A 42,639-nucleotide genomic window follows, 5' to 3' on the forward strand; every position below is an offset into this window, starting at 1 on the left:
CCTGACGCCCACCTCCCACGCCAACGGCCCCCCAGTCCCCCCAGGGGCGCGGGGAACGGCGCGACCAGCCCCCACGCACCCGCAGCCGACGAACGGCCCGTCTCCTGACGCCCACCTCCCACGCCAACGGCCCCCCAGTCCCCCCAGGGGCGCGGGGAACTGCGCGACCAGCCCCCACGCACCCGCAGCCGACGGACGGCCCCGGCCACCCCGGAACCCCCGCTACAGAACCCCTGCTACAAAACCCCCGCGGCGGCCCGCTCCGCGGAAGTCAGCGGCGGCCCCCCGAGCGGCGGCTTCAACGGCCCCGCCAGCGCAGCGACCAGCACGCTCGGCGCCAGCAGCACCTCCGCCCCCCGCTCCAGCGCCGTCACGTCGGTGACCCGGCGGGCGATACGGCCGTTGCCCGTCGCGGTGTACAGCAGACGCCCGACGTACGCGGCCGTCAGCCGGTCCCGCAGGGTGGGGCCGGAACCCGTCGCCCCGGGGTAGAAGACGTCCGACCCGATCGCGAGGTCCCAGGCCGCCTGGACCGTCCGGCCCACCGCCTTCTGCGCCCGCCGGGACACCCCGGGCGCCCCGACGCCATGCCGCCGCACCACCTCCCGGAGGGCCAGCGCCGAGCGCGCGGCGACCGCCATCCCGTGCCCGTACACCGGGTTCAGCGCGCACACCGCGTCGCCGAGGACCACGAAGTTCTCCGGCCACACCGGCATCCGCTCGAAGAAGTGGCGCCGGTTCGCCGTCGTCCGGGTACCGGTGACCTCGCCCAGCGGCTGCGCACCCCCGCCCAGCAGCTCCCCGATCACCGGATGCCGCAGCTCCTCGCGGGCGTACCGTTCGAACCCGGCGGCGGTGACCGGCGGTTCGTCCCCGCGCCCGCCGAACAGCGTGACGATCCACCTGCCGTCCTCGATCGGCATCAGCACGCCCCCGCGGCCGGTCCCCGTGCCCCGCGGATCCGGCACGATGCTGACGATCGGGAAGCCCTCCCGCGCCGCCTCGGGCGCCCGGTACAGCCGGCTGGCGTACACCAGCCCGGAGTCGACCTCCCGCCGCTCGACGCCGGGCAGCCCGAGCGCCGCCAGCCAGCGGGTGGCCCGGGAGCCGCGGCCGGTGGCGTCCACGACCAGGTCGGCCGTCAGCGTGCGCTCGGTGTCGTCGTGGGCCCGCAGGCGTACGCCCGTCACCGCGCCGCCCGTTCCCGTGAGCCCCGCCGCCTCGGCCCGCTGCACCAGCTCGATCCGCCCGTCGGCCAGCACGAGCCGCCGTACCACCGAGTCCAGCAGGTCCCGGCTGGCGGACAGCATGAACGCGGACTCGGCCCAGCGCCGGTACCAGCCGTAGGGGGACAGCGCCACCATGTCGGTGGTCATCGGCAGCCGGCCCGCCCCGGCCGCGCGCAGCCGCCCGATCGCCCCGGGCAGCAGTTCCTCCAGCGCCCGCGCCCCACCCGACCACAGCTGGTGCACATGCCGGGCCTGGGGCAGCCCCTTGCGGGGCGCGGGGCCGTCGGGGAGGGCGTCCCGCTCGACCACCGTCACCCGGGCGCCGTCGGCGGACAGGGCGCGGGCCGCGAGCAGGCCGGCGAGGGAGCCGCCGAGCACGACGGCGGTGGGTCTGTGATCACTCATGAAGGGCAACGCTCCCTGCTGGGACGGCCGCACGCGCGCGTACCGCCTCGATGTCGTCGCAACGGCGAAGGGCCCGGGAGACGGCCCCGATCTGCCGGAGCAGGCTGGTGGTGTCAGACCCCGCGGCGGACCCCGCGGCACACCCGGCGGGGGACGCGGCCGGCTCGGACGGCTGGGACGCCTCGGAGGGCTCGGACGGCTGGGGCGCCTGGGATGCCTCGGACGTACGGGTCCTGGTCTCCACGGCGTCGAGGACGCACACCGCGGCGGCCATCGCCCGGGCCCGCTCGGGCGGGTGGCCGAGGGCGACGGCCGCGTCGTACGAGCGGGCGCCGAGGCCGGTGTCGACGTGCCGGGCCAGCGGCAGCAGCACGTCCCGGATGAACGTCTCGCGCCGGGTGAGGCGCAGTTCGGGCGTGGCGCGCAGCACGAACGGCACGCCCGCGCCGTTCACCTCGCGCATCAGCCGGTACAGGGGCCGCAGTTCGCGGTGGGCGAGCCGGACCCGCCAGCGGTCGTGCAGGTACTGGCCGGCGTGCGGCAGGATGAAGCCGACGGCGATGAGGATGGCGGAGAGGGCGGCGACGGGCGGCGCGAGGTCGGTGCTCAGCCAGTCCAGGTCCGACCCGGTCCAGCGCGCGGCGACGGCGGTCAGCTTGGCCGCGTCGAACAGCAGGTTCGCCACGTAGCCGGCGCCCAGCAGCTTCAGCCCCCAGCGCAGCCAGGCGTCCAGGCCCTCGGTGCGCACCCAGTTCCAGATCAGCCGGGCGGTGATCAGACAGGCCACGGCGTGCGCGACGAGGTACAGCAGGATCTCCTCGCGCAGGAACGGGGTGGTGGCGTAGTAGGTGTCGAGGTCCCGCAGCCGCTCCTTGTGGGGACCGGCGAGCAGGAACAGCACCCACAGGGCGACGATCACCCCCGAGTACGCACGGACCACCCAGCGCATCGCGCGGCGGGTGGCGGCCGAGCGGTCGGACGGGCCGGTGCGCCAGGTGATGATGAGCAGCAGGCAGGAGCCGCAGAACGCGGTGATGAGCGAATAGCACCAGGGGGCCGCGAGGTTGGGCACCCCGGTCACCCGGTTGACGCGGGCGATGGTCGACGGGGTGCAGAAGACGAACACCGCGCAGGCGAGCAGCAGCAGTCCGCCGACCGCGCGCATCAGCGGGTCCCGCCACAGCCGGATGATCGAGGGCAGCTTCATCACCAGGGCGGCGGTGAGCACGGCCGTGGGTATCCAGAAGGAGATGTAGAACTCGCTGAGGAAACCCGACGGGTCCGGGGCCGGCACCGTCACCGCCGCACTCCCCGGGACCGGGGCTCCAGATCCGCCCGCTCGCGTCCGCGATAGCCGAGGGAACGCTGGACGGGGCCCGGCGGTGCGGGGCGGCTCCCGGCGAGGTGCCCCCGGAACAGCGTGGCCAGGCGGTGCCCGAAGTCGTCGGCCTCGGCCTCGTCGGTCACCCGGGAACCGTTGCGGGCGGCCACCGTCAGGGCCGCCTCCCGCCAGCAGGGCGCGTCGGCGAGGGCGCGGGCCGCCGCGGCGCCGGTGAGCGGGTGGTGCCGGTGCCCGGCGTGCAGGTGCCACAGTTCGTGCCCGAGGATGACCAGTTGCTGCACGGCCTCGGCCCGCTCCTCGACGATGACCAGGTCGAAGTCGGCGAACTCCACCCACAGTCCGGTCACCTCGATCTCGTCCGGGAACCGCTCGAACCGCAGCTCGACCGGCCGCCCGTCGCGCAGCGCGCTCATCTCCTCGCACAGCGCCCGGCACAGCTCCCGTACGCCCTCGGGCGGCTCGGGCCGGGCGCGGACGGCGGCGGCGAGATCGCCGGCCAGGGAGCGCATCGCCGAGCCGGGGCCCGGGCGGCGCAGCCGCGAGGCGAGCCGTGCGGCTCGCTGTCGCGCCCCCGCGATGCCCATCGGTCCCCCTGCTCCGCGCTCTTCCGCCTTCTTCAGCCTTCTCCGGCCTCCTTCAGCCGTCGTCAGCCGTTCCCAGCCGTTCCCAGCCGTTCCCAGCCGTTCTCGGCCCGGTCACGGCTGGTCCGAGAGTACGCGCCTGGATGTGTCCGCGTCATGCCTTCCCGGGCCCGTCGTTCAAGGGGAAACGACCGGGCTGACCGGCACCCCGCCGGCCGCCCTGCCGAGCAGCGTCAGGCGTGCCGACCCGGGGCCCGACAGCGTGGTGAACTCCGAGAGAACCGCCAGCGCGAGGGTGTTGCCGCCTCTGGTGCGCAGGATGCCGTTCGGCAGGACGAAGGTGTGCTGCGGGCCGACGTTGTTGATGTACTGGCCCAGGTTCCAGCCGTTGAGGAAGATCTGCGCGCGGTAGGCCCGGTACGGGTCGTCGTCCAGGGTCAGGCCGATCGACGCGTCGACGTCGGCCGGCACCGACAGCCGGAACGTGGTCCGGTACCAGGTCACGCCCTGGTAGCGCGCGGCACGCGGGAAGGTCACCCGCTCCCAGTCCCGGTCCCGGAAGCCGGGCAGGTGCCAGCCCTCCCGCTCGCCGTACAGGCCGCCGTTGTTGAGCGGCCCGCGCACGGGGTCGGCGGGGCCCTCGCCCTGGATGCGCCAGCTCACCTCCGGATCCGCGCCCTTGAAGGTGACCGCCGTCAGACCGCGGGCGGCCTTGTGCGTGTCGAGCGCCTTGCCGTCCTGGTCGTGCTGCATGCGCCGGACGAGCACGGACAGCACGTGCCGGCCGGGGGAGCGCAGCCGCTCGGCCACCGGGAAGGCCGCCGTGGCCGTCCAGCTGCCCTGGCGGACCGTGGCGCCCTTGTCCGGCACGGGCATCCGGTGCGTGCCCAGCGGCTCGCCGTCCAGCCAGGCCATCAGCAGGCCCTGGGTGCCGGTGCTGTAGGCGAGCGAGACCTCTTCGACGCCGTCCGTGCCGGTGAGGGTGCCCCGGTACCAGACGTCGCCGTAGTGGAAGCCGTAGTCGTCGGCGAACAGCACCGGCCGGCCGTCGGGGACCGCCGTGGTGCTGAACGACGAGGTCCTGTCGGCCCTCTTCCACGACGAGTCGTCGAAGTTCGGGCCCGCCTCCGGGTTCTCCGTCCGCATCCGCCAGCCGCCCAGTTCGGGCAGCCGTACCTCGGGCACGTCCGGCACCATGTCGGTGGTCATCAGGCTGCCGGAGCGGGTGATCCGGGTGGACAGCCGCTGCCCGTTCCACACCAGGGTGTCGATCCCGCGCGGAGCCCACACCTCCAGGGTCGCCCGCTCGGTGATGTCACCGGTCAGGTGGACCTCCGAGCCGCGCAGCTCCGCGTGCCGCAGCAGCGCCGGGCCGTAGGCCAGGAGGGTCCCGGACGGGGTGTCGTAGGGGAACAGGCGGACGGCGGTGGCGTCGTCGGCGAACAGCAGCAGCAGCGGGGTGTCGCTGTCGCCCTTCTGCACCAGCACCCGGGTCAGGCCGCCCTGTCCGAGGGGAGCGTTCACATGCAGTTCGCCCCGGTCGTAGGCCCAGCCGGCCTCCGGGTCCAGCCGCTCCACGAACGGCTCGGACGGGGAGTCCAGCACCAGTTCGGCCATGTCGCCGCGCCGGCCCGTGAACACGGCGATGTCCTGCCGGCCCGCCGTCAGGCACAGCATGGGCTGGGCGGTGGAGTACTTCAGGGCGCGCCTGCCCAGCGACAGGCCGGTGGCCAGCAGCCTGGCGTCCTTGCCCGGCACGGTGATCGGCAGGACGCCGGCGTCGGTCGGCAGGTCGGTGGTGACCGCCTCCGTGCCGTCGTTGCGGACGACGTACACGTGCGCGCCGGTGTCCTGGTTGGTGAGGTGGTAGACCTTCAGGCCCGCCGCCGTGACGTCCGCCGCCCGGTCCAGCCTGGCGAAGTCGGGCACACGCTGGAGCAGGTGCCCGAGCTGGTGCATCGGGGCGATCTTGTCGGTGACGTTGCGCCCCTCGTCGATCGCGGCGCCGTAGTCGTACGACGTGTAGACGACCGGCGCGGGCAGCCAGCCCCACGAGGTCCCGCCGAACGTCATGTACACGTTGTGCAGGGTGAGGCCGTTCGCCAGGTTGGTCAGGTAGAAGCGGCGTTCGTAGGCCGCGTCCCGGGTGCGCCGCGACTCCGCGTACCCCTTGCCGTCGAACTCGGCCCCGCCCCAGGGGTCGAACCAGCCGCCCCCGAACTCGGGCACGAACCCGGGCGTGGCGGGCGAGGCGGTGGCCCCGCCCCTCAGGCCGCCGGGGCCGTAGTGCCCCCAGTCCGGCGGAGTCTGGGACGGCGAGGGGTACCCGTCGAACCCGTACAGCCAGCCGCCCTTCTCACCGCCGGTGTCGAAGGTGCCGGGGATCCAGTAGCCGTTGCGCCCCTTGTCGTTGTGGAACAGCGGGACGTCGATCCCGTCGGCCCGCACCTTCCGGTACAGGTGGGACATGTAGTTCCGGCCGGTGGCCTCGCGCGCGTGGGCGTCGTACTCGTTCTCGATCTGGTACAGCAGGACCGTGCCGGTGCCCTGCGTGTACAGGTGCCGGCGGACGATCCGGTTCACCTGGGTCAGCCACTCGTCGGCGTGCGCCAGATACGTCGGGTCGTCGGTCCGGGCCGTGCCCCGGGTCGCGGTCAGCCAGCCGGGGAAACCGCCGCCGTCGACCTCGGCGTTGATGTACGGGCCGGGCCGCAGGATGACGTACAGCCCGGTCTCGGCGGCCATGCGCAGGAACTGGCCGAGGTCCCGCACGCCGGAGAAGTCGTACACGCCGGGAGCGGGCGAGTGGTAGTTCCAGGCCACATAGATGCTGACGGCGTTGTAGCCGTGCGCCCGCATCTTCTGCAGCACGTCCCGCCACAGCGACGGGCTGGGCAGCCGGAAGGGGTGCATCTCGCCGGACCACACCACCAGCCGCCGCCCGTCGACGAGCAGCGAGTGACGGTCGTACCCGATCGAGTGCCGCTCGCCGTCGGCGCTCGGCGGACCCGGCGCCGGACCGGTCCGCGCGCCGCCGCCGGCGTAGGCCGAGAACGCCCCGGGGCCGCCGCTGCCGCCCAGGGCGAGGCCGAGCGCGGCGGAGCCGGCCAGGGCACTGAAGGTGCGTCTGCTGAGCGCCAAGGTGGATCCTCCGGGCGAGCTTACGGGGCGCGGGTCCGGCCATTCTCCATGGCGGCACGCCCCACAATGGATTCATGAGGATCTCGGCGCGGGCGGATTACGCGGTACGGGCGGTACTGGAGCTGGCCGTACGGCAGGGTAATGGGCCGGTGAAGGCTGAGGAAATCGCCGCCGTGCAGGACATTCCTCACAAGTTCCTGGAGGGCATCCTCGGCGACCTGCGACGGGCCGGGGTGGTGGACAGCCGGCGCGGCGGGGGTGGCGGCTACCGGCTGGCGCGGGACGCGGCCTCGATCACTGTGGCGGATGTCATCCGGGCGGTCGACGGCCCGATCGTGTCGGTGCGCGGCGAACGCCCGACGGGCCTCGCCTACACGGGTACGGCCCGGCCCCTGCTGCCGCTGTGGATCGCGCTGCGTGCGAACGTCCGCCGCGTCCTGGAGGGCGTCACCGTCGCCGACCTCGCGGCGGACGCGCTGCCCGAGCCGGTCCGGGCGCTCGCGGCGGAACCGGCGGCCTGGGAGAACCCCTAGAGCCCGTGAAAACCCGGAAGTGAATGGCCGGAGTTCACCCTCCCGGGCCCGGGCGGGGCTTCCTACGATGCCCACGCCTCCATCGCCGGTTCACAGGTGGCTCACGGTTCCTTCACGTGTGAACGCCTGCGGCGGGAGGCTCACCCCCCACCCGACAACCGGGAGAAACCATGGCCGGCGGACTCCTCCTGAGCGGTGCAGTGGCCGCTCTGCTCACCACCGCGCTACCCGCCCAGAGTCCCTCCTCCGTGTTCGACGACCCGCCCCCGGACAAGATCGTCATCGACGTCGCCACGGTGAACGGCTCCGGCTGCCCGGCAGGCACGGCGGCGGTCGCCGTCTCACCGGACAACACCGCGTTCACCGTCACCTACAGCAACTACCTGGCCCAGGCCGGCGGCAACTCCGACCCCACGGCCTTCCGCAAGAACTGCCAGCTCAATCTGGTGGTCCACGTCCCGCAGGGCTTCACCTACGCCATCGCCAGCGCCGACTACCGGGGCTTCCTCTCCCTGCAGTCCGGCGCCACGGCCACACAGAAGGCGTCGTACTACTTCCAGGGCTCCTCGGCGACGGTGCCCGTCACCCACCCGTACCGGGGCCCCTACAACGACGACTGGCAGGCCACGGACACCACGGACTGGGCCCAGATGGTGTGGGCCCCCTGCGGGGTGCTGCGCAACTTCAACATCAACACCGAACTGCGCGTGAACGCGGGTTCGTCGCCGTCCAAGGTCAGCTTCATGACCATGGACTCCACGGACGGTGACATCAGCACGACGTATCACTTCGCGTGGGAGCACTGTCCCAAGTAGCGGTGCGGAAAGGTGAGATGGGCGGGTCCGGACCCGCCCATCTCCGTCACTCACACACGGGCGTACGCGACGAAGGCCGACCAGGTGGCGGGGGAGAGGGCCAGCTGGGGCCCCTGCTTGGCCTTGGAGTCGCGGACGTGGATGGTGGCGGGGGTCTGGGCGACCTCGATGCAGTCGCCGTCGCCGCTGCTGCTGTAGCTGCTCTTGAACCAGCTCAGTTCCGGGGCACTCATAGGTCTCCTCGCATCCGCTGCAACAGGCTCAGAGAGTCCGCGATTGTGAGAGCCTGCGAACGCATCCTGGCATACCGCTGGTGAAGGATGCTGATCTCTTTTGGGTCGGATACGAGCAGTCCTCCTCGTTGACCCTCGCAGTACGCGAACCACCTGTGCGTCGGCGTTTCGAGTAACTGCATTGGCCCGGCGAGACCCGCGTGCGACTCCCGTACCGTCGGCATGATCTGGATCTCGACGTTCCGAAGCTGACCGACCTCGACTACGTGGTCGATGAGTTCCCTCGCGGTGTCGGCTCCGCCGGTGCGCCGCTGGAACAGATGCTCCTCCATGATGAAGCTGAACGCGGTGTTGGGCCGATTCCGCAACAGTTCTTGGCGCTGGACCCTCGCGGCCCAGTTCCTCTGGATCTGCTTGTCGTCCAGAGGCGGAAGTTGGTAGCACTCGGGCGTACCGCTCCGTCTGCAGGAGACCCGGCACCATCCTGGACTCGTACGTGCAGAGCGTGATCGACTCCTTCTCCAGCCCCGCCCACCGCTGGAACCAGGAAGCCAACCCCGGCTGCCGCTCCAGGAACCCCGCCGCCCTCCGCAGCGCCCCCGTGTTGCCCAGTACCCCCTCCGCCGCCTCCACGAAGTCCGCGTCCGGCATGCGGCGGCCCAGTTCCACCGACGCCACCGTGTGTTTCGAGTAGCCGACGAGCCGCCCGAACTCCTCTCTGCTCAGCCGGTGATACTCGCGGAGCGCCTGTACGACCGCTCCGAACGTCCGCATACTGTCCGACGACTCCGGCTCACCGCCGCTTCCCGTAGCCATGCACAGGATGGTCACGGACAGTCACGCGTACTGTCCAGTCCGTGACCGCGTACGCTCGCGCAGCGTACGCGGTGCCACCCTGGTGAACGCCGCCGCACGCGCCCCACATTGAGGGGCATGCACGCACCTCCCCACACCCCGCCCCCGTTCACCCAGCGCCTCAGCTCGACCCCGCGCGGGGCCCGCCTCGCCCGGCGGCTCGCGCTCGCCCAGCTGGACGTCTGGGGCGTACCGCTCGACAGTGCCGTGGCCGAGGCCGTCGGGGGGATCGTCGCGGAACTGGCGGCCAACGCCGTGACGCACGGCCGCGTACCCGGGCGGGACTTCGAGCTGACCCTCGCCCTGCTGGTCGGCAGCGTCCGTATCGAGGTGAGCGACACCCTGGCCGAACGGCAGCCGCCCGGCCCCGGACAACTCTCCGGGCCCGATCCGCTCGCCGAGGCGGGACGCGGGTTGCTGCTGGTCGACGCGCTGGCGGACCGCTGGGAGGTGGTGCGCCGGGATCCGCCGGGCAAGACGGTGCGGGCGGAGGTGGACGTACCGTCCTGGAAGTCACTGAGCCGTGCCGCCCGGCAGCCGTCCGCCGGGCGACGGCCCGTCCTGAGGTCCGGCTAGCCCGCCTGCGCCGTGCCGGCCGCGTTCGGCCAGCTCTGGGCGTTGGGCCAGCCGGTGGCCGGGGCCGGGGTCAGGCCGGCGGGGGGAGCCGGGGCCGTCATGCCGCGCACCTGGGCCGCGGTGAGGCCGCCGCGCGCCGGGACACCGGGCGGGGTGGGGGCGACGGCGGCCGGGGCGAGGGACGCGGGCGGGGCCGCCGGAACGGGCGGCAGCACGGACGCGGCCGGTGCGGCGGCGGCCGGCGCGGGCATGGGCGCGGGCGTCGGCGCGGGCACCGCCGTCGGGAACGGAGCCGGCACCGGAGCCGGTATCGGCGCGGGCGCCGGCTGCGGGGCGGGGGTGAACGCCGGCTGGGGGGCGGGCGCGGGCGCGGGCATCGGCTGGGCTGCCGCCGGCATCGGCATCCCGCCGCCGGCCGGCGCGACGGCGGCGGGGAGCGGCATGCCGGTGCCGGCGGCCGGAACGGGGCCGGCCGCGGTGAGCCGCATACCGGCACCGTTGGTCTCGCTGACCAGCCGGTCGACGGCCGCCGTACCCGAGCTGTAGCTGGTCCCGGCGCCCGGCTCGGGTACGGCGGCTCCCCTCCTGGACCCGTAGAGCACCTGTTCCAGGCCGGACACCAGGCGACGCACGTCGACCTGGGGGCGCACCACGAGCCGCAGGAAGCGGCTGGAGGATCCGATCTTGTTGCCGCACTCGCGGACCAGGATCCGGTGCTCGGTGAGCATCCGGTCCCGGACCACCGTGCCCTCGGCGCCCAGCGGCAGGCGCACGAAGAGGAAGTTGCCCTGGGAGGGGTAGACGGTGAGGCCGGGCAGCGCGGAGAGGTGGCTGGCCATCTCCAGGCGGTCGCGGCGGACCTGCGTCAGGCTCTGCGCGTACTCGGCGCCGTGCTCCTTCAGCATGAACACCACGTGCTCGGCGAAGGAGTTCAGGTTCCACTTGGGCAGTGCCGAGCGGACCTTGCCCGCGAGCGCCGGGTTGGCGACCAGGTAGCCGAAGCGTATGCCGTGCAGACCGAAGTTCTTGCCGAGGCTGCGCAGCACGATCACGTTGGGGCGGAGCATGGCCTCCTGGACGACGCTCGGCTCGGTCTCCGCGTCGGCGAACTCCAGGAACGACTCGTCGACCACCACCAGGTCCAGGTCCGCCATGGTGTCCATGAACTGCACGATCTGCTGCTTGCGCAGATAGCCGCCGTCGGGGTTGTTGGGGTTGCAGAGCACCGCCACCCGGGTGCCCCTGGCCCGGATGAACTCGGCGTACCGGCCGAGGTCCAGGGCGAAGTCGCTCGCCTCCTGGAGCGGGAACATGTCGACCCGCTTGCCCGTCTCCATCGGCTGGTCGGTCCAGCGGCCGAACGTCGGCACGGGGACGGCCAGCGACTCGCGCACCAGCAGATGGTCGATCCAGGTGATCAGCTCGGTCGAGCCGTTGCCCATGGCCACGCAGCTCGGCGGCAGCTGGAGCAGCTCGCACAGCTCACCCGTGATGGTGTCGGCGCCGCTCGGGTAGTACGTGACGATCTCGCGCAGCCGGGCCGCCATCTCCTCGAACATGGCGGGCGTGGGGAAGTACGGATTGCAGGGGATGCAGAAGTCCACCGGGCCGGTCCCGTCGCCGCCCTCCCGCGTCAGCGCCGCCATCGACGGGCTGTGAGCGGCGGTGCCGCGGAACAACGAGGTGACGTTGCCGGACAAAGGGACCTCCGTTCGGGTGGCCCGTGCGGGGGAGCACGGGCCGCCCTTGGATACGGAGGGGACAGCAGTGGCGTTCAACTCCACCGCTGTGTGAGCCGGTTCACGCTCCGAACGTGTGGATCGTCGTCGTCCGGTACGTCCGGCCGGGCCGCAGGACGGTCGACGGGAAGTTCGCGTGGTTCGGCGAGTCCGGGAAGTGCTGGGTCTCCAGGCACAGGGCGTCGCCCTGGCGGTAGGTGCGGCCGCCGGTGCCGGTGAGGGTGCCGTCGAGGAAGTTGCCGGAGTAGAACTGCAGGCCCGGCTGGTCGGTGGCGATCCTCAGGGTGCGGCCGGAGCGGGGGTCGCGGAGCGTGGCGATGTGCTCGGGCTTCGCCGTGACGCCCTTGTCCAGCGCCCAGTTGTGGTCGTAGCCCTTGGCCTGCACCTGCTGCTCGTGGCCGGCCCGGATGTCCCGGCCGATCGGCTTGGCGTGCCGGAAGTCGAACGGGGTGCCCGCGACCCGGGCCAGTTCGCCGGTGGGGATCAGACCCGGGTCCGTGGGCGTGTAGCGGGCGGCGGCGATGCTCAGCTCGTGGTCCTCGATCGTGCCGCTGCCCTCGCCGGCCAGGTTCCAGTAGACGTGGCTGGTGAGGTTGACGACGGTCGCCTTGTCGGTGGTGGCCTCGTAGTCGACGCGCCACTCGCCGTGCCGGCCGAGGGTGTACGTCACCTTCGTCCTGAGCGTGCCCGGGTAGCCCATCTCGCCGTCGACGCTCGTGTAGTGCAGATGGAGGCCGACGTCGGAGCCCCGGGTGAACGGCTCGACGTCCCACACGTGCTTGTCGAAGCCCTTGGCCCCGCCGTGCAGGCTGTTGACGCCGTCGTTGACCGAGAGCTGGTACGCCTTTCCGTCCAGCGTGAAGCGGCCCTTGCCGATGCGGTTGCCGTACCGGCCGATCAGGGCGCCGAAGTACGGGCTCTTCGCCACGTAGTCGGCGATGTCGTCGAAGCCCGCGACGACGTTCGCGTACCGGCCGTGCCGGTCCGGTATCTCCAGCGACTGGACGACACCGCCGTAGGAGAGCACCTTCAGCCTGGTGCCGCCGTTCTCCAGCGACCAGCGGTACACGCGGGTCCCGTCGGCGAGCGTGCCGAAGTGTTCCCTCACCGGCCTCCCGCCCGGCGAACCGGTGGCGGCCGAGGCGCTGCCCGCGCCGTAGGCGGTGGCGGCGAGACCCGCCGAGGCTGCTCCCGCGATGACCGTGCGTCTGTTCAGTTCCATGGGTGCGGCTCCCTTGTCTGGGCGCTTACGAACCGGACTTGCGCTTGTTCCACACGTCGAACCCGACCGCCACCAGCAGGGCGAAGCCCTTGATGACCTGCTGCCAGTCGGTGCCCACGCTGAGGAGGTTCATGCCGTTGTTGAGCACGCCGAGGACGAGACCCCCGATGATCGCGCCGAGGACGGTGCCGACACCGCCGCTCATGGACGCGCCACCGATGAACGACGAGGCGATCGCCTCCAGTTCGTAGTTCAGGCCGGCCTTCGGCGAGGCCGCGTTGAGGCGGGCGGCGATCGCCAGACCCGCCAGGGCCGCGAGCGCGCCCATGTTCAGGAAGACGTAGAAGGTGACCTTCTTGTCCTTGACGCCGGACAGCTTGGCCGCCGGCAGGTTGCCGCCGATCGCGTAGATGTGGCGGCCGAAGACGGCGTTGCGCATCACGTAGCCGTAGCCGGCCACCAGGACGCCGAGGATGATCAGCACGAGCGGGGCGCCCTTGTAGCTGGCGAGCAGCAGCGTGAGGGTGAGGACCGCGGCGACCAGGGCGACCAGCTTGAGCAGGAAGAGCCGGGTGGGCAGGACGTCCAGGGCGAACTCCTGCTGCCGGCGCCGGTCCCGCACCTCCTGCCACACCACGGCGGCGATCAGGACGAGGCCGAGGAGCAGCGTGAGGTTGTGGTAGTTGGTGTCCGGGCCGGCCTCGGGCAGGAAGCCGGTGAACATCTTCTGCAGGCCGTCGGGGAAGGGGCCGAGGGTCTGGCCCTTGAGCAGGATCTCCGTGAATCCGCGGAAGATCAGCATCCCGGCGAGGGTGACGATGAACGACGGTATGCCGAGATACGCGATGAAGAACCCTTGTGCCGCACCCGCCGCCGCGCCCACCACCAGGCACAGCACCACGGCCAGCGGCCAGGGCACGCTGTGCTGCACCGTCAGCACGGCCGCGAACGCGCCCACGAACGCGGTCAGCGAGCCGACCGACAGGTCGATGTGCCCGGCGATGATCACCAGCATCATGCCGATCGCGAGGATCAGGACGTAGGCGTTCTGCAGCACCAGGTTGGAGACGTTGTGCGGCAGCAGCAGGTCCCCGTCGGTCCAGACGGCGAAGAGGGCCACGATCAGGCCGAGCGCGATCAGCATGCCGTACTGGCGCATGTTGCGGCGCAGGCCGTCCAGCATCAGCCGGAGCAGACCGGAGCCGGCGGCCGGTCCGCTTCTGCCCGGCGGCGCGGGGGCCGGGCTCTTGGCGGTCACATCCGTGCTCATCGCGTTACCTCTTCGTCCGTCTTGTTCGCCTTGTCCTTCGTCATGTGACGCATCAGCACTTCCTGCGTGGCCTCGGCCCGCGGCACCTCTCCGGTGAGCCGTCCCGCGGCCATGGTGTAGATGCGGTCGCACATGCCGAGCAGTTCGGGCAGCTCGGAGGAGATGAAGACGACCGCCTTGCCCTGGGCGGCCAGCTGGTCGATGACCGTGTAGATCTCGTACTTGGCACCCACGTCGATGCCCCGTGTGGGCTCGTCCAGGATCAGCACGTCCGGATCCGCGAAGATCCACTTGCTGAGGACGACCTTCTGCTGGTTGCCGCCCGACAGCTTGCCCACCGGCTCGAACACGGTCGGCGCCTTGATGTTCATGGACTTCCGGAAGCCCTCGGCGACCTGCCGCTCCCCCTGCTCGTCCACGATGCCCCGCCTGGCCACCTTGCCCAGCGCGGTCAGCGAGATGTTGCGGTTGACGGTGTCGATGAGGTTGAGGCCGTAGTGCTTGCGGTCCTCGGTGACGTAGGCGATGCCGTGCCCGACCGCCTCGGCGACGGTCTTCGTCCGGATCTCCCTGCCGTCCTTGAGGACCGTGCCGCCCGCGTACCGGCCGTAGGCGCGGCCGAAGACGCTCATCGCGAGTTCGGTGCGGCCGGCGCCCATCAGGCCCGCGATGCCGACGATCTCCCCGCGGCGCACCTGGAGCGACACGTCGTCCACGACCTTGCGCTGCCGGTCGATCGGGTGGTGCACGGTCCAGCCGCGGATCTCCAGCGCCGGGGCCGCGCCCTCCTTCGGCCGGTGCGGGGTGCGCTGCGGGAATCGGTGGTCGAGGTCGCGGCCGACCATGCCCGCGATGATCCGCTCCTCGGTCGTCTCCGGCGCCCTGACGTCGAGGGTCTCGATGGACCGGCCGTCCCGGATGATCGTCACCGAGTCGGCGACCTTGCGGATCTCGTTCAGCTTGTGCGAGATGATGATCGAGGTGATGCCCTGGTTCTTCAAGTCCAGGATCAGGGCGAGCAGTTTGCCGCTGTCCTCGTCGTTCAGGGCGGCGGTCGGCTCGTCCAGGATGAGCAGCTTCACCTGCTTCGACAGCGCCTTGGCGATCTCCACGAGCTGTTGTTTTCCCACGCCGATGTCGGCGACCCGGGTCTCCGGGTGCTCGTCCAGACCGACCCGGCGCAGCAGTTCGGTGGCGTGCCTGAGGGTGTCGTTCCAGTCGATGAGCCCGCGCCGGGCGTGCTCGTTGCCGAGGAAGACGTTCTCCGCGAGGGAGAGATACGGCACCAGCGCCAACTCCTGGTGGATGATGACGATGCCGTGCCGCTCGCTCGCCCGGATGTCCTTGAACTGGCACACCTCTCCCTCGAAGAGGATGTCCCCCTCGTAACCGCCGTACGGGTGGACGCCGGAGAGCACCTTCATCAAGGTGGACTTGCCGGCGCCGTTCTCCCCGCAGACGGCGTGGACCTCGCCCTGCCGGACGGTCAGGGTGACGTCCGACAGCGCCTTGACACCGGGAAAGGTCTTGACGATCGAGCGCATCTCCAGGACGGGTCCCGCCATGGTCGTGCCTTCCAATCAGTGGGCCGGACAGGGGGTTCGGTCGGCGGGGCTACTTGAGCTGGGCGTCGGTGTAGTAACCGGTCTTGACCAGCGCGTCCTCGTAGTTGGTCTTGTCGACGCTCACCGGCTGGAGCAGGTACGCGGGCACGACCTTGGTCCCGTTGTCGTACGACTTGGTGTCGTTGACCTCGGGCTTCTTGCCGTTGAGTACGTCGTCGACCATCGTCGCGGCGACCTGGGCGAGCTTGCGGATGTCCTTGTAGACCGTCTGCGTCTGCTGCCCGGCGATGATCGACTTCACCGAGGCCAGCTCGGCGTCCTGACCGGTGATGACCGGCAGCGGCTTGCTGCCCGAGCCGTAGCCGTCCGACTTGAGCGCGGACAGGATGCCGATGGAGATGCCGTCGTACGGGGAGAGGACCGCGTCGACCTTCTGCGACTTGTAGGACGCGGTGAGGATGTCGTCCATGCGCCGCTGAGCGGTCGCGCCGTCCCAGCGCAGGGTGGTGACCTGGTTCAGGGAGGTCTGGCCGGAGCGGACCACCAGCTGCTTCCTGTCCATGTACGGCTTCAGGACACTCATCGCCCCGTTGAAGAAGTACCGGGTGTTGTTGTCGTCGTTCGAGCCCGCGAACAGCTCGATGTCGAAGGGGCCCTTCTTGCCGCTGTCCAGGCCCAGCCTGTGCACGATGTACGTGCCCTGGAGCCGGCCGACCTTCTCGTTGTCGAACGACGCGTAGTAGTCGACGTTCTTGGTGCCGAGGATCAGGCGGTCGTAGGAGATGACCGGGATGTGGGCGTCCGCAGCCTCCTGGAGCACGCTGTTCAGGGACTTGTTGTCGATGGCCGCGATGATCAGGCCCTTGACGCCCTGCGTGATCAGGTTCTCGATCTGCGAGACCTGGGTCTCCGGGTCGTCCTCGCCGTAGACGAGCTTGGTCTTGTAGCCCTTGGCCTCCAGCTCCTTGACGACGTTCTTGCCGTCGGCGATCCAGCGCTCCGAGGACTTGGTCGGCATCGCGATGCCGATGGTGCCGCCCTTGGCGTCGCCCGCCTTCTCCTTGCTGCCGCCGGTGCCGCTCTGGCCGCAGGCGGTCAGGGTGAGGGCGAGCGAGGCGGCTGCGGCCGTCGCGGCGAGTGCGGCTCTGCGGTTGCGCATGAGGATCAGTCCTTGTTCTCGTCGGGGAGGGACACGGGTGCTTCGACGGGGAAGCGGTGGAGCGGGCCCGGCAGCCGGGAGCCGGGCGGCGCCATGTCGCCGTCCGCGCCGTGCCGGGCGAGCAGGTCCAGGGCGAGCCGGCCGCGCCGGACCCGCTCCCGGGCGGTGTCCAGGGTCAGGTCCCGCAGATGGGCGCCCCACGGGTAGATGCCGGGAGCCCTGGACAGGCCGAACTTCAGGTAGAGCGGGGCGCCGCGCCGGATCAGCTCGGCGACCTCGTACATCCGGACGTAGCCGCCGAGGTCGTCCGGTGCCTCGATGTACATGTCCATGGGGGCGGCGGACACCCGGCGGATCTCGGTGAGGTGATCCAGCGTCAGATCGCTGGGCACGTTGACGGAGTCGGCGCCGAGCCGCTCGTAGACGGCGTACGAGGCCGGGTTGACGGGGCCGATCAGCGCCGACACCTTGAGGGTGGTGTCCGCCGGGATGATCCCCCTCGCGCGGGCCCGGTGCAGCGTCCACAGCACGCCCTCGTCGGCCACCAGCAGGCATCTGACGCCCAGTTCGGTGGCCCGGACGGCGTCCTCCACGCAGCCGGCGACCGCGTCGTGGCCCCGGGCGCGAAGACCGGCCCCCCGTGAGTCGGACCGCACCGAGCCGCCGATGTCCCAGGTGCCGCGCGGGCCGGTGAACAGGCAGAGCTCGATGCCGCGTTCTGCGGTGGCCTCGGCCATCTCGGTGATCTCGGCGTCGGTGAGCATCCACACGCCGCTGCCCTGGCTGATCCGGTGGATCGGCACATCGAGGCGCGAGGCCTCCTTCAGGACGACCGCCAGCGCCTCCGGACCCTCGCAGGAGGGGATCTCGGTGCGCCAGCGACCGCCGCCCGGGAAGCTGTGGACGGAGGCGTCGGCGGGGTCGGGGGCGGGCGCGCCCAGGCCGAGTGCGGCAAGCACCTGCTCGCCGGGCCTGCGGGCTGCCGGGGCGGAAGCGTCGGTCACAAGCTGTCCTTAGTGTTCGGTATTTCGGACACGGTTCGCGGCTCTGGTCATGGAGAAGCGGCTCCGGGCATGCGGAAGCCCCGGGTGCACGCCGGCCGGGGCGCCGTCAGGTCACGCCCCGGCCGGCGTACGACTGGGGAAGACGGGCCCTAGGGGCGGAGCAGCACCTTGCCCACCTTCGGATCGCCCGCCCCCACCAGCTCGATGGCCTCGGCGAACCCGGTCAGCGGCAGTTCGTGCGTGACCAGCGGCAGCGGGTCCAGCAGCCCGGCGCCGAACACCCGCACGGCATGCGCCCAGGCGGCCGGCGGCGCCCCGAAGACGGTGTGCACCTCCAGCTGCCGTACGACGAGACCGGTCGGGTCGAGGCCGTCCGCGCCCGGCGCCGGGATCCCGGTGAGGACCAGCCGTCCGCCGCGCCGGAGCAGGGCGGCGGCGGTACCCGCGGCGTCCGCCGACCCGGCCGTCTCGATCACGACGTCGAAGTCGCCGGGCAGGTCCTGGTCCCTGAGCCGGAAGCCGGTCGCCCCGAACCTCCTCGCGAGGGCCTCCCGGTCGTCCCGGGTCCCCACGACGAGCAGCTCCGCCGGCGAGACCGCCGCCAGGAACTGCACCGCGAACATGCCCAGCGTGCCGGTGCCGACCACCGCGACCCGCTCGCCCGGCCGGGCGTTCGCCTTCAGCGCGGCGGCGGCGACACAGGCGGCCGGCTCCAGCAGGGCGGCGGCGGTGAGGTCGGCACCGTCGGGCAGTACGTGCAGCAGCCGGGCCGGAAGCGTGAGCGTGGCGGCCATCGCACCGGGCCGGGTGAAGCCGGTCTCCTCGTACCCCGCCGCGCACAGCGTGGTCTCGCCCGCGTGACATCGGTCGCACACCTGGCAGTTGCGGAACCCCTCACCGACGACCTTGCGGCCGACGAGGCCCTCCGGCACCCCCGCCCCCATCGCCCACACGGTCCCGGACCACTCGTGGCCGGGCGTGAGCGGGTAACGGACGTACCCCTCGGGCCGGTTGCCCTGGTACACCTCGCGGTCGCTGCCGCAGATGCCGACGGCGTGCACGGCGACCAGCGCCTCGCCCGGACCGGGCTCCCGGGGCGTGTGGTCCTCCACCCGGTGGGCGCCCGGCGCCTCGACCACGACCTGGGAACTCACCGGGCGCCCTTCGGCCTGCGCTGCTCCCAGCCCTCGGCCCACAGGTCGAACCGCGCCTGCTGCTGCGGGAACTCGGCCGCCGCGTCGACGTCCAACTCCACGCCGAGACCGGGCGCGTCGGAGAGCTGGAAGTAGCCGTCCACAACCTCCGGCGCCCCCTTGACCACCTTCTTGATCTCCGCGTCCGCGAAGTCGTTGAAGTGTTCGAGGATCTTGAAGTTCGGGGTGGTGAAGCCGACCTGGAGGGAGGCGGCGGTGAGGACCGGGCCGCCCACGTTGTGCGGGGCGACGAGCATGTAGTGCGTCTCGGCGGTGGCGGCCAGCTTCCGCGTCTCCCAGATGCCGCCGAGGTGGCCGACGTCGGGCTGGATGATGTCCACGGCCTGGCTCTCGAACAGCTCGCGGAACTCGATCCGGTCGTGGACGCGCTCACCGGTGGCGACCGGCATGTCCACCTTGGCCGCGACCTTCTCCAGCGCCTTCAGGTTCTCCGGCGGCACCGGCTCCTCCAGCCACGCGGGCGCGAAGGGCGCCATCTCCCTGGCCAGCCGGACCGCCGTGGCGGGGGAGAAGCGGCCGTGCATCTCCAGCATCAGCTCGGCCTCCGGGCCGATGGCGTCGCGCACCGCCTCGATGAGCGAGACGGCGTACAGGGTCTGCCGGTGGTCCAGTTCGAAGTGCCCGGTGCCGAACGGGTCGATCTTCAGCGCCCGGTATCCGCGCTCCACGACCCCCTGCGCGGCCTTGTGGTACGCCTCCGGGGTGCGCTCGGTCGTGTACCAGCCGTTGGCGTACGCCTTGACCCTGTCGGTCACCTTCCCGCCGAGCAGCTGCCACACCGGTACGCCCAGCGCCTTGCCCTTGATGTCCCAGCACGCCATCTCGACCACCGCGATGCCCGACATGACGATCTCGCCCGCGCGGCCGTAGTCGCCGTACTTCATACGGCGCACGAGGTCCTCGACGGCGAACGGGTCCGCTCCGAGGATGTGGTTGGCCTCGGCCTCCCGCAGATAACCGATCAGCGCGTCGGTGTGGCCGAGCATCCGGGTCTCGCCGACGCCCGTGATCCCTTCGTCGGTGTGCACCTGGACGTACGTCAGATTGCGCCATGGCGTGCCGACCACGTGTGTGCTGATTCCGGTGATGCGCACGGCAGTTGCCCCTCAGCTGTTCGAAATTTCGTCACACGTTCGAAATGCTGGCGTGACAGTAAGGACGGTGCGGCAGGGGTGTCAATGGGTCGAACAGGTAACGGTTCCGGCAAGGCTCTCGAGAACTCTTTCGACCTCGCACGAAACCTTCACAGCAGCGCCTGGAACCGGACCCTTGTGGACTCTAGTCTTCCCGCGTCATGGACTACTGCCCCCCGTGCCGACGGCACCTCAACGGCGCCCTGGCCTGTCCCGGGTGCGGCACTCCGGCCGACCGGCTCGCCGTCCCGGCGGCGGCTGCGCCGGCCGCGCACGGGCACTCGCACGGGTACGAGCAGGGTCTCGCGCAACCGTCGGTGTCGTACGGAGGTCACCCGTACGAGCGGTCGTACGACGAGCGGCATGACGAGCCGTACGGGGACCCGTACGGCGATCCGTACGCCGGTCACGACGGACTCGGCGCGGCAACGGGCACGCCGGGTGTCCCGGATGAAGCGGGCGAAGTGGACGGAGCGGACGCGGCGGGCGGGACCGCCGGGCCGGGCGAGCCGCACCGACCCGGGGGGAGCGGCGAGGGCGACCACGAGCCCGGCGGGGAGGACGCGCCCGTCGGCCGGCGCGCCGCCGCCCGTGCCGAGGCCCGCGCCGCCGGCAGCCGGCGGGACCGCAAGGCCGCCGTGCACCGCCGCCGGCGCCGCCGCACCCTGCTGATCGCGGCCGGCTTCGTGCTCGCGGCCGGGGGGCTCAGCCTCGCCGAACTGGGCAAGGACGCACCCTTCTCGCCCTTCTCCAGCGACACCCCGGCCCCGGCCGGGAACACGGCGGCGGACAGCGGCGGCGCCACCACCACCGCGCCGGACCGCACGGCCGAGCCGATCGGCGCCACCTCCGGCACCACCCCGAGCCGGGGCGGGTCCGCCTCCCCGGACGCCTCGGCCTCCGGGTCCGCCTCCGCCTCCCCGACGGGCGAGGACTCCGGGTCCCCCTCCGCCTCCGCCTCCGCCCGGTCCACCGGCGCGGCGCAGCAGTCGGCCCCGACGGGGTCCGGTGCGACCGCGACCACCCCCGACGCTCCGACCGCCACGCAGCCGGCCACCCCGACCGCGGCCCCGACGTCCGCCGAGCCCACCCCCGAGCCGTCGCCCAGCAAGCACTGCGACCGCTTCCTGTGGTGGTGCACCTGATCCACGCCCCCGCGCACCCTGCGGCACCACCGCCGTGAGCGGGAGCGGGCCGCGTGCAGACGGCGGCAGCCGCACCCCACGTCCAAGGGTGCGGCTGCCGATGTAGCAACGACGAAGGTCAGACCAGCGTCACGGTGATGTCGCCGCGCGTCGCCTTCGAGTAGGGGCACACCTGGTGAGCCTTCTCGACCAGCTCCCGGGCGGTGGCCTCGTCGACGTTCGGGATGTTCGCCGAGATCTCCACGATGATCCCGAAGCCGTCGTCGTTCTTGCCGATGCCGACCTTGGCCGTGACGGTCGAGCCGGAGATGTCGGCGCCCTCCTGCCGGGCCACGACTCCGAGCGCGCCCTGGAAGCAGGCGCTGTATCCGGCGGCGAACAGCTGCTCCGGATTCGTTCCGGCGCCGTTGCCGCCCATCTCCTTGGGCGGGTTCACGACGACGTCGAGCTTGCCGTCGTCGGTGGCGACCCGGCCGTCGCGGCCGTTCTCGGCGGTGGCGACGGCGGTGTACAGGACGTCTGACTGCGTGATGGGCATGCGGTTGTCTTCCTCCTCGGTCCGCCGTGACTCGCGCCCACGATCGACGGCAGATTTCGGAAAGAAGTTACCGCATGCCGAAAACGCCGTGAAGGCTAGAGCTTGACGACCATCTTGCCGATGTTGTCGCCGCGCAGTACACCGAGGAACGCCTCCAGGTTGTTCTCGATGCCCTCGACCACGGTCTCCCGGTACTTCAGCGCGCCCGAGGCGACCCAGGGGCCGACCTCCTGGACGAACTGCGGCTGCAGGTCGTAGTGGTCGCCGACCAGGAAGCCCTCGATCCGGCCGCGGGTCTGGATCAGCCGGGCGAGGTTCCTCGGGCCGGGGGCGGGCTCGGTGTTGTTGTAGACCGAGATCATGCCGCAGACCGCGATCCGGCCGCCCTGGTTCAGGGAGCCGATGGCGGCCTCCAGGTGGTCCCCGCCGACGTTGTCGAAGTAGACGTCGATGCCGTCGGGCGCCGCCTCGCGCAGCTGCTCGGCTACGGGGCCGTTCTTGTAGTTGAACGCGGCGTCGAAGCCGTACTCGTCCACCAGCAGCTTGACCTTCTCGTCGGACCCGGCCGAGCCGATGACCCGGGAGGCACCCTTGAGCTTGGCGATCTGGCCCACCTGGCTGCCGACGGCGCCGGCCGCGCCCGACACGAACACCACGTCGCCCTCCTTGAAGGAGGCGGTGCGCAGCAGGCCGGCGTAGGCGGTCAGGCCGGTCATGCCGAGGACGCCGAGGTACGCCGACAGGGGCACGGCCTCCGGGTCGACCGTCACGGCCGGGATGGCCGTCGGGCCCACCTTGACGGCGTTCTTCGCGTCCACCGCGGCGTACTCGCGCCAGCCGAGGAAGTGCAGGACGTGGTCGCCGACCGCGATGCCCTCGGCGTTCGACTCGATCACCTCGCCGACCGCGCCGCCCTGCATGACCTTGCCCAGCTCGAAGGGGGCGGTGTAGGACTTCGCGGCGCTCATCCGGCCGCGCATGTACGGGTCGACGGAGAGGTACTTGTTCCGCACCAGCACCTGGCCCTCGCCCGGGGTCGGGACCGGCGCCTCCACCAGGGCGAAGTCCTCGGGCTTCGGCCAGCCGACGGGACGGCTGAGCAGGTGCCACTCGCGGTTGATCATGACAGAGCCTTTCAGATTTACTTCAGTACCTGAAACAACCATGCGCCTGAATATTTCAGGATGTCAAGTAACCGGGTATTCTGGTGGGCATGTCCACCCCATCGAAGCCCCGCCGTCCCGACGCCCTCACCATGGAGGTCGTCGAGCTGATCGGTGACGTCGTGGCCCGCTTCTACGCGGACTACGAGGAGGCGGCGGGCGAGCATGCGCTGACCGGACCGCAGGCCCGGCTCCTCAGCCTGCTCTCGCTGGAGCCGCTGCCCATGCGCAAGCTGGCGCAGAAGCTGAAGTGCGAGCCGTCGAACGTCACCGGGATCGTGGACCGCCTGGAGTCCCGCGGCCTGGTGGAGCGCCGCCCCGACCCGGCCGACCGCCGGGTGAAGGTGGCCGCCGCCACCGACGAGGGCTGCCGGGTGGCCCGGGACCTGCGCGAGGGGCTCCACTTCGCCCGCGAACCGCTCGCCGGCCTGTCGGAGGACGAGCGACGCTCCCTGCGGGACCTGCTGAGCCGCATGCTGGCCGACTGAACGTTCGAGGCGGACACGGCGAGCCAGTAGAGTCCTCGCCATGCGTGATCTCGGGGCGGGTTTCGGCTATCTGCTGAAAGGCCAGCGGTGGGTGGTCCGGCACGGGCGCCGGTTCGGGTTCGGGCTGCTGCCCGGCCTGATCACCCTGGTGCTGTACGCGGCGGCGCTGGTCGCGCTCGCCGTGTGGGGTGAGGACGCGGTCACCTGGGCGACCCCCTTCGCGGACGGCTGGGCGAGCCCCTGGCAGGGCCTGTTCCGCGGCTTCCTGACGGCCGTCCTCTTCGCGCTCGGTCTGCTGCTGGCCGTGCTGACGTTCACGGCCGTCACCCTGCTGCTCGGCCAGCCCTTCTACGAGAACCTGTCGGAGAGGGTCGACGCCGACGTGTCGCCCGACGGCGCCGCCGCCCGCTCGGACCTCCCGCTCTGGCGCGAACTGTGGGTCTCGGCCCGGGACAGCCTGCGCGTGCTGGTCCGCGCCGGAGTGTGGGGTGTGCTGCTCTTCGCCCTCGGGTTCCTGCCCTTCGTCGGGCAGACCGTCGTACCCGTCATCGGCTTCCTCGTCACCGGCTTCTTCCTCACCGAGGAACTCGCCGCCGTGGCGATGCAGCGCCGGGGCGTCGACCTGCGCGCCCGGCTCACCCTGCTGCGCTCCCGCAAGACCCTGGTATGGGGCTTCGGCACCCCCCTGGGCCTGGCCTTCCTGGTCCCGTTCGTCGCGGTGTTCCTGATGCCGGGCGCGGTCGCGGGCGCCACGCTCCTCGCCCGCGACCTGCTGGGCGAGGAGAGCGCCGCCGACGGCGCCACCGCCCCCGGCGCCCCCGGCGGCCGTCCCGGCACGGAGGACGTCACCCGGTGACCCGGGCACCCGCCCCGAGCGCGACCGTCACGATCGACCGCACCTGCGCGATGATGTCCAGCCGGTTCCTCACGAACTCCGGGTCGGTGACCGTGCCGGTCGCCGGGTCGGTGTTGCCGGGGCCGAAGACGAGGACGGGCGTGTGCACATGCCCGCCCGGCAGGGTGCCGTGCAGCCCGAGCCGGTCCCGCAGCAAGGTGGCCCGGTAGGCGATCTCGTTGGAGAGGTAGTCGCCGCCGCCCCCGGCACGGGCCGTCGAACCGGCGGTCGGGCCGTCCGGCCGTACGACGGGATCTCCGCCGCCCGCCGGGATCTCGGTCACCTCGGTGTGGTCGTAGACGGGGAAGGGGCCCGTCCGCGCGGCCACGACGGCGGCGTACGGCAGGGTGGTGCTCGTCCACTGGGGCTGCGTGGCCGGATCGGTGACCGGGACCGTCTCCGTCCGTGAGACGTCGTCGTTGTCCGGGAAGCCGCCCCGCCAGGCGCCGTTGGTGCGCTCGATGTCGAACCGGCCGACGCGTCCCTGGCTCACGGTCGTGAACAGGTCGACGCCGGGCAGGTACGGCCGCAGCGTCCGCTCCACCGTGCCCTCGGCGAAGTCCTGCCAGCGCACGGGGAACACGGCGGTCTCGACGCGCGCCGGGCCCGCCGCCGTCCGGATCACCGTGCCGTCGAGCGCGAGCGCGGTCGCCCCCGACGGGTTGGAGATGCGGATGTCCCGGTCGAGCGTGAAGGGGTCGAAGCCGGTGAGCAGCACGCGCCGCAGGTGCCCCCCGCCCGGATAGCGGATGTCGCTCTGCCCGCGCGAGGTCTGCTCCAACCGGTCGAGCAGCGCGCCGCGCCGCGCGTCCGAGAGCCCGAACCCGGGCCGCCAGGTGCGCACTTCACGGGTCATGCCCAGCCGCGCCCAGTACAGCGGCCGGTCGTCGTCGCGGCTCAGGTCACCCCCGGCCGGCCCCCGCCCCTGCGCCCGCTCCACGGCCCGCCGCCACAGCGCCGACCCCTGCCGTACGACGACGCGGCGGGCCTGCGCGTAGGAGTGCGCCCGTGCCAGCGCCCGGCCGAACTCCGGTGCGACGTCGTCGAATCCGGAGCGCCGCAGGATCTCCCGCGGCACGGCCCGGTCGAGCCGCTGCTCCTCGGTGGTCGGGGAAGGGCCGGCGGAAGGCGCGGCGGAGGCGGGGGCGGGAGACAGGGGGACGGACAGGGCGGCCGACAGGGCCAGACCGAGGACACCGAGGCGAACACGTCGGTACGTCAAGGGGCTTCGCGTCCTTCCATCGCTGTGGGGTGCGTGGGGCGGGTGGACGGCGGCAGTATGGCGTGACGGACGGGCCCGCGCCATGGTGCCTGCGCGGTACCGCCCGGCAGCCGGGGGAAGCCGCGGAACGAGCAACCGACTGGGCCTGCGAGTCGCTGCACGTCGAGGGCACCACGGTCCGCGTCCGCGTCCGCGACACCGGCGGACGGCCCGGCCGGGAGGTCGTCCAGGTCTGCCTCCCCCCGCCGGGACGCTCCGGGCCTTCGAGGTCTGGGACGAGACGGCGGGGGTATGGACGTATGTGAAGGGTTCGTACGAGATCACCGTCGGACGCTCGATCGCCGGCCGCCGGCTCACCGCGCCGATTAACGTCTGATCCGGGACGGCCCCCGCGCACGGGGGTCGAAGTCCCCCCACGAGCAGCCCCGGTCCGGGACCTGACCCCTGGGCCGGGGCTCGCACCGCCCCACGGGCCGGCGCCCGGCAGCGCGGGCCGGCGCCCGGTCCCGCGGGTGAGTGAGCCGGGTCACGGGTTCTTCGCCGTGATCCTCCGGTACGCGATCTCCGCCAGCCGGGCCTGGCCGTCCTTGCTGGGGTGGAACCAGTCCCAGCGGCTGAGCTCGTCCGTGCCGAAGCGGTAGTCGTACACCGCGTCGCCGTCGAAGCGGCAGCGGCGGTCCTTGGCGCAGACCTCCCTCAGCACCTTGTTGTACTCCACCACCCGCCGCTGCACGCTGTCCCGGCGCAGCACCGCCGCGCCGGACATGTCGTCCGCGTCGCGCAGCATCGACGGGCAGATGCCCAGCTTCCACACCTGCTTGCCCAGCATGTTCGTCCGGCCCTCGGACCACAGCCGCTTCAGGTTCGGCACGCTCGACACGTACACCTGCGTCTTCGGCAGCGTCGAGCGCAGGGTGGCCATCGCGTCCTCGAAGTCCGCGCGGAAGTCGGCCACCGAGGTCATCGCCGACGCCGAGGACCGGCAGGCGTCGTTCCCGCCCACCATCACCGTCACCAGCTCCGGGCCGCGGGAGGCGGCCTGCTCCATCTGCTCCGGCAGGTCGGCCATGCGGGCCCCGGTCTCCGCGTAGTTCCAGCTGTGCTCAGCCGCCCCCGGCACGCCCAGCAGCCGTACCGCCAGGCTGTCCACCCGGGCGTCGCCGCCCGTGGCCCACGACGCCTCCGGGCAGTCCGACAGCACCGTACACGCGTCGAAGCCGCGCGTGATGGAGTCGCCCACCGCGGCGATGGAGTCCGGGCTGCGGTCCCACACCGGAGGCCGGGCCGCGCGCGCCTTCGTACCCTCCGGCCGCGGCGGACTCCCGCCCCCGATGTCACATCCGGCGGCCCCCAGCACCACGGCCGCCACGACGGCGAGCACGGCTCGTACCCGGTGGCCTCGCTTCCGCATCCCTGGTGTTCCCCTCGCTCGACGCTCCGGCACTCACTGACATGACAACGTGCGAGGGTTCCCGCACGGCGCGCCAGGGAACGGCGCACCCCCGTACAAGCGTCCCCCTGGGTGAATGGCGGCGGTTTCCTGGCACCGGGACCGACGGTACGTCACACTCCTTGCGCCGCCGCAGGGTAGCCTCGCCATCAACGCGGCCGTCGTGCCACTGCCGCCCAGCCAGTCCGCAAGATGTCCCGCTCTGCCCGGAGGTTCCGGTGACGACACGTGGAGTTCTGTACGTGCACTCCGCGCCGCGCGCGCTGTGCCCGCATGTCGAGTGGGCCGTCGCCGGGGTGCTCGGCACGCGCGTCAGCCTCGACTGGATCCGGCAGCCCGCGGCCCCCGGCACCTGGCGCTCGGAGTTCTCCTGGCAGGGCGAGGCCGGCACCGCCTCCAAGCTCGCCTCCGCCCTGCGCGGCTGGCACCTGCTGCGCTTCGAGGTCACCGCCGAGCCCTGCCCGACCGCCGAGGGCGAGCGCTACAGCTGCACCCCCGACCTCGGCATCTTCCACGCCGTCACCGGCATCCACGGCGACATCCTGATCCCCGAGGACCGCCTGCGCGCGGCGCTGACGCGGTCTCAGCGCGGCGAGACGGACCTCGAAGCGGAGATCTCCAAGCTCCTGGGCAAGCCCTGGGACGACGAGCTGGAGCCCTTCCGGTACGCGGGCGAGGGCGCCCCGGTCCGCTGGCTGCACCAGGTGGTCTGACTTCCGTTCCCCGGATGGTCCGCCCCCGACGGCGACGGCCCGGTCTCCCTCGCGGAGACCGGGCCGTCGGACGTCAGGGACTCAGACGCTCCTGAAGGCCAGCACCACGTTGTGGCCGCCGAAGCCGAACGAGTCGTTCAGGGCGGCGATCCGGCCCTCGGCGGGCAGCTTGCGCGCCGCACCCCGCACCACGTCGGCGTTGGCCTCCGCCTCGGGGTCGAGGTTCTCGACGTTGATCGTCGGCGGCGCCACCCGGTTGTACAGCGCGAGCACCGTCGCGACCGACTCCACGCCGCCCGCGCCTCCGAGCAGGTGACCGGTCATCGACTTGGTGGCGGAGACCGCCATGTGGTCGGCGTCGTCGCCGAAGACCTTCCGCAGCGCCTTCAGCTCCGCGATGTCACCGGCGGGCGTCGAGGTGGCGTGCGCGTTGACGTGCACGATCTCGGCCGGGACCAGGTCGGTGTTGTCCAGCAGGTTCTGCAGCGCGTGCGAGATGCCGCGGCCCTCGGGCTCCGGCTGCACGATGTCGTGGCCGTCGGCGGAGATGCCCTGCCCGACGGCCTCCGCGTAGACGCGCGCGCCGCGCTTCTCGGCGTGCTCGGCGGACTCCAGGACGAGCACGCCGGCGCCCTCGCCGAGGACGAAACCGTCGCGGTCGACGTCGTAGGGACGCGACGCGCCCTGCGGGTTCTCGTTGTTCTTGGACATCGCCATCATGTTGCCGAACGCGGCGATCGGCAGCGGGTGGATGGCCGCCTCCGTGCCGCCGGCGACGACGACGTCGGCGCGGCCGGTGCGGATCATCTCGATGGCGTAGCCGATGGCCTCGGCACCCGAGGCACACGCGGAGACCGGCGTGTGCACGCCCGCGCGGGCGCCCACGAGCAGGCCCACGTTGGCCGAGGGGCCGTTCGGCATCAGCATGGGGACGGTGTGCGGGGAGACGCGGCGGACGCCCTTCTCCTTGAGCACGTCGTACTGGTCGAGCAGCGTGGTCACGCCGCCGATGCCGGAGGCGATGACGGCGCCCAGCCGGTCCGGGTCGACGCTTCCGTCCTCACCGGCCTTGCCGGTGAAACCGGCGTCCTTCCAGGCTTCCTGAGCGGCGATCAGGGCGAACTGCGCCGAACGGTCCAGCCTGCGGGCCTGCGGCCGCGGGATGACCTCGGTGGGCTCCACGGCGACCGGGGCCGCGATACGGACGGCCTGCTCGGCCGCCCACTCCTGCTCCAGGGGCTTGACACCGGACGTGCCGGCGATCAGAGCTTCCCAGGTCGAGGCTGCGTCGCCACCCAGCGGTGTGGTTGCGCCGATACCGGTGACGACCACGGTGCGATTGGTCGGGCTCACGGGAATTCTTTCTCCAACGGATACGGGAGGACTACCCCCGCGTACGCGGGGATTACGGCGCCACCGCCGGGTGGCGGGGCCTTGCAGCCTGCGGCCTAAAGGGTGGCTCAGGCCTGGTGCTTGAGGATGTAGTCGGTCGCGTCGCCGACGGTCTTGAGGTTCTTGACGTCCTCGTCCGGGATCTTCACGTCGAAGCGCTCCTCGGCGGCGACGACGACCTCGACCATGGACAGCGAGTCGACGTCCAGGTCATCGGTGAAGGACTTGTCCAGCTGGACGTCCTCGGTGGGGATCCCGGCGATCTCGTTAACGATCTCGGCGAGACCGGCGACGATCTCTTCCTGAGTGGCGGCCATGTCAGGCGCTCCTTCTTAGATATCCAGACGGTTTGTGGCATTTGTATCCGTGCCGGACCGCATGATCCGGCACGGAGTGCCTAGGGGAGGGTAACGACCGTGGCGGCGTAGACGAGACCCGCCCCGAATCCGATGACGAGCGCGGTGTCGCCGCTCTTCGCCTCCCCGGTCGCCAGGAGCCGCTCCATCGCGAGCGGGATCGAGGCGGCCGAGGTGTTGCCGGTGGTGCGGATGTCACGGGCGACCGTGACGTGCTCCGGCAGTTTCAGTGTCTTCACCATCGAGTCGATGATCCGCACGTTGGCCTGGTGCGGGATGAAGACGTCCAGGTCGTCCGGGCTGATCCCGGCCGCGTCCAGCGCCTGCTGGGCGACCTTCGCCATCTCGAACACGGCCCAGCGGAACACCGCCTGGCCCTCCTGCGTGATCGCGGGGAACTTGACGTTGCCGTCGCTGTCCAGCGGCAGCTCGGACAGGTCGCCGGTCCTGAACCGGTCCCAGGAGACGGTCTGCTTGATCGTCCCGGACTTGTCGCCCTCGGAACCCCACACGGTCGGGCCGATCGCGGGCTCCTTCGAGGGGCCGACCACGACCGCGCCGGCGCCGTCACCGAACAGGAACGCGGTCGCCCGGTCCTCCAGGTCGGTCAGGTCGCTCAGCCGCTCCACGCCGATGACGAGCACGTACTCGGCGGAACCTTCCACCACCATGCCCTTGGCGAGGGTGAGGCCGTAGCCGAAGCCCGCGCAGCCGGCCGAGATGTCGAAGGCGGCGGCCTTGGCGGTGCCCAGCTTGTCGGCGATCTCCGTGGCGATGGCCGGGGTCTGGCTGAAGTGCGAGACCGTCGAGACGACCACGGCGCCGATCTGCTCGGCGTCGATGCCGGCGTCGGCGATCGCCTTGCCGGAGGCCTCGATCGACATCGCGGCGACGGTCTCGTCGGGGCCCGCCCAGTGCCGGGTCTCGATGCCGGAGCGCGAGCGGATCCACTCGTCGGACGAGTCGATCGTCTCGAGGATCACCTCGTTCGGCACCACCCGGGTCGGCCGGTAGCCGCCGACGCCGAGGATGCGCGCATACGGGGCGCCCTTGCTGGGCTTGATCTTCGACATGCTCTCGGGCTCCTTGTCAGGCGCCCGCCGCGTCGGCGGCAGGCGTTGACGCCTCTGCGATGAGCTCGCGGGCAGCGTCGAGGTCGGCGGGGGTCTTCAGAGCGAGGGTCCTGACACCGGGCAGGGCCCGCTTGGCCAGGCCGGTCAGCGTGCCTCCCGGGCACACCTCGATGAGCGCGGTGACGCCCAGCTCCCGGAAGGTCTCCATGCACAGGTCCCAGCGGACCGGGTTGGCGACCTGGCCGACCAGCCGCTCCAGCACCTCGGCGCCGGACGCGACGGCCCGGCCGTCCTTGTTGGAGACGTATGGGATCCGGGGGTCGGCCGGCGACAGCTCCGCCGCGGCCTTGGCCAGCGTCTCGACCGCGGGGGCCATGTGCGGGGTGTGGAAGGCTCCGGCGACCTTCAGCGCGACGACCTTGCGGACGCCCTCGGGCTTGTCCTCCTCCAGCGCGGCCAGCTGCTGCAGCGTGCCCGCGGCGACGATCTGGCCCGCACCGTTGATGTTCGCCGGGGTCAGGCCCAGCTTCTCCAGGTGCGGGAGGGTCACCTCGGGGTCGCCGCCCAGCAGCGCCGCCATGCCGGTCTGGGTCACCGCGGCGGCGTCGGCCATCGCCAGACCCCGCTTGCGCACGAGACCCAGGGCGGCCGTGTCGTCGAGGACGCCGGCGAAGGTGGCGGCGGTGATCTCGCCGACGCTGTGACCCGCGACCGCGCCGGGGGCGATCTCGGACATGTCACCGAGTGCCGCGGCGGACAGGAGGCCGGCGGCGACCAGCAGCGGCTGGGCCACGGCGGTGTCACGGATGGCGTCGGCGTCGGCCTGGGTGCCGTAGTGGACCAGGTCCAGTCCGATGGCGTCCGACCACGCGGCGATACGGTCCGCGGCACCGGGCAGGTCGAGCCAGGGAGTCAGGAAGCCGGGCGTCTGGGCGCCCTGGCCGGGAGCGACGAGTACGAGCACTCTCACACTCTCTCTTGGGGACGGGCACGGCCGCCCGTGGGGACAGGGACGAAGAACGGGAAGGGCTTTTGTGGGCCCCCGACAAAACCCTATGCCGAGGGATCACCGTCGGCCAGACGCCCCAGGATGAGGGCGATCCGCAGTGTGAACGCGGATCGTACATCCGAAGGTGACCAGCCGGTGACGTCAGTCACACGTCGGAGCCGGTAGCGCACGGTGTTCGGGTGAACGAAGAGCATCCTCGCCGCGCCTTCGAGGCTGCTCGCCTGCTCCAGGTACACACTCAGGGTTTCCAGGAGCGCCGAGCCGGCCTCCTCCAACGGTCTGTAGATCTCCTCCACCAACTGCTCACGGGCGCCGGGATCCCCCGCGATGGCGCGCTCCGGCAGCAGATCGTCCGCCAGCACCGGCCGCGGCGCGTCCTGCCAGGCCGAACACGCCTTCAGCCCGGCCGCGGCGGCCTGCGCGGACCGGGTCGCGGCCAGCAGGTCGGGCACGACGGGGCCCGCGACGACCGGCCCGGCGGCGAACGGACCGATCAGCGACCGGGCGACGGCGAGCGGATTGTCGCTCCCGCCCGCGATGACGACGAGCCGGTCCCCGAGCACCCCCGTCAGCACCTGGACCTTGGCGTGCCGGGAGGCCCGGCGGATGGCCTCGACGGTCAGCTCGCTGTCCCCGTCGGGCGCGGTCCCGAGCACGACGCACACGTGCTCGGGCGAGTTCCAGCCGAGGGCCGCCGCCCGGCTCACCGCCCCCTCGTCGGCCTCACCGCTGAGCACGGCGTTCACGACCAGCGACTCCAGCCGCGCGTCCCAGGCACCGCGTGCCTCGGCGGCCTGGGCGTAGACCTGGGCGGTGGCGAAGGCGATCTCCCGGGCGTACACCAGCAGTGCCTCACGCAGCACGCTCTCGTCCCCAGGGGCCGCCACCTCGTCGATGGCGGACTCCATGACCTCGATCGTGGTGCGCACCATCTCCACGGTCTGCCGCAGCGTGATGGCCCGGGTCAGCTCACGCGGCGCCGTCCCGAAGACGTCCGTGGAGATCGCCTGGGGCGCGTCCGGCCGCCGGAACCACTCCGTGAAGGCCGCGATGCCCGCCTGGGCGACCAGGCCGATCCAGGAACGGTTCTCCGGGGGCATGGCCCGGTACCACGGCAGGGTCTCGTCCATGCGCGCGATGGCCTGCGCGGCGAGACTCCCGGAGGACTTCTCCAGCCGCTTCAGGGTCGCGGAGTGCTGATGGACGGCGTGGGCTGCGGGATCTCCGCTGTGGGATTCGGGTTCGGGCACGGGGACAAGACTGCCTTATCCGGACGCCGGGGTGCGCTGCCGGGTCATGACGGACGCCGGTCCGCGGTTACCGTGGTGTCCGTGATGGACGTACGGCGCGCCGGTGAGCGCTACCCGGGCGGGGACCCGGAGGCCGGGATCGACACCCGCCACGCCTTCTCCTTCGGCCCGCACTACGACCCCGGCAACCTCCGTTTCGGCGCGGTGATCGCCTGCAACGAGGAGCGGCTGGCCCCCGGCGCCGGTTTCGACGAACACCCGCACAGCCACACCGAGATCGTCACCTGGGTGGTCGAGGGCGAGCTGACCCACCGCGACTCCGCCGGCCACGAGAGCCGGGTACGCCCCGGGGACGTCCAGCACCTCAGCGCGGCGGCCGGCGTGCGGCACGCGGAGCGCAACGACGGCGCGCAGCCGCTGACCTTCGTCCAGATGTGGCTGGCCCCGCGCGAACCGGGCGGCACCCCCTCGTACGCACTCGTCCCCGGCATCGCCGACTCCACCCCCTACGCGGTTCCGGCCGCCGGCGCGATGCTGCACGTACGCCGCCTGGGAGCGGGGGAGCGGACGGCGGTGCCGGACGCGGCGTACCTGTACGCGCACGTGGTGCGGGGGCGGCTCCGGCTGGCCGGGGAGGAACTGGGCCCCGGGGACTCGGCGCGGATCACCGGGGCGAAGGGCACGGAGGCGGTCGGGGTGACGGCGGCGGAACTGCTGCTGTGGGAGATGACGGCGTCCTAGCCGAGGAGCGGAGTCCGGGCGCCCGTCAGCCGCGCAGCTCCGCCAGCACCGCGTCCGTGAACACCGGCCACGCCTCGCTCGCCCAGGGCCCGAACGCGCGGTCCGTCAGCGCGACCCCGGCCACCCCGGCGTCCGGGTCGACCCAGAGGAACGTACCGGACTGCCCGAAGTGCCCGAAGGTGCGCGGCGAGGACGAGGTCCCGGTCCAGTGCGGGGACTTGCCGTCACGGATCTCGAAACCCAGCCCCCAGTCGTTCGGGTTCTGGTGCCCGAACCCGGGCAGCACGCCCTTCGTCCCGGGGTACTGCACGGTCATCGCCGCCGCCACCGTCCGCGGGTCCAGCAGCCTCGGCGCCTGCACCTCCGCCGCGAACCGCAGCAGGTCCCCGGCCGTCGACACCCCGTCCTTCGCGGGCGAGCCCTCCAGCGACGTCGCCGTCATGCCCAGCGGCTCCAGCACGGCCTGGCGCAGGTACTCCGCGAACGGGATGTCCGTGGCCTTCGCGATGTGGTCCCCGAGCTGCTCGAACCCGGCGTTGGAGTAGAGCCGCCGCTCCCCGGGCGGAGCCGTCACCCGGTGCTCGTCGAAGGCCAGCCCGGAGGTGTGCGCCAGCAGGTGACGGACCGTCGACCCGGGCGGACCGGCCGGCTCGTCCAGCTCGACCGCCCCCTCCTCGTACGCCACGAGCGCCGCGTAGGCCGCCAGCGGCTTGGTGACGGAGGCCAGCGGAAAGCGGTGCCCGACGGGACCGTGCGTCCCGAGGACGGTCCCGTCGGCTCGTACGACGCCCGCCGCGGCGGTGGGGACGGGCCAGTTCTCGATCAGCGCCAGGCTCTGCAACGACATGGGTCCGAGCCTATGCGGCTCACAGCTGCAGCCGCATCGACGGGTCCGGATCCCGTGTGAAGCCGAGCGAGGCGTACAGCGGCTCGGCCTGCGGCGTGGCGTTGAGCAGCACGTGCCCGGCGCCGCGTGCCCGGAACCAGGCCAGCAGCTCCTGCATGCACGCGCGCGCGTAGCCCCGGCGCCGGGCGTCCGGGTCGGTCGCCACGCTGAAGACGTGCCCGACGCGCCCTCGCGGATTGCCGGCCCTGCCGATGCGGTACTCCACCGTCCCCGCCACCAGTGCGGCCAGCGCCCCCGGCCGGTCGGGGCTGTCCACGACGAACGCGGCGAACTCCCCGTCCTCCGAGGCGAGCCGCTCCCGCAGCGTCGGCAGTGACCGGGCGTGCCAGTCGGCCGGCCCGGAACCTCCCGCGCTCCCCATGGAGTCGATCATCACCTGGCGCAGTCGCAACACTTCGGCGGCATCCCCGGGCCGGGCCCGGCGTACGAGACTCATGGGCGGCACGCTAACCACCCGCCCAGGTCCGGGTCCTGCGCATTTCTTACCTGAGCGGCTTGCTTGGAGTGCACTCCAAGGTCATAGCGTGGGGGCATGACGGTGATGCAGACCACGCCGACGGCCACCGAGCCCGCCACTCCCGCCGACATCTGCTCCGCGCCAGCGCGGCGCCATCCCCGCCCCGACGGCCAGGACCGCTACACGATCAGCGAGGTCGTCGCGTTCACCGGTCTCACCGCGCACACCCTGCGCTGGTACGAGCGGATCGGCCTGATGCCGCACGTGGACCGGTCGCACACCGGCCAGCGGCGCTACAGCAACCGCGACCTGGACTGGCTGGACTTCGTGACCAAGCTCCGGCTGACCGGGATGCCGGTGGCGGACATGGTCCGGTACGCGGAACTGGTCAGGGAGGGCGAGAACACGTACGACGAGCGGCGGGCCCTGCTGGAGTCGACCCGCCGGGACGTCCTGACCCGGGTCGCCGAACTGCGGGACACGCTCGCCGTACTCGACCGGAAGATCAGTTTCTACGCGACGGAGGGGAACACGCGATGACCGACGCCAGGATCGCGACTGCACGGCTCGGCGAGCAGGGCCCGGAGGTGGGTGTACAGGGGCTCGGCTGCATGGGCATGAGCTTCGCGTACGGCCCCACCGACACGGACCAGGCGCGGGCGGCGCTGGAGCGGGCGCTGGAACTCGGCGTGACGCTCTACGACACCGCCGACGCCTACGGCGCCGGGGAGAACGAGCGGTTCCTGTCCCCGTTCTTCAAGGCCCACCGCGACGAGGTGGTCATCGCCACCAAGTTCGCCCTGTCCATACCCCCGGACGATCCGACGAAGCGGGTCATCCGCAACGACCCGCCCTACATCCGCGAGGCCGTCGAGGCCAGCCTGCGGCGGCTCGGCGTCGACGTGATCGACCTGTACTACATGCACCGCCGCGACGTGCACGTCCCCATCGAGGAGAGCGTCGGGACCATGGCGGACCTGGTCCGTGAGGGCAAGGTCAGGCACCTCGGCCTGAGCGAGGTCACCGCCGACGAACTGCGCGCCGCGCACGCCGTGCACCCGATCGCGGCCGTGCAGTCGGAGTGGTCCCTGTTCAGCCGCGACATCGAGGCCAGGGTCGTCCCGGCCGCGCGCGACCTGGGCGTCGCCCTGGTGCCGTACTCACCGCTCGGCCGCGGCTTCCTCACCGGCTCCTTCGCCGACGCCGAGAAGGACCTCACAGCCGACGACTTCCGGCGCATGCAGCCCCGCTTCACCGGCGCCAACGCGTCCGCCAACGCGGCCCTGCTGGAGCCGGTCCGCGCGATCGCCGAGGCCCACGGCGCCACCCCCGGCCAGATCGCCCTGGCCTGGGTGCACCAGCGTGCGGCGGTCGACGGCCTGACGGTGGTCCCCATCCCGGGCACCCGCAAGCCGGGCCGGGTGGAGGAGAACGCCGCCGCGACCGCCCTCACCCTGACCGACGGGGAACTGGCCCGGCTGGAGCCGATCGCCGCCAAGGTGGCGGGCAGCCGCTACGCGGACATGGCGTTCGTCTCCGCGGGACGGGAGTAGCCGGACCGGAGCGGCTACAGCTCGGCCAGCAGCTCGGCCTTCTTCCCGGCGAACTCCTCGTCGGTGACCAGCCCGGCCTGGTGCAGCTCGCCGAGATGCCGGATCCGCTCGGCGATGTCGGCCGGGTCACGCCGTGACGGGGCCGGTACCGCCGCTACCGGCCCCCGGGCGCGTACGGCCGCCAGGACCGCCGCGGCGAACGGCAGCGACTCGTGCACCGGCCCGTACCCGAGTCCGAACACCACCGTCGCCGGATCCTGGTCGGGCTGCACGGACGTCGCCGGGCCGGCCGACCGCCTGATCAGCCGCAGGTGCCCCTCGAAGACCTCCGGTGACCGCCACTCCAGTCCGCTCAGGTCGGTGACCGGGAAGCTCTGGTCGCCGGCCTTCCACTTCGCCGAGGACGCCCCCGTCCAGGACCAGCGGAAGTGCACGGAGGTCCCGTCGAAGGACGCCTTCGCGTCGTACGCCTTGAAGTGCAGCGGCGCCTCGGGCGGCGCCACCAGGTGCCGCTCGGCGGGGCCGGATTCGGTCAGCAGCCCCCTCAGCTCGTCGGCGTAGTACTCGGCGAGGGTCTCCCGCTCGGCCGGCAGAACCAGCCGGTACGGATCGGAGCCCTCCTTCAGCTGCCCGTCGGCCGCCTCCATCAGCGGATCGGCGCCCGGACGTGGCCGCAGGCGCAGGACGACCGTGCCGCGCTTGCCCCGGTCCAGGGTCACGCCCTCCACCGCGGACAGCGGGATCCGCCGCTCGCCGAGGGTCTGGAACAGCTTCGGTGTCCGAATCCCCCGTTCGTAACGGATGAGCACGGAGTCGGACTCGAACTCCCATACGGCATGAAAACCCGCCAGTACGTCACCCATGCGGCTCATCGTATGCGGCACGTGCTCCTCCGTCGCCACCCGCGCAGACCGCACTTCCTGCTGTTTCTACGCGCGTCCGGCCGTCGTCGTGCCGGACAGACCGGACCGGCACGCATCGTCCTCCCGTGCACACGTCACCGCGCCGTACGCGCCCACGCCGATGTCGGCGAGGTTGCGCAGGCTGTCCGTGCCGGGCTGGAAGTAACCGCTGTGCCCCTGGGCGTCCCGGGCGGACAGCACCCGCGCCCCGAACCCGGCGGACACCGGGTCGGCGCCGTGGCCGAGTCCGCCCAGCTCCAGATAGGGCACGTCCTGCACCCAGTCGCTGGCGTCCCGCATGGCCCACACCCGGGCCGGTGTGCCCAGGTAGGAGGCCTTGGGGACGCGCATGCCGGGGCTCGCGGCCACCGCTATGTCGGTGACCCGGCGGGGCATGCCGCGTGCGGCGACCCCGCAGACCACCGAGCCGTAGCTGTGACAGAACATCGACACCGGGGACCGCCCCGGCAGGGCGCGCAGCAGCGCGTTCAGCCGTACGGCGCCCTCCCCGGCGCGCAGGCCGGTGGCCGCGTCCACCCCGAGCCCCGCGGGGGAGGTGTAGTCGGCCCAGGCGATCACCGCCGTACGGGTCCCGGGGCTCGCCGTGCGCTCGGCCGCGTAGAGCGCCTTGGCCATGCCGACCGGGGCGCTGTAGCGGCGGTGGGTCCGCTGGAAGGTGAGCAGGTCGGTGTCGACGCCGGGGACGACCACCGAGATCCGCTCGGCCGAGGCGAGGCTGCCGAACACCTCGGCGACCCGGCCCGAGCCCTCGGGGTCGAAGGCGAGGATCTGCCGGCCGGGGTCCAGCAGGGACTCGTAGCGGTGCATCCGGCGGCCCGCGTCCTGCCGGCCGGCCGAGCTGAGCCGGCTGTCGCGCATGCGCTCGTGCTCGACCTCGCGGGCCTGCTCCAGCGCGACGCGGTTGGCCCGGTAGCGCAGGGAGACGGGCGCGCCGTTCATGTTCCCGACCGCGAGCGGATAGCGGTGGGCGAGGCGGGCGCGGTCGCGGGGGGTGAGCGAGGCGAAGTAGCGGCTCAGGCGCGCCGGGGCGGCCTCGGGGTCCGGCAGCCGCAGGCCGTGCAGGCGGCCGTGCTCCCATTCGGCGACCGAGGACTGCAGCGCCGAGGTCTCCCGGTGCGTGTGCAGGGCGGTCCAGCCGGTGGTCGCGAGCATCACGAACACGACGGCCAGCGCGAGCAGTGCGCGCCAGACGTTGAGTTGCGGGGAGGTGTCGAAGGAAGTCACTGGGAGGACACACTAGGAGAACGAGCGGGTCTCGAGGTAACTGAGTGACAGGGATCACGTTTCGGTGAACGGAGGACACGGTGCCGGCGGACCGGGCCGGACCCGCGTCGCGGTCCACGGCGAGCCCGCGCCCGCGCTCCGCCGGACGGTGTGTCAACGGCCTCAGGGGGTACGCCAGTTTCCCGTGAGCGCCGAACCCACCTGATCGAGGTACGCCACGGTGAGCGTACGGATCGATTCCAGGCCGAAGTCCTCGCTCGTGCACCAGTACCTTTCGGTGACTCTCATCACCCCGCCGAACACGGCCACCGCCAGCCGGGGCCGCGGGTCGGTGTCCACGTCGACGCCCTCCCGCTCGGCCAGCACGCGCGCGAGGGTCTCCTCGGTCGCCGCCGACCGGCGCAGATGGGCGGCGAGCAGCGCGGGCGTGGACTCGACCGTCCGGTACATGCGCAGGTGCAGCTCGACCGGGACGACCGACTCGACGGTCTCGCGGATCGTGTCCCAGCCCTCCAGGAACGCCTGCCGCAGGGCCTTCATCGGCGCCTCGTGCGGCGGGCGCGCGCGTACGGCCGCCACGAACGCCTCCTCGGTCATCGCCTGGACGGCGAAGGCCGCGTCCTCCTTGCCCGCGAAGTAGCGGAAGAAGGTGCGCTGGGAGACGTCGACGGCCTCGGCGATCTCGTCGACGGTGGTCCGCTCGTACCCCTGGGTGGTGAACAGTTCGAGAGCGGCCCGCAGCAGTGCCTCCCGGGTACGCCGCTTCTTGCGCTCGCGCAGCGTCTCCAATGGCCCCTCTTTTCCGTGCACGTTCCTTCGGCCGGCCTGTGGGCCGGTGACGTGTCAGTAAGCGACTTGTGAAATGGTTTGTCAATTGTCAGTGGCTGTCACTAGCCTCGGTGTATGACTAGTCAGACCACCATCGACACCACGGGGCCGGGGGACAGAGCGTCCGCAGCCCCGTCGGGGCCGGCCCCGGCCGCGGGGTTGCGCGGCCATCCGTGGCTCACTCTCCTCACCGTCGCCGTAGGGGTCATGATGGTGGCCCTCGACGGCACCATCGTGGCGATCGCCAACCCGGCGATCGGCAGGGACCTGCACGCCAGCTGGGCCCAGCTGCAGTGGATCACCAATGCCTACTTCCTGGCCCTGGCGGTCTCCCTGATCACCGCGGGCAAGCTCGGTGACCGCTTCGGCCACCGGCAGACCTTCCTCATCGGTGTGACCGGCTTCGCCGCGGCCTCCGGGGGCATCGGCCTCTCCCACAGCATCGCCGCGGTCGTCACCTTCCGCGTGTTCCAGGGCCTGTTCGGCGCGCTGCTGATGCCGGCCGCGCTCGGCCTGCTGCGGGCCACCTTCCCGGCCGAGAAGCTCAACATGGCGATCGGCATCTGGGGCATGGTGATCGGCGCGTCCACCGCGGGCGGCCCGATCCTCGGCGGAGTCCTCGTCGAGCACGTCAACTGGCAGTCGGTGTTCTTCATCAACGTGCCGGTCGGCGCGCTCGCCCTCCTGATGGGCTCGCTGATCCTGCGCGACCACCGCGCCGAGAACGCCCCCCGCTCCTTCGACATCCTCGGCATCGTCCTGCTCTCGGGCGCGATGTTCTGCCTGGTCTGGGCGCTCATCAAGGCTCCGGCCTGGGGCTGGGGCGACGGCCGGACCTGGCTGTTCATCGTCGTCTCGGTCGTCGGCTTCGCCCTCTTCTCCTTCTGGGAGACACGGGTGCGTGAGCCCTTGGTCCCGCTGGCGCTGTTCCGCTCGGTCCCGCTGTCCGCGGGTGTCGTCCTGATGGTCCTCATGGCCATCGCGTTCATGGGCGGACTTTTCTTCGTCACCTTCTACCTGCAGAACGTGCACGGCATGAGCCCGATCGACGCGGGCCTGCACCTGCTGCCGCTGACCGGCATGATGATCGTGGGCTCCCCGCTGGCCGGGGCGATGATCACCAAGCTCGGCCCGCGCATCCCGCTGGCGGGCGGCATGGCCGTCACCGCGATCGCCATGTACGGCATGTCCACGCTCGAGGAGAACACCGGCAGCGGGCTGATGTCCGTCTGGTTCGCCCTGCTCGGTCTCGGCCTCGCGCCGGTCATGGTCGGCGCCACCGAGGTCATCGTCGGCAACGCCCCCATGGAGCTGTCCGGCGTGGCGGGCGGTCTGCAGCAGGCGGCGATGCAGATCGGCGGCAGCCTGGGCACGGCCGTCCTCGGCGCGGTGATGGCCTCCAAGGTCGACAGCACGCTCGCGGACAACTGGGCGGGCGCCGGGCTGCCGAAGCTGCCCCCGCAGCAGCTGCACCAGGCGGCCGAGGCCGTCCAGCAGGGCGTCGCACCCGTCGCCGAGGGAACCCCGGCACCGGTCGCCGCGAAGATCACCGAAGTGGCCCACCACACCTTCATCTCCGGCATGAGCCTGGCCTCCCTGGTGGCGGCGGGTGTGGCGGCGGTCGCCGTCCTGGTCGCCCTGCTCACCAAGCGGGGCGCCAACGCGGAGGCCGGCGCGAGCGCGGGCCACATCTGACGCCCCGTTCCCTGCCCTTTTCCGGCGGAGTTCCCCTATCAGGATGACTCCGCTAAAGATCGCTGGCACCCGGCGCGCGCCGCAGGTCACAGTGGGTCAAGTCCTCCGCAGGACATGGGAGGACCACTGGGCCGCGGCGCGCGCTGCTGGAGGGGGGCAGCGCGCGCAGGTCTGCCCCGGCGGAACCGGGGTACCCGCACACCGAAGCCGAACTGTCCCAAGACCCCAGGGAGTTGATGATGGCAGGCTTCGGGCACGGAACGCGCGGGTACCCCCGGTCGCGTGGCCGGACGTGGCAACGGACCGGGCCGGACCGCGCAACGCTCGGGATCATCGGCGCCATCTGCGCGGTGGCGGGTTTCTTCGCGCTGGGGATCGTGCTCGGTCCCGTCGCGATGTTCTGCGGCTGGCAGTCGATGGGACGCAGGTGGTCCAGCGATCGCGACGTCCCGGCCCTGGTGGCCCTGATCCTGGGCGCGATCGACACACTGCTGGCCGTCATCGCCCTGGCGGGCGCGGCCACCTGGGGCCACGGCCTGCTCTAGGGCCTTCCCTCCGGATCAGGCCGCACCGGGCTGGACCAGGCTGGTGCAGGCGCGATGCCCGGGCCCGCGAGCCCGGCATGATCCGCATGAGGGGCCCTAGCCGACGGCGTCGCGCCGCCGGGTCGCTCCGGCGGGCGGCGCCGCGCCGTCGCGCGGAGGGTGTTCGCCGGCTGACGGGGCGTGGGGGGCCGATCGCACGGTTCCCCGCGCCTCCCCGGCGGGCCGCGTCAGCCGGGCCACCTCGGTCCGCAGCAGCCGCACCTCCTCGGTCAGCGCGGCGATCGCCTCCGTCTGCCGCCGCTCCTCCACGTCGTCCTTCTCGAACCGCGAGATGAACCACGCGGCGATGTTCGCGGTCACGACACCCAGCAGCGCGATCCCCGAGAGCATCAGTCCGACCGCGATCATCCGCCCGAGCCCGGTCGTCGGCGCGTGGTCCCCGTACCCCACGGTCGTCATCGTCGTGAACGACCACCACACCGCGTCGCCCAGGGTCCGGATGTTTCCGCGCGGGGACTCCCGCTCCACGGACAGCACCGCCAGCGAGCCGAACATCAGCAGCCCGATCACGGCCCCGACGACGTAGGTGGTCAGCCGGATCTGCGGAGCCATCCGCGCCCGCCGGCCCACCAGCAGCAACGTGGACACCAGGCGTAGCAGCCGTAGCGGCTGCAGCAGCGGCAGCACCACCGCGCCCAGGTCCGGCCAGTGCCGTCGTACGAACTCCTTGCGCCGTGGGGCGAGCGCCAGCCGGACCAGGTAGTCCAGGGCGAACGCCCCCCACACCACCCACTCCACCACCGTGCACGTGGTCGTGAGGGAGAGACCGGCGGAAGCGTCCACGATCGGTACCGCGTACGCGACGGCGAAGGCTATCGCGAGCGCCAACAGCGGCCGCTCCGTGTGCTGTTCCCACCGCGTCTGCGCCGACCGTCGCTCCATGAACACAATCGTAAAGAAAGAGTAAGCTCGGCGGACACTCGAGCCCACGGCCCGCCGAGCCGACCTGGACGGCCTCACCCACCTGCTGCCGTACTTCCCCGGCGCCGAGGACCT

General features: G+C 72.0%; 40 protein-coding genes and 2 pseudogenes. 13 read left to right on the forward strand and 29 right to left on the reverse strand.

Going from position 1 to position 42,639, the window contains the following annotated elements:
• Positions 1-236 precede the first annotated feature (236 nt).
• From AB0B40_RS25290 to AB0B40_RS25305, 4 genes are all read right to left on the reverse strand, one after another.
• Positions 237-1,634, reverse strand: coding sequence for an FAD-dependent oxidoreductase (locus AB0B40_RS25290; RefSeq protein ID WP_345056220.1), 1,398 nt, complete (start codon positions 1,632-1,634; stop codon positions 237-239).
• Positions 1,627-2,934, reverse strand: a complete 1,308-nt coding sequence (locus AB0B40_RS25295) for an MAB_1171c family putative transporter (protein WP_345056222.1) — start codon at positions 2,932-2,934, stop codon at positions 1,627-1,629. The genes AB0B40_RS25290 and AB0B40_RS25295 overlap by 8 nt, the downstream gene beginning before the upstream one ends.
• Positions 2,931-3,560 carry a toxin-antitoxin system, toxin component family protein gene (locus AB0B40_RS25300; RefSeq protein WP_345056223.1) on the reverse strand — a complete coding sequence of 210 codons (630 nt, stop codon included), beginning with the start codon at positions 3,558-3,560 and terminating at the stop codon, positions 2,931-2,933. Before AB0B40_RS25300 ends, AB0B40_RS25295 begins: the two co-directional genes overlap by 4 nt.
• Before the next feature lie 174 nt (positions 3,561-3,734).
• Entirely contained in the window at positions 3,735-6,698 is a 2,964-nt protein-coding gene (locus AB0B40_RS25305; protein WP_345056225.1) for a beta-galactosidase, read from the reverse strand.
• Positions 6,699-6,772: 74 nt separating this feature from the next.
• Here AB0B40_RS25305 and AB0B40_RS25310 point away from each other — a divergent pair, with 74 nt between their 5' ends.
• Both AB0B40_RS25310 and AB0B40_RS25315 read left to right on the forward strand, forming a co-directional pair.
• Positions 6,773-7,231, forward strand: coding sequence for an Rrf2 family transcriptional regulator (locus AB0B40_RS25310; RefSeq protein WP_345056226.1), 459 nt, complete (start codon positions 6,773-6,775; stop codon positions 7,229-7,231).
• 170 nt (positions 7,232-7,401) lie between these two features.
• On the forward strand, positions 7,402-8,046 hold the full coding sequence (locus AB0B40_RS25315) for a DUF4360 domain-containing protein (RefSeq protein ID WP_345056228.1): 645 nt from the start codon (positions 7,402-7,404) through the stop codon (positions 8,044-8,046).
• Positions 8,047-8,096: 50 nt separating this feature from the next.
• On the opposite strand, the gene AB0B40_RS25320 is transcribed toward AB0B40_RS25315, so the two are convergent.
• A complete protein-coding gene (locus AB0B40_RS25320; protein WP_345056230.1) occupies positions 8,097-8,279 on the reverse strand; it encodes a DUF397 domain-containing protein in 183 nt (60 codons plus the stop codon).
• Positions 8,276-9,095, reverse strand: a pseudogene (locus tag AB0B40_RS25325) (helix-turn-helix transcriptional regulator). Before AB0B40_RS25325 ends, AB0B40_RS25320 begins: the two are co-directional and overlap by 4 nt.
• A 117-nt stretch (positions 9,096-9,212) precedes the next feature.
• Here AB0B40_RS25325 and AB0B40_RS25330 point away from each other — a divergent pair.
• Positions 9,213-9,710, forward strand: coding sequence for an ATP-binding protein (locus AB0B40_RS25330; protein ID WP_345056231.1), 498 nt, complete (start codon positions 9,213-9,215; stop codon positions 9,708-9,710).
• Here the strand turns inward: AB0B40_RS25330 and AB0B40_RS25335 are convergent.
• The 8 genes from AB0B40_RS25335 to AB0B40_RS25370 form a co-directional block, all read right to left on the reverse strand.
• A complete protein-coding gene (locus AB0B40_RS25335) occupies positions 9,707-11,410 on the reverse strand; it encodes a histidinol-phosphate transaminase (RefSeq protein WP_362265704.1) in 1,704 nt (567 codons plus the stop codon). The genes AB0B40_RS25330 and AB0B40_RS25335 overlap by 4 nt on opposite strands.
• A 100-nt stretch (positions 11,411-11,510) precedes the next feature.
• Positions 11,511-12,671, reverse strand: coding sequence for an aldose epimerase family protein (locus AB0B40_RS25340; RefSeq protein ID WP_345057269.1), 1,161 nt, complete (start codon positions 12,669-12,671; stop codon positions 11,511-11,513).
• A gap of 25 nt (positions 12,672-12,696) precedes the next feature.
• Positions 12,697-13,941, reverse strand: a complete 1,245-nt coding sequence (mmsB, locus tag AB0B40_RS25345; protein WP_362265706.1) for a multiple monosaccharide ABC transporter permease — start codon at positions 13,939-13,941, stop codon at positions 12,697-12,699.
• Complete coding sequence (gene mmsA, locus AB0B40_RS25350; RefSeq protein WP_362265708.1) at positions 13,938-15,506, reverse strand: multiple monosaccharide ABC transporter ATP-binding protein; 1,569 nt, start codon at positions 15,504-15,506, stop codon at positions 13,938-13,940. Before mmsA ends, mmsB begins: the two co-directional genes overlap by 4 nt.
• 49 nt (positions 15,507-15,555) lie before the next feature.
• A complete protein-coding gene (chvE, locus tag AB0B40_RS25355) occupies positions 15,556-16,665 on the reverse strand; it encodes a multiple monosaccharide ABC transporter substrate-binding protein (protein WP_362265710.1) in 1,110 nt (369 codons plus the stop codon).
• A gap of 5 nt (positions 16,666-16,670) precedes the next feature.
• Positions 16,671-17,669 carry a hypothetical protein gene (locus AB0B40_RS25360; RefSeq protein WP_345057261.1) on the reverse strand — a complete coding sequence of 333 codons (999 nt, stop codon included), beginning with the start codon at positions 17,667-17,669 and terminating at the stop codon, positions 16,671-16,673.
• Positions 17,670-17,818: 149 nt separating this feature from the next.
• The gene (locus tag AB0B40_RS25365; RefSeq protein WP_362265712.1) at positions 17,819-18,823 is read right to left on the reverse strand and encodes an alcohol dehydrogenase catalytic domain-containing protein; all 1,005 of its coding nucleotides are present in this window, start codon (positions 18,821-18,823) and stop codon (positions 17,819-17,821) included.
• Positions 18,820-19,977, reverse strand: a complete 1,158-nt coding sequence (locus tag AB0B40_RS25370; RefSeq protein ID WP_345057257.1) for a mandelate racemase/muconate lactonizing enzyme family protein — start codon at positions 19,975-19,977, stop codon at positions 18,820-18,822. The genes AB0B40_RS25365 and AB0B40_RS25370 overlap by 4 nt, the downstream gene beginning before the upstream one ends.
• Positions 19,978-20,177: 200 nt before the next feature.
• On the opposite strand from AB0B40_RS25370, the gene AB0B40_RS25375 reads away from it, so the two are divergent.
• Positions 20,178-21,161 (forward strand): hypothetical protein, encoded by a 984-nt coding sequence (locus tag AB0B40_RS25375; RefSeq protein WP_362265714.1) that lies wholly within the window; start codon positions 20,178-20,180, stop codon positions 21,159-21,161.
• A gap of 118 nt (positions 21,162-21,279) precedes the next feature.
• Here the strand turns inward: AB0B40_RS25375 and AB0B40_RS25380 are convergent, their stop codons facing one another.
• Positions 21,280-21,699 (reverse strand): organic hydroperoxide resistance protein, encoded by a 420-nt coding sequence (locus AB0B40_RS25380; RefSeq protein WP_345047102.1) that lies wholly within the window; start codon positions 21,697-21,699, stop codon positions 21,280-21,282.
• Positions 21,700-21,794: 95 nt separating this feature from the next.
• The gene (locus AB0B40_RS25385) at positions 21,795-22,823 is read right to left on the reverse strand and encodes an NADP-dependent oxidoreductase (protein ID WP_362265716.1); all 1,029 of its coding nucleotides are present in this window, start codon (positions 22,821-22,823) and stop codon (positions 21,795-21,797) included.
• An 89-nt stretch (positions 22,824-22,912) separates the two neighbouring features.
• Between AB0B40_RS25385 and AB0B40_RS25390 the strand changes: the two genes are divergently transcribed.
• Together AB0B40_RS25390 and AB0B40_RS25395 are read left to right on the forward strand one after the other, a co-directional pair.
• On the forward strand, positions 22,913-23,350 hold the full coding sequence (locus AB0B40_RS25390; RefSeq protein ID WP_345047098.1) for a MarR family transcriptional regulator: 438 nt from the start codon (positions 22,913-22,915) through the stop codon (positions 23,348-23,350).
• Positions 23,351-23,390: 40 nt separating this feature from the next.
• Complete coding sequence (locus AB0B40_RS25395) at positions 23,391-24,206, forward strand: EI24 domain-containing protein (RefSeq protein ID WP_362265718.1); 816 nt, start codon at positions 23,391-23,393, stop codon at positions 24,204-24,206.
• On the opposite strand, the gene AB0B40_RS25400 is transcribed toward AB0B40_RS25395, so the two are convergent.
• Positions 24,196-25,467 carry a pyroglutamyl peptidase gene (locus AB0B40_RS25400; protein ID WP_362265721.1) on the reverse strand — a complete coding sequence of 424 codons (1,272 nt, stop codon included), beginning with the start codon at positions 25,465-25,467 and terminating at the stop codon, positions 24,196-24,198. The two genes, AB0B40_RS25395 and AB0B40_RS25400, sit on opposite strands and share 11 nt — an antisense overlap.
• Positions 25,468-25,631: 164 nt before the next feature.
• Here AB0B40_RS25400 and AB0B40_RS25405 point away from each other — a divergent pair.
• A pseudogene (locus tag AB0B40_RS25405) lies at positions 25,632-25,843 on the forward strand (hypothetical protein); the annotation flags it as partial.
• A gap of 150 nt (positions 25,844-25,993) precedes the next feature.
• Here AB0B40_RS25405 and AB0B40_RS25410 read toward each other — a convergent pair.
• A complete protein-coding gene (locus tag AB0B40_RS25410; RefSeq protein WP_345047093.1) occupies positions 25,994-26,878 on the reverse strand; it encodes an SGNH/GDSL hydrolase family protein in 885 nt (294 codons plus the stop codon).
• A gap of 257 nt (positions 26,879-27,135) precedes the next feature.
• Between AB0B40_RS25410 and AB0B40_RS25415 the strand changes: the two genes are divergently transcribed.
• Positions 27,136-27,630 (forward strand): DUF3145 domain-containing protein, encoded by a 495-nt coding sequence (locus AB0B40_RS25415; RefSeq protein WP_345047091.1) that lies wholly within the window; start codon positions 27,136-27,138, stop codon positions 27,628-27,630.
• A gap of 81 nt (positions 27,631-27,711) precedes the next feature.
• On the opposite strand, the gene AB0B40_RS25420 is transcribed toward AB0B40_RS25415, so the two are convergent.
• The 5 genes from AB0B40_RS25420 to AB0B40_RS25440 form a co-directional block, all read right to left on the reverse strand.
• Positions 27,712-28,983, reverse strand: coding sequence for a beta-ketoacyl-[acyl-carrier-protein] synthase family protein (locus AB0B40_RS25420; protein ID WP_345047090.1), 1,272 nt, complete (start codon positions 28,981-28,983; stop codon positions 27,712-27,714).
• A gap of 107 nt (positions 28,984-29,090) precedes the next feature.
• Complete coding sequence (locus AB0B40_RS25425; RefSeq protein WP_018545314.1) at positions 29,091-29,339, reverse strand: acyl carrier protein; 249 nt, start codon at positions 29,337-29,339, stop codon at positions 29,091-29,093.
• Positions 29,340-29,419: 80 nt separating this feature from the next.
• Positions 29,420-30,451: a ketoacyl-ACP synthase III gene (locus AB0B40_RS25430; protein ID WP_345047089.1), complete on the reverse strand. Its 1,032-nt coding sequence runs from the start codon at positions 30,449-30,451 to the stop codon at positions 29,420-29,422.
• Positions 30,452-30,467: 16 nt separating this feature from the next.
• Entirely contained in the window at positions 30,468-31,415 is a 948-nt protein-coding gene (locus AB0B40_RS25435; RefSeq protein ID WP_362265733.1) for an ACP S-malonyltransferase, read from the reverse strand.
• An 89-nt stretch (positions 31,416-31,504) separates the two neighbouring features.
• The gene (locus AB0B40_RS25440) at positions 31,505-32,710 is read right to left on the reverse strand and encodes a helix-turn-helix domain-containing protein (RefSeq protein WP_345047086.1); all 1,206 of its coding nucleotides are present in this window, start codon (positions 32,708-32,710) and stop codon (positions 31,505-31,507) included.
• Positions 32,711-32,794: 84 nt separating this feature from the next.
• Here AB0B40_RS25440 and AB0B40_RS25445 point away from each other — a divergent pair, with 84 nt between their 5' ends.
• Positions 32,795-33,451, forward strand: a complete 657-nt coding sequence (locus AB0B40_RS25445; protein ID WP_345047106.1) for a pirin family protein — start codon at positions 32,795-32,797, stop codon at positions 33,449-33,451.
• 25 nt (positions 33,452-33,476) lie between these two features.
• On the opposite strand, the gene AB0B40_RS25450 is transcribed toward AB0B40_RS25445, so the two are convergent.
• Both AB0B40_RS25450 and AB0B40_RS25455 read right to left on the reverse strand, forming a co-directional pair.
• On the reverse strand, positions 33,477-34,298 hold the full coding sequence (locus AB0B40_RS25450; RefSeq protein WP_362265724.1) for a serine hydrolase domain-containing protein: 822 nt from the start codon (positions 34,296-34,298) through the stop codon (positions 33,477-33,479).
• 19 nt (positions 34,299-34,317) lie between these two features.
• A complete protein-coding gene (locus AB0B40_RS25455) occupies positions 34,318-34,794 on the reverse strand; it encodes a GNAT family N-acetyltransferase (protein ID WP_345047084.1) in 477 nt (158 codons plus the stop codon).
• Positions 34,795-34,890: 96 nt separating this feature from the next.
• Here AB0B40_RS25455 and AB0B40_RS25460 point away from each other — a divergent pair, with 96 nt between their 5' ends.
• Both AB0B40_RS25460 and AB0B40_RS25465 read left to right on the forward strand, forming a co-directional pair.
• Positions 34,891-35,355, forward strand: a complete 465-nt coding sequence (locus AB0B40_RS25460) for a MerR family transcriptional regulator (RefSeq protein ID WP_345047083.1) — start codon at positions 34,891-34,893, stop codon at positions 35,353-35,355.
• Entirely contained in the window at positions 35,352-36,368 is a 1,017-nt protein-coding gene (locus tag AB0B40_RS25465) for an aldo/keto reductase (RefSeq protein WP_345047081.1), read from the forward strand. The genes AB0B40_RS25460 and AB0B40_RS25465 overlap by 4 nt, the downstream gene beginning before the upstream one ends.
• A gap of 14 nt (positions 36,369-36,382) precedes the next feature.
• Here AB0B40_RS25465 and AB0B40_RS25470 read toward each other — a convergent pair whose 3' ends face one another.
• The 3 genes from AB0B40_RS25470 to AB0B40_RS25480 all read right to left on the reverse strand — a co-directional run bounded on the left by AB0B40_RS25470 (position 36,383) and on the right by AB0B40_RS25480 (position 39,304).
• Positions 36,383-37,231 carry a DUF4429 domain-containing protein gene (locus AB0B40_RS25470; protein ID WP_345047080.1) on the reverse strand — a complete coding sequence of 283 codons (849 nt, stop codon included), beginning with the start codon at positions 37,229-37,231 and terminating at the stop codon, positions 36,383-36,385.
• 66 nt (positions 37,232-37,297) lie between these two features.
• Complete coding sequence (locus tag AB0B40_RS25475) at positions 37,298-38,515, reverse strand: alpha/beta hydrolase (RefSeq protein WP_362265727.1); 1,218 nt, start codon at positions 38,513-38,515, stop codon at positions 37,298-37,300.
• 162 nt (positions 38,516-38,677) lie between these two features.
• Positions 38,678-39,304: a TetR family transcriptional regulator gene (locus AB0B40_RS25480; RefSeq protein ID WP_362265729.1), complete on the reverse strand. Its 627-nt coding sequence runs from the start codon at positions 39,302-39,304 to the stop codon at positions 38,678-38,680.
• A 114-nt stretch (positions 39,305-39,418) separates the two neighbouring features.
• Between AB0B40_RS25480 and AB0B40_RS25485 the strand changes: the two genes are divergently transcribed.
• Entirely contained in the window at positions 39,419-41,038 is a 1,620-nt protein-coding gene (locus AB0B40_RS25485; RefSeq protein WP_362265731.1) for an MFS transporter, read from the forward strand.
• Between the two features lie 239 nt (positions 41,039-41,277).
• On the forward strand, positions 41,278-41,583 hold the full coding sequence (locus AB0B40_RS25490) for a small hydrophobic protein (protein ID WP_345047105.1): 306 nt from the start codon (positions 41,278-41,280) through the stop codon (positions 41,581-41,583).
• Between the two features lie 96 nt (positions 41,584-41,679).
• Here the strand turns inward: AB0B40_RS25490 and AB0B40_RS25495 are convergent, their stop codons facing one another.
• Positions 41,680-42,525 (reverse strand): potassium channel family protein, encoded by an 846-nt coding sequence (locus AB0B40_RS25495; RefSeq protein WP_345047073.1) that lies wholly within the window; start codon positions 42,523-42,525, stop codon positions 41,680-41,682.
• Between the last annotated feature and the right edge of the window lie 114 nt (positions 42,526-42,639).

This window comes from Streptomyces sp. NPDC042638 (assembly GCF_040647235.1).
GTDB lineage: Bacteria > Actinomycetota > Actinomycetes > Streptomycetales > Streptomycetaceae > Streptomyces > Streptomyces rameus.

Bases quoted from the DNA above. Each gene is read 5' to 3' on its own strand.
- AB0B40_RS25290 (WP_345056220.1), bottom strand. From the start codon at position 1,634: ATGAGTGATCACAGACCCACCGCCGTCGTGCTCGGCGGCTCCCTCGCC.
- AB0B40_RS25300 (WP_345056223.1), bottom strand. From the start codon at position 3,560: ATGGGCATCGCGGGGGCGCGACAGCGAGCCGCACGGCTCGCCTCGCGG.
- AB0B40_RS25310 (WP_345056226.1), top strand. From the start codon at position 6,773: ATGAGGATCTCGGCGCGGGCGGATTACGCGGTACGGGCGGTACTGGAG.
- AB0B40_RS25315 (WP_345056228.1), top strand. From the start codon at position 7,402: ATGGCCGGCGGACTCCTCCTGAGCGGTGCAGTGGCCGCTCTGCTCACC.
- AB0B40_RS25320 (WP_345056230.1), bottom strand. From the start codon at position 8,279: ATGAGTGCCCCGGAACTGAGCTGGTTCAAGAGCAGCTACAGCAGCAGC.
- AB0B40_RS25330 (WP_345056231.1), top strand. From the start codon at position 9,213: ATGCACGCACCTCCCCACACCCCGCCCCCGTTCACCCAGCGCCTCAGC.
- AB0B40_RS25340 (WP_345057269.1), bottom strand. From the start codon at position 12,671: ATGGAACTGAACAGACGCACGGTCATCGCGGGAGCAGCCTCGGCGGGT.
- mmsB (WP_362265706.1), bottom strand. From the start codon at position 13,941: ATGAGCACGGATGTGACCGCCAAGAGCCCGGCCCCCGCGCCGCCGGGC.
- mmsA (WP_362265708.1), bottom strand. From the start codon at position 15,506: ATGGCGGGACCCGTCCTGGAGATGCGCTCGATCGTCAAGACCTTTCCC.
- chvE (WP_362265710.1), bottom strand. From the start codon at position 16,665: ATGCGCAACCGCAGAGCCGCACTCGCCGCGACGGCCGCAGCCGCCTCG.
- AB0B40_RS25375 (WP_362265714.1), top strand. From the start codon at position 20,178: ATGGACTACTGCCCCCCGTGCCGACGGCACCTCAACGGCGCCCTGGCC.
- AB0B40_RS25380 (WP_345047102.1), bottom strand. From the start codon at position 21,699: ATGCCCATCACGCAGTCAGACGTCCTGTACACCGCCGTCGCCACCGCC.
- AB0B40_RS25385 (WP_362265716.1), bottom strand. From the start codon at position 22,823: ATGATCAACCGCGAGTGGCACCTGCTCAGCCGTCCCGTCGGCTGGCCG.
- AB0B40_RS25390 (WP_345047098.1), top strand. From the start codon at position 22,913: ATGTCCACCCCATCGAAGCCCCGCCGTCCCGACGCCCTCACCATGGAG.
- AB0B40_RS25395 (WP_362265718.1), top strand. From the start codon at position 23,391: ATGCGTGATCTCGGGGCGGGTTTCGGCTATCTGCTGAAAGGCCAGCGG.
- AB0B40_RS25410 (WP_345047093.1), bottom strand. From the start codon at position 26,878: ATGCGGAAGCGAGGCCACCGGGTACGAGCCGTGCTCGCCGTCGTGGCG.
- AB0B40_RS25425 (WP_018545314.1), bottom strand. From the start codon at position 29,339: ATGGCCGCCACTCAGGAAGAGATCGTCGCCGGTCTCGCCGAGATCGTT.
- AB0B40_RS25430 (WP_345047089.1), bottom strand. From the start codon at position 30,451: ATGTCGAAGATCAAGCCCAGCAAGGGCGCCCCGTATGCGCGCATCCTC.
- AB0B40_RS25445 (WP_345047106.1), top strand. From the start codon at position 32,795: ATGGACGTACGGCGCGCCGGTGAGCGCTACCCGGGCGGGGACCCGGAG.
- AB0B40_RS25450 (WP_362265724.1), bottom strand. From the start codon at position 34,298: ATGTCGTTGCAGAGCCTGGCGCTGATCGAGAACTGGCCCGTCCCCACC.
- AB0B40_RS25455 (WP_345047084.1), bottom strand. From the start codon at position 34,794: ATGAGTCTCGTACGCCGGGCCCGGCCCGGGGATGCCGCCGAAGTGTTG.
- AB0B40_RS25460 (WP_345047083.1), top strand. From the start codon at position 34,891: ATGACGGTGATGCAGACCACGCCGACGGCCACCGAGCCCGCCACTCCC.
- AB0B40_RS25465 (WP_345047081.1), top strand. From the start codon at position 35,352: ATGACCGACGCCAGGATCGCGACTGCACGGCTCGGCGAGCAGGGCCCG.
- AB0B40_RS25470 (WP_345047080.1), bottom strand. From the start codon at position 37,231: ATGGGTGACGTACTGGCGGGTTTTCATGCCGTATGGGAGTTCGAGTCC.
- AB0B40_RS25485 (WP_362265731.1), top strand. From the start codon at position 39,419: ATGACTAGTCAGACCACCATCGACACCACGGGGCCGGGGGACAGAGCG.
- AB0B40_RS25490 (WP_345047105.1), top strand. From the start codon at position 41,278: ATGGCAGGCTTCGGGCACGGAACGCGCGGGTACCCCCGGTCGCGTGGC.
- AB0B40_RS25495 (WP_345047073.1), bottom strand. From the start codon at position 42,525: ATGGAGCGACGGTCGGCGCAGACGCGGTGGGAACAGCACACGGAGCGG.